The organism is Microbulbifer sp. (genome assembly GCF_051659245.1).
Taxonomy (GTDB): domain Bacteria; phylum Pseudomonadota; class Gammaproteobacteria; order Pseudomonadales; family Cellvibrionaceae; genus Microbulbifer.
Genome location: NZ_JBOFOC010000072.1, coordinates 1 through 57,023, shown reverse-complemented (window position 1 = coordinate 57,023; position 57,023 = coordinate 1). Strand labels below are relative to the sequence as shown.

Here is a 57,023-nt window from a genome sequence, read left to right as displayed (position 1 = left end):
GAATGCTTTACCGAAGGCGCTCTCGTCGCAGTATCCCAGAGCGACTGCGATTTCCGCGTTGTTCCTGTCCCCCCGGCGCAGCCATTGGCGAGCGTAATGGCTGCGTACTTCATCCTGGAGTTTGCGGAAACTGGCCTTCTCTTCCAGCAGCTTGCGCCCCAGATGACGTGGACTGATGCACAGGCGGCTGGCCAACTGCTCGCGTGTGAGTTGGGGTTCCTGCTGCAGCAGGTGGGTCACCTGTAGTTGCAGACTTTTGCGATTGAGGGTGCTGAGCAGCGCGTCCGCCTCCGGCTTGAGGCGCTCCATCACCTGTTGGTCCGCGGCCATCAGGGGAAGCTCCAGGTCCTGCGGGCGCAGGCGGATGGCGGAGACAGGCGCATTGAACTGCACCTGGGCCTGCAACAGCTGGTGGTACTGTTGTTGCAGTGCCAGGGAGGGAGATGGATAGGCCAACTGCAGGCCCTGGGGTCGAAAGGGGCGCCCGGTCATGCTGCGGACCTGGGCCAGGCAGGCGGAGAGTACGGTTTCCACTCGCAGACGTGCGCAGCGCAGGTAGTTGGGCTGATAGCAGAGATCCACGTGATGGCCGCTGCGGCGCAGTTCGAATTGACCGCCTTCCCCCACCAGCGGGTGGTAGGTCAGCAGCTGTTCCACGGCGGCGCCCAGGGTTTTCTGAGTCATCAGCAGGTAGCCCACCAGGCCCATCTGGCTGATTTGCATGGCTCCCCCCAGCTTGATGCCGAGCAGTGGGTCCGGATAGGCCTCAGCCAGGGCTAGCCACAGCTGCTCCTGGACTCCCATGGGCACTCGCTGATGAGCGTCCATCCCGGCCAAAATAGTCTGTGCGGTCGGCGGGATGGACAGTTTAAGGCTGCGCAAAGCCACTGTGATCGCCCGGGTGTAGCTCAGTGTGACGCTTCTGGAATCGGTGGGTTTCACTGCTCCTGTCCGAAATTAACCAATGCCTGCCCCATTGTGACGATCTGCCCGGGGCTTGTCACGGTATCTTTAACCTCAATCGCCAAAGGAAGAATAAAAATGAAGCCCTACGCGGTAATCGGCGCGGGTCCCATGGGTCTTTGCGCGGTACGCAACCTGAAAAAATACGGTATTCCCTGTGTGGGTTTCGAGATCCACCGGGATGTGGGTGGCCTGTGGGATATCGACAGCCCCACCAGCACCCTATACGAATCGGCGCACCTGATTTCCTCCAAGAAGATGACCGAGTTCGCCGAATTCCCCATGGCGGAGTCGGTGGCCCAGTTCCCGCACCACCGCGAGCTGCGCGAGTACTTCCGCGCCTATGCCCGGGAATTCGGGCTCTACGAACACTATGAATTCAATACCGAGGTGGTGCACTGCGAACGGGATGGAAATGACTGGCGGGTGACCACTCGCTGCAACGGTGGCGAGCGGACGCACCTGTTTGGTGGGCTGCTAATTGCCAACGGCACACTGCACCATCCGAATGTACCGGAATTGCCGGGGCAGTTCGGCGGTGAACTGCTGCATTCCAGCGACTACCGCCACTCGCAGATTTTCGACGGCAAACGGGTGCTGCTGGTGGGCTGCGGCAACAGCGGGGCGGATATCGCCGTGGATGCGGTGCACCGGGCCGCGAGCGTGGATATCAGTCTGCGCCGGGGCTACTACTTCCTGCCCAAGTTTGTCGGCGGCAAACCTATCGACGCGCTGGGTGGCAGCATCAGGTTGCCGCGTTTTATCCAGCAGCGCTTGAGCGCCGCCCTCAGCCGCTTTGTCCTGGGCCGGCCCAATCAGTATGGGTTACCGGAGCCGGATTACAGAATGTTCGAGTCCCACCCGGTGATCAACTCCCTGATCCTGCACCATATCGGCCACGGCGATATCCGCCCCCGGGCCGATATCACTGCCATCGCAGGCAACACCGTGACCTTCGAGGACGGCGGCCGCGGCGACTACGACATGATCCTGCTCGCGACCGGCTACAAGCTGCATTATCCGTTTATTGACAGCGAGCACCTGAACAGAAAGGGTTTCGCTCCCCGACTGTATCTCAACGTATTCCACCCACAGTACGACAACCTGTTCCTGATGGGCATGGTGGAAGCGGCGGGCCTGGGCTGGGAGGGGCGCAACCGGCAGGCGGAACTGGTCGCGCTGTATATTCACCAGCTATCGGTGGGTGCGGAATCGGCGAAGCGGCTGCAGGTCGTCAAGCGCGCGCGCGCGGGCGACCGCGCCGACGGTGGCATGAACTACCTGCCGCTGGAGCGTATGGCCTACTACGTGCATAAGGAAACCTACCTCAAGGCACTGCGCGGCCACATCCGGGACTTGCAGCGGGATCTGGCCCCGCGGGATACTGCCCGTTTGCCCGAGAGTAATATGAGGACAACCTAGTGGACCAACTGGTGGCCGCTAATTTTCAGATGTCGCCCGCCACGCTGCTGGCGTTGAACGGGGTGCTGGCATTTATGATGTTCGGCGTCTCCCTGGGCCTGCGCCCGGCGGATTTCGCTGTGGTGCTGCGCCGCCCGCTGGCGCCGGTCACCGGGCTGGTGGCCCAGTTCCTGTTGCTGCCGGCGCTCACCTGCCTGGCCACCTGGCTGCTGCATATCGACTCCCGACTGGCGCTGGGCATGATTCTGGTGTCCTGCTGCCCCGGCGGCACCTTCTCCAATGTCATGACCTGGCTGGGCCGCGCCAATGTGGCTACCTCCGTAAGCATGACGGCGGTCTCCAGCCTGGCCGCGGTGGTCCTGACTCCGCTCAATTTCGCCCTCTATGCCAGTCTCAATCCCTATACCCGGGAAGCCCTGCAGGCAATTGCACTACCGGCGGAGAACGTGGTGCTGCTGGTGGTACTGGTCCTGGCGCTGCCCATGTTCTCGGGCATGGTGATCGGGGCCCGTTTTCCCGCTTTTGCCCGTAACAGCGAGGGCTGGTTTCGCGGTGCTTCGCTGCTGGTATTCTTTCTGTTTGTGGCGATTTCCGTCGCCAAACACTGGCAGACCGCCGTACAGCTGGCCGGTGCGGTGCTGACGCTGGTGATCGCGCACAATGCGCTGGCATTTGCCATCGGACATCTCAGTGGCCGCCTGATGCGCCTGCCGGTTGCCGACCGGCGGGCGGTGACCATGGAAGTGGGTATCCAGAATTCCGGTTTGGCGTTGGCGATTTTGTTCACCTTTTATCCCTCCGCTGGGGAGATGCTGGTGGTGGCCGGTTTCTGGGGCGTGTGGCACCTGGTGGCCGGGCTAAGCCTGGCGGGTTGCTGGAACTTTTACAGTAGGAGCGGCGGCCCCGGGAACACCGGGTTCCAGCTCGGCAAAACGGCCGCAGGCCGGCCGTTATCCAGAGCAGCGGCTCCTGCGCTGGAGGGCAAATCGCAGTGAGTGAAAAACGCGTATTGATCACCGGCGCTTGCGGTTATGTGGGGCATCAGCTGGGGCAGCTGCTGGCAAGGGAAATGCCGGTAGTGGGGGTGGATATCGTCCAGCGCCCCTCGTCCTTTCCGGTTTTCACCCTGGATATTTGCGATCCCGTACTGGTTGAATTGCTGCGCGCGGAGCAGATCACCCATGTAGTGCATCTCGCCTCGGTCACGGCATCGGCCCGCAATCGGGAGCTGGAGTACCGCATCGACGTGCAGGGTACGCGCAACCTGCTCGAGGCCTGTGTTCGCGCCGGGGTGGAACACATCACCGTTACCAGCAGCGGCGCCGCCTACGGCTATCACGCCGACAGCCCCGAGTGGCTGCGGGAGGAGCATCCGCTGCGCGGAAACCCAGAGTTTGCCTATTCCGACCACAAGCGCCGGGTGGAGGAAATACTGGCGGAATATCGCCAGCAATACCCCGGTTTAAAGCAACTGGTTTTTCGCCCCTGTTCCATCGTCGGCGCCGGTACCAATAACAAAATCGGTCAGCTGTTTTCCGGGCGCGCGATCCTCGACCCCGGCGGGCACAACTCGCCGTTCGTATTTATCTGGGACGAGGATGTGGTGCGCGCAATCCGATACGGCGTGCAGCAGGGCGCCCGTGGTATTTATAACCTGGCTGGTGACGGCGCGCTGGCGCCGGAACAGATCGCCGCACTGCTGGGCAAGCCGCTGCGCAGACCGCCGGTATGGCTGGTGAAAATGCTTCTGGGGATCGGCTATTTGCTGCATCTGACCGACAAACACCCCGGACAGGTGATTTTCCTGCAGTACCGGCCGGTGCTCTGCAATCGCCGCCTGAAAGAGGAGTTTGGTTTTGTTCCGAGCAAAACTTCCCAGGAGGCCTTCGAATATTTCGCCCGCGAGGCACTAAAGCTCGAATTGCGGGCACAAGCAGCAGAAGGTGCGGTGTGAGTGAAAAAGTCTTTGTAGTGACCGGCGCCGCCGGCGGTCTGGGCTGGGCCATCGTGGAAGCGCTGGCGGCCCGGCAAAGTGCGCGCTTTGCTCTGGTGGATGTAAACGGCCCGGCGCTGGAAGAGCGCGCAGCGCAGCTGCACGGGCGCGGAATTGCCGTGGACACTTTTACCGCCGATCTCGCCAGCGAGACGGCGGTTGCCGGACTGGTGGCGGAGCTGCTCTCCTGCTACGAGCGTATAGATCTTCTGGTCAACAATGCCGGCATCACCCATCGCAGCCTGTCCACCCAAACCAGCAATGCGGTGATCCGCCGGGTGATGGCGGTGGACTACCACGCGCCAGTGGAACTGGCCCAGGGGCTGCTGCCCCAGCTGCGCGCCGCCGGCGGCTGCGTGGTAAATATCAGTTCCATGGCGGGATGGATGCCGGTTCTCGGCCGCGCCGGGTACTGTGCGGCGAAAAGTGCGCTGCACCAGTATTTCGAAACTTTCCGCGAAGAGGTGCGTGACGAAGGCGTACGGGTGCTGATGGTCTATCCGAGCTTTGTAGCCACCGATATCGAAAGCAATGCCCTGTCCGGCGACGGCGGCCGCGCGCGCCATAAGCGGAGTACCGTCGGGCGGGTGCGCTCCGCCGGGTGGATGGCGGAGAGGATAGTAAGCGCGCTGGAAGCAGGCCGGGAGAGGTTGTTCGCACGGGACAAATCACTGCTCGGCGCCTATCTGTATAAGCTGGCGCCGGGGCTGTTTATGAGACAGATGGTTAAAAAATTCCGCATCGAACTGGAAGTTGGCAAAGCCTGGCACTGAGGAACTAAGTTCCAGTGTTTGCGGGCCTTGTAATAGGCACTGGTATCCCGGAAGCTGAGCAGGTCCCACGTTTGTGCAGCCGGAAGATGCCGGTTGCCGTCAGTAAAGAATTACTTTTTACGGGGGGGGAATGGGAGCATGAGGATAACTGGGAAGATACTCCTGATACTGATTTTTTCGATAAATCTCAGCGCGTGTCTGTCGATGGCGGCGGGTATGAAGGCGGAACCCAGAGTTACCGAAGTACGTCCGGAATTGATTCGCCTGGAGAAGATCCAGCTGGGAGAGCGTTATCTGCTGATTCAGGCGATGGCCACGGCAGAGGAAATGCCCGAGAGGACTTTCCAGTTTACATCCTGCCTGGACAGGCTGAGGTTTTCTCCCGGAGGAGCGTGGGACATTGTCGATATGACCTCGCCCTCGTTCCAGTGTCCGGATGTGCTGGAAGCCGCCTCGCCCCTGCCTGTCGCATCGGGCGTCGATGGCTGTGTCCTGATCCGTGTCGCTGAAACTGAAATCGGCTATTCCTGCCCCGAGCCGATATTTCGCTCCGGTGCCGGCCCCGCGCGCATTGACCTGCGTTCGTCCGGTACTCAGACCGTCACTCGCGAGGGCAACCCGCTGTATTACGGCCTGCTGCCGATCACGGTGCCCGTCGATGTGGTGACTTTTCCCGTGCAATGGGGCCTGTTCGTCTACTACCTGAACAAATCAACGATCAACAAGGAGAAGAATAATGATTAAATTTTTCGGGATATCGATACTGATTGTCCTGCTCACTGCCTGTGGCAGCGCGCAGGTCGAGAGTGGCAAAACCGCCCTTCAATCCACGGCCCCAGCCAAAAACCTGCAATTGTATGAAGGCGAAGCGCGCGCGCCGGAGGAGGTGGCCCGGGTGATCACTGCGCAATCCGCAAAGGATTACCTGTACTTTATCGGCCTCGATGGCCAGCAAATCCCCAACAACAGCCTGATCGACGGCCCTCGGGAGATCGCCGTGCTGCCAGGCAGGCATGTGCTGCGTCTGCGTTTCGTCTCACCGGGCGAGATTGCGATTCCGCTCAAGCCCCTTCCCCCGGTCACGTTGGAGGCGGGCAAGGTGTATATCGTCAAGGCTTCCATGACCCCCGGCCAGGGAGGGTACCCGCAAAGTATCATGACCACTTCGATCGAGGCCTGGTTGCAGGAAGTGGACAGCGACGCGAAGCTGGCGGCGGTTACCACCAACGGCACGGGCAGGTAGGAAGTCGGGCCCCGGTTAAATCCGGGGCTTGCCTAATCCAGCACCATCGGCACTACGCTGGCCGCCAGCAACAGGCCCATGGTCAGATTGAAGCGGCGCAGGTGCCTTGGCTCTGTCAACAGCCGTTTCAGTCCCACACCGAACAGCAGCCACACCACGATACACGGCCCGCCAATGGCGATAAACGCCAGCGCGATACGTGCTATCTCGGCCCACATCTCCCCGTTGGGGCTGGTAAAGGCCGCCAGTGCCCCGACAGCCATAATCCACCCCTTGGGGTTTACCCACTGGAAAGCCGCCGCCTGCAAAAAGGTAAACGGCTTTTGGGTGTCGGCCGATCCCACCTCCCGGGTGTTGGCGATCACCCAGGCCAGGTACAGCAGGTAGGCGATGCCTACCCAGCGAATCACCTCGTGCAACAGTGGGAACTGGCTGAACAGAGTGCCGAGCCCGAGGCCGATGGCCACGATCATCGCCGGAAAGCCCAGGCAGATACCCAGCACGTGGGGCAGGGAGCGGCTGACCCCGTAATTGAGCCCGGAGGACATTATCATCAGGTTATTGGGGCCCGGGGTGATGCTGGTGGAAAAGGTAAACAACACTATCGGGAGCAGGGTTTCTAGCACTGGAGCCTCGGGAGTCGGTGCAATCTGGCCGTGATAAGATGCGGGCAAATCCGGAGAATCACAAGTGCAACTGATCGACAGCCACTGCCATTTCGACTTCGACGTCTTTGACCCGGACCGCGCCCAGGTGTGGCAACAGTGCCGCGAGGCCGGTGTGGAGCGGTTGATCATTCCCGGTGTCAGTAAACCCCGCTGGCCCGGCCTGTTTGATCTGGTCAATAGAGAGCCCGCCTGGTATGCGGCGGTGGGGCTGCACCCCTGGTGGGTGGCGGAATCGGAAACCGAGCCGGCGGAATTGCAGCGGGATATCGCCGAGCAGCTACAGGCCAACCCCTGCGTGGCGATTGGCGAGTGCGGCCTGGACGGGGCCATAGCGATTCCATTGGAAGAACAGGAATCGCATTTTCGCGTCCAGCTGGCACTGGCCGAAGAGCTGGAATTGCCACTGATAGTGCATGCCTGCCGGTGTCACGGCGAGATGCTGCGCCTGCTGAAAGAATACCGCCCCGGACGCGGCGGGGTGATTCACGCCTTCAGCGGCAGCGAGGAGATAGCGAGGGAATACTGGAAGCTGGGGTTTTACCTGGGCGCGGGCGGCACCATCACCTACGGGCGCGCCGCCAAGACCCGCCGCGCCTTCGCCGCCATGCCACTCGAATCGCTGCTGTTGGAGAGTGATGCACCGGATATGCCTGTACAGGGCCGCCAAGGGCAGCGCAACAGCCCGGAATACCTGCCGCTGATTGCCGAGGAACTGGCGGAGCTGCGCGGTATATCCGTCGAGGAAATCGCCGCGCAGACCCGCCGCAACACCGAGCATTTGTTCTCTCTATGAGTTTTTCCGCAGAAGAGTTCAAACAGCAGTTTCCGCTTTTTGCCCAGGCGGAAAACAGAGGGCTTGTCTACCTGGACAACGCCGCCACCACGCAGAAGCCGCAGGCGGTGATCGACGCGGTGCGGGACTTTTACCTGCACAGCAACGCCAACACCCACAGGTCCAGCCACCGCCTCGCGCGCCGCGCCACGGAAATGGTGGAGGAAACGCGCCGCAGGGCGGCGCGTTTCCTGAATGCCGCCAACGAGCGGGAAGTCATCTTTGCCCGCGGTGCCACCGAGGCGCTGAACCTGCTGGCGTACAGCCTGTGCAGTGAACTGCAGCGGGGAGATGAGATTGTCCTGTCCACCGCCGAGCACCACGCCAATATCGTGCCCTGGCAAATGGCGGCGCAGCACCGGGGGTTGACTCTGCGCTACGTGCCGCACACTGCCGGTGTTCCCCAGTTCGACCGCCTGGAAGAAGTGCTGGGCGGGCGCACAAAAATCGTCTCCCTGACCGGCGGTTCCAACGCCCTGGGCCTGCGCCCGGACCTCGCGGATATCGCCCGACAATTGCGCGGGCGGGATCTCTTCTGGATCGTGGATGCCGCGCAACTGGCGGCGCACGAAACGGTGGATGTACAGCGGATCGGCTGCGACTTCCTGGTGTGTTCCGCGCACAAGTTCTACGGTCCCTCGGGCATCGGCCTGCTATGGGGCCGCGAGGCGCTGCTGAAAGCCATGCCGCCCTGGCAGGGCGGTGGCGAGATGATCGCGGAGGTGGATCTCTACTCGAGTACCTATGCGGAATTGCCGCACAAATTCGAAGCGGGCACCTCGCCGCTGGCGGCGATTGCCGGTCTCGGTGCCGCGCTGGATTTTCTCGCCGATTGGGATCGGGCTGCCATGGCGAAACATGAACAGCAACTATTACACCAACTGCACGGGGAAATTGCCTCGCTGCCGGGCCTGCGCCTATACAGCCAGCCGCAGCACAACCTGGGAATACTCGCCTTCGCGCCGGTAAGCGGCACCGCCGCCGATCTGATGCACTGGCTGGACGAAAAGGATATTGCCGTGCGTGTAGGGCACCACTGTGCCCAGCCGCTGCTGCGTGCCGCCGGTGAAACCGCAACGGTGCGGGCCTCCCTGGCCGCATACAATACCGAGGCGGATGTGGTGGCCTTTGTGGATGCGCTGCGGGAATACTTGGCGCTGGAGAATTCGACCGACGCATTTCCCGAGGCGCCGGCGTGGCAGGTGGATGATCTCTCGGCGCTGCAGATCGAACTGCTGGCGTCCCAGCGCAACTGGCAGGATCGCTACCGCGAGCTGATGCGCTGGGGAAAGGCCATCGGCAGCAAGCCGGAGATCCGTCGGTCGCAGAACCTGGTGCGCGGCTGCGAGTCCGATGCCTGGCTGGTGCACCGGGTGGAGGAGGGACGACACTATTTCGCCCTGGACAGCGACAGTCGTGTGGTGAAGGGCCTGGGGGCGTTGCTGCTGTCTCAGGTAGACGGCGCAACCGCGGAGGAGATCCGCGCACTGGACCTGAAAAAGCTGTTTGCCGAACTGGGCCTGGCCAGGCACCTCAGCCAGTCGCGCAGCAACGGTTTCTACGCACTGTTGCGTCAGGTGACGGCGCAGGTTGAGGGCGCCGGCTGATCCGGAAATCGGCCGGTGCTTCCCGCCCTGCTTCTACAGCTGTTCCTGTATCAATCCCACCACAGCCCCAGGGACTGGTGCTGCTTAAGCCAGCGGGCGAGGAGCTTGCGGCCGAAGTCGTCGGTCATTCCTTTTTCTCCCCGCATTGTTGTTTTCGGGGATTTTGGCATGACGCGGCGCGGGTGTCGAAAGTCCGGAGTTACCGCCAGCTGCATCCGGAGTCGGGTGTCCCGGTGACAACGGTTGCATAGTGGTAGGCGTAGTCGCCGTCGATCGGCTGGGTGTCTTCGCGGCCCGCTTCCGGGCCGATAATATAGGTCTCGGCTCTGGGCAGGCCGGCGTCGGCATAGGCGGCGATATCGGTATCCGCATTGCCGTAGGCGCGGACAATATCCAGTTCCACATCCTCCAGCAGATAGCGGATGTAGGCCGTCTTGTATTCCTGGGTTTGCGGGGCTGCGGGGTTTTCCGCGTTGCTGTCAGTGCGCAGATGCCAGTCGAACAAGCCTTTGCTGTTGAACCAGTTGCGGGTGGTGCTGGCCATCCAGTACTGGCGGCCGGTGAGGTAGATGATCTGGTAACCCTTTTCGATATAGTCCCACACCACCTCGGCGGCGTAGCCGTGCATCTCTGCGGTGTCGGTGCCCAGGTAATCGCCGATGGCTTCGAAGTCGTTCAGGGTGAGGGTGCCGTCGATGTCGAATAGCACGGCCTTGCGGTTGGGTTGGACAACGGTGAGGTAGCCAGAAGCTGTCGAATGATCCCCTTCCACAACCATTCGCACCTCATAGTCGCCTTCCGGTTTGGCGATCTCCAGATGAATTTTTCCATCGCTGTCGGTGCGATACTCGCCGAGATATTCCCAGTCTTCCATACCGGTGCCGTAGAGGTAGACGTGAACATCTTCAAACTCAAGGTCTTTATGGAAGATACTGGAGTAGTCAAACTTGCCGGTGAATGTTGCAGGTGTGCCGGCTTTGACAATCTGGTCGTGCACCATATGAAAGGGGCGATGCAGGGAGGAGAGCAGCTGGTTCGACCAGTTGTGAAAAGATTGCTGTTCGGGTTTCTGCAGCAGTGGAGGATTGAGAACCCGGTCATAGTCCGGGCAGTAGTCGGCGGAGGTGTGAAAACTGAAAGTTGCCGCGAGTATACCGCCGGCGGATACAAGCCATTTGTCCATTGTCATTTTCCTTGTCGTGTCCATTTTGAATGTTGTTGAAACTGCATTTCACCACGCCGGCTACACCAATGGCGTGATATCGAGCAATTTTTCACATAAAAACATTAAATTTTTATTAATTGACAGTTTGCTATTCCCTAGTTCAAGACAATTCTTTTGCGACCAGAAACGGCCGCGCCTGCCGGTAAGGGTTTCAACCCGAACAGTGGACGCAGAATCGCGAACCTGCGAATTAAAAATTCGTGCAGCAACAGGCACCCAGCTATGGTCGCTATTAATACGAGGATTGGCTCCAGCACCGGGCCCAGCGACCATCGCGCCAGCTGGTATCCGGCGATTACGGTGATCGTCTGGTGCAGTATGTACCAGGGGTACACCGCCTCGTTGGCGTAGGGCAGCCAGCGGAATGGCCGATTCAGGCAGTGGTGCGCCCAGGCGAGTACCGCCAGTATCCAGCACCAGCGGTTCAGGTAGACCGCGGTCCCATACCCCAGTTGTTGCACCGGCGACAGGTCCTCCGGCGACAATCTCTCCAAGGCGAGAAACACCGCGAAACAGGCCGGGGCGAGCCACAGCAGCGGGCCGCGCAATTTCCCCAGGGTCCGCCAGAGCGCGGTGTTGCCGGCCAGCAGGTAGCCGTAGACAAAAAAAGTGAAGAATTGCGCGTGGCCGTACCAGTCGTCCAGCAGTGCGTGGTTGGAGCCGCCGAAGCGTGGGAACAGGGTGAAGCCGTACACCAGCATCGGCAGTACAGGCAGGGCGATCAGGCCGTAGCCGTTGACGCTGGACAGCAGCCGCTGCAATGTCGCTTCGCGCTGGCGCAGCCAAATTGCGGCCGGGATCAGGGCCAGGGTGTAGCACAGGAGGTAGGGCAGGTACCACAAATGGTTCCAGGTGATGCCGGCGAAGTCGCTGCCGGGAAAGGCGCCATCCGGCCACGGCTGGAAAGTGAAATACTGTTTCAGGAAGGCCGGATAGCCCAGCTGAGTCGCGCCGTTGGTCAGGGCCTCCAGGTAGGCCTGGGGTGGAACCACCACCAGCATGCCGAAGGCCAGTGGCAGCAGCAGTCGCACCAGTCTGCTGCGGGCAAACTCCGCGGCTCCCGATTTTCGGAACATGAACCAGGTGGCTGTGCCGGAAATCAGGAAGAGCAGAGGCATGCGCCACTGGTTGACCAGCAGCATCAGCAGTTGCAGCGTGTCGCTTTGATATCGGCTCTTGATATGCCAGCCCCAGTCCGCCACATAGAACATTCCGACGTGGTAGAGAATCAGCAGGGCGAAGGCCAGCACCCGGATGGCGTCGATGTCGTAGCGGCGGGTACTGGTTTCCAGAGTAGGTTGCATGTGATGGCTCCGGTTGGATTTATCGTCATGCTGCCGCCGGAGCGGGCCCTTCGCCAGCGCCCGGGGGCGAATTGCGGGGCATTGGGGGCGAACGGCAGAATAGAGGGGCGGACGGCGGCATTCTCGCCGCGCGTTTTGGGTAGAATACGGGGAAGAGGAGTTTGAAATGACGTTGCAGAGCTATCTTTCCCGGCGCAGGGTGTTCGAGGTCGGATTCTGGGGGCTGTTTTTCCTGGTGCAGTGGATGGCGCAGAGCGCCGTGGTGCTGATGGAGAACGCCCGCCTGAATCTCGGGTTCGCGCCCTGGATGCCGTTGCTGTGGGAGGGCAGCAGCCTGGCCGTGCAGGCGGCGCTACTCCCCGTGGTGTTGCACTGGGACAGCCGCTTTCCGATTCGCACCGGCGGTCTGAAACGCGGCCTCGCCATCCATGCACTGCTGACTGTTCCCTGGTCGCTGATCCACGTGCTGGGGATGGTGGCGATTCGCGAGTTGGCCTACGGCCTGCAGGACAGTAGCTACGACTTCGGCCACTGGCCCAGTGAATTGTTTTACGAATACCTGAAAGACTTCCGCGCTTACGCCGGCTATCTATCGTTGATTTACCTGTACCGTTTTATCCTGCTGCGCCTGCAGGGCGAGGCCAGCCTGCTGGGCCGGCCGGACGAGGGCGAACCGGTGGAGTCGGTGGAGAGGCCAGAGCGGCTGCTGGTGAAAAAGTTCGGCAAGGAGTTTCTGGTCAATGTGAAGGACATTGAGTGGGCGGAGGTGGCGGGCAATTATGTCAACCTGCATGTGGGCAACCGCATCTACCCGCTGCGGGATACGCTGAGCAATCTCTACCGGCGCCTCGACCCGGACAAGTTTGTGCGAGTGCACCGTTCCTACCTGGTCAACCTGGACTCGGTGGCCGAAATCGAACCGCTGGAGACCGGTGATGCGCGAATCCATTTGACCAGCCGCATTCAGGTGCCGGTCAGCCGGCGCTACCGGGAGTCGCTGAGAAATTGCCTGGCCTGAGCCGGATATTGCAGAGCGCCGCTCAAATCAATCCCGGTTTTGGGCTTGAAGCAATCGTTCGATACCTCGCGCCGCGGCCACAAAACCGAAGGTCCCCGTGACCATGGTGGCGGCGCCGAAGCCGCCGCTGCAATCCAGTTTGACTCCGTCCTGCATGGCGCTCTTCTGTCGGCACACTTCGCCTCCAGGCTGTGGATACACCATGGATTCATCGGAGTAGATGGCGTCCACGCCGAACTGGCGTTTGCGGGATTTCTGGAAATTGTGGAAGCGGTACAGGTGCTGGCGCACCTTGGCCAGCATGGGGTCGCTGACTGTGCGGCCCAGGTCGGCGCAGGTCACCCGGCCGGGGTCCCGTTTGCCGCCGGCGGAGCCCACGGTGACCAGGCGCAGCTTGCGGGCCTTGCAGTAGGCGATCAGGGCGGCTTTTACCCGCGCCGAGTCGATAGCGTCGATTGCGATATCGATGGGGCGCTGGTCGGGGTCGAGCAGTTGGGCCAGGTTGTCCGCGGCGATAAAGTCTTCCTCCGTGTGCACGGCGATCTCCGGGTTGATCTGCCGCAACCGCTCGGCCATTACGTCGATCTTGATTTTGCCGATGGTGTCGGCCAGCGCGTGGCTCTGGCGATTGCTGTTGGTGATGCACACGTCGTCGAGGTCGATCAGGGTGATCCGCCCTACGCCGGAGCGGGCCAGGGCCTCGGCGGTCCAGCTGCCCACTCCGCCGATACCGATTACCGCGAAGTGGGCCCGCTGTAGTTTGTTCAGGGCGCTCTCGCCGTAGAGGCGGGCGATGCCGCCGAAACGCTGCAGGTACTGATCAGTCAACATCAATCTCTTCCAAAAACCTCTGCCGCTCTTCCGGGCCCGGCAATTTGCACTCCTGCCGTTTGCCGAAGAGCCGGTAGCGGTTGCGGGCTATGCCGTCGTATACAAGATCCCGGATCGCCCGCGGTACGAAGCGCAGCCACGCCAGGTAGCACCAGGGAGCGGGCAGTTGTGCCAGTATCCGCTGGGCGGCCTCGCTTTTGTGGTAGTCCACAAGGGTGTCCCCGCGGCGCTCCAGGTAGATTATGGTTTCATAGGTGTCCAGCGGCAGGCCCAGGCGGGCCAGCAGTTGCTGCCCGGCGGGGGATTGTACCCGGCACAGGGTAAAAATGGCGTTTTTGTCCCGGTGAAGAACGAAACGGCTCCAGCCGTTGCAGAGGTTGCACTGGCTGTCGAAGAGGATGATGTTGTCCGGGAGGGCCTCTGGCATTTTCCGTCGGTTGTGTCCGGTGCAGGAGCGGCCGTCGGCCGCGATCGAATCGGGATCAAGCCGTCAACGATCGCGGCCGGCGGCCGCTCCTGCTTTTCCCGATCCCGGAGGGAAGAAAATCAGTGCACGTGGCCGTGGTCGATCTCTTCCGGGGTGGCCTCGCGCACGGAAACCACCTCGATATCGAAATGCAGCTCCACGCCGGCGAGGGGGTGATTGCCGTTGATGGTCACCTGGTCACCGTCGATATCGATGATCTCCACTTCGATGGGCTGGCCCTCGGTGCTCTGGGCGCGAAACGCCATGCCCACTTCCAGCTTGTCAACGCCACCGAAGGCGCTGCGCGGCAGGGTCTGGATCAGCTCGGGGTTTTGCGGGCCGTAGGCCTCTTCGGGGGGGACCACCGCGGTGAACTTGTCCCCGATGCTCTTGTCCAGCATCTCCTGCTCCAGACCGGGGATGATGTTACCCACGCCCTGCAGGTATTTCAGCGGTTCGCCATCGGCGGAGGAGTCGATGACGGTGCCGTCGGCATCTTTCAGGGTGTAGTGCATCTCCACTACGGAATGGTTGGCAATCTTCATGGGTAATCCTAAGAAAAGGTAGGTGGATTGAGTAGCGCTTACCGTACGCCACGGAGGATATAGGCTGTGAGTGGTCATTGTATTGAGCGACCCGCCCGGTCGCAACTAGTGTCCTGTCCCGCCTCTAATGGCGCATTCAGAGCCCCGCCCAGGTTGCCAGGGCAAGGCGCAGTCCGCCGGGAATGGGTGCCTCAAGGGCTGCAAGGTAGTATTGGCGCCTGGGCGGGACTAGCTTCGGGCAAGTCGATAAGCGGCCATATGATAGTCCTGCGCTCACGTGCCTAGCATATGGCCGCTTCTCGGCTTGCGGAATGCGCCATTAGAGGCGGGGCAGGCGAGGTCGGGAGGCCTCAGCAGGCGATGGAGAGATCCTGCTCGCAACTGAGGTACAGGTCGCCGGCGGTTTCCACCAGGTGTCTGCTCAGCTGGCAGGTGAATCCGAGTTCGATGAGCCGGGCCTCGATGAACTCCAGCAATGCCCCAAACAGGGGGGCGTCGAGTCCCTGGGCGAGGAAGCTGGCGCGGGCTGAATGTATCGGTTCCGGCTGGGCGGACAGCGCGTGGTTGAGAAACCGGGCTTGTCGGCTTTGTTGTTTCTTGTGGTCGCAGGATTCGAATCCGGAGAGGTGTCGGCCGATAGCCTGGTAAAACTCGCTGACGGTACGGTTGACAATTCGAGAGCCGCCGACCTGATCTAACAGGCTTTGCATATCGCTTCCCCCCGAGAGAAGTTAAAACTGAAAATAACTGGGACAGGTTTTTCCGCGGAGCCTGGAAAAGGCGGTAAGGGCAAGCTGGCGAATGCCGGGCTCCATGCGTTACAACGTTATGGGGGGAGCCTAAGGCATAACACCAATACTGCCAACGGCACTCCAGAAAATTGTCATCTTGTTCGTCAGGTTGTTTTATCGCAGTAAAATAAGGGTTTTAGGGAATAGGTGTGCACTGTTTTTACGCCGCTTCTTTTTGGCTTTGCCATCAATCGGTTAGCGGACAAAGGACAAGTGGTTTGCGAGTGTCCGCCAATAGGTTTGGAAAGACGACGGGCGCGCCGGCCTCTGCTGCCGGAGTGGAAAGGGACGACTCCGGGGCAGTGAAACGGGCAGCTGCACTTTTTCTCCAGGCTGATAGACTTGCGCAGACTGGCGGGTCCGCCCTGCGGAACTGGCCTGTCTGGAAGGGAGGGATGTCCCTCCTCACAACTCGTGAATCAAGGGGCTGACATGGCGAGCATCTTTACTCAGATTATCAACGGCGAGTTGCCCGGGCACTTTATCTGGCGCGACGAGTACGCGGTGGCGATTATGACCATCGCGCCCATCAGGTCGGGTCACTGCCTGGTGATTCCGGTGGAGGAGGTGAATCACTGGGACGATGTGCCGGAGGAGACCGCCGCCCACCTGATGCGGGTGTCGCAGAAGGTCGCCAAGGGGCTCAAGGCGGTCTACCAGCCCAAGCGGGTGGGGGTGATGGTGGCGGGCCTGGAGGTGCCGCACACCCATATCCACCTGATTCCGGTGGAGGCGCTGGGGGATTTCGATTTCTCCAAGCAGAAGCCCGCCGACGCCGAGACGCTCGCAGCGGAGGCGCGCAAGATACGCGAGGCCCTGATGAACATGGGTCACGGCGAAGCGAATTGCGGCTGAATCCGGTAAAGTTGCTCCCGGCCTGCATCCAGGATAGCCCGGCGACCCGTCTATAAGGCAGTGTCGGCAACTTCAGATCGAGAGGAATCCATGATCACAAAACCCTACCTGGCCGCTCCCCTGGCGGTGCTGTTGCTGCTGGCCGGCGGTGTCCGCGCGGACGAGACCACCAGCAGGCAGTTCCCCCTGTCGGGCTTTACCCGTGTCGCCCTCGAGGGGAGCTCCAGTCTGGAACTGGTGCAGGGAGATGGCTTCGAAGTGATAGCCACCGGCTCTGAGGAGGCCATGCCCCACGTGAAGGCCGAATTGCGCGGCGAGTCCCTGGAACTGTCGGTGGAGCCGGAGCGAAAGTTCTTTTTCGGCGTGATCAGCGTCAGCGGTGAATCGTCCGTTCGCTTTCGCGTCACCCTTCCGGTGGTGGATGCGGTCGTGGTCACCGGTTCCGGGGAGGCCCGTGCGGACACCCTGGAGAGTGAAAACCTGGAGCTGCGGGTCACCGGTTCCGGCACGCTGAAAGTGAACAAGGTGGCTGCGGAGTCCCTGTCTGCGTCCCTCACCGGCTCCGGCGACCTGCTGCTGGGAACGGCCCTGGCAGTGCGCGGTGAAGCCTCCATCAGGGGATCCGGTGACATGCGCCTGGACAGCTTTGCCGGCGAGACACTGGTGGCGAAGATTACGGGTTCCGGCGATATGGTGGTGGGCGGCCGCGTGGGAGAGCTGGACATCAGCCTGATGGGCTCCGGCGATTTTATCGGCCGCGGTCTGCAGTCGGCGAGTGCCGGCGGATCGATCATGGGCTCCGGCGACGTGGTGCTGCGCCGTCCCGGCAAGGATTCCTTCTCGGTGATGGGTTCCGGCGACGTAGCCTTGGTGGAGTGATCCCTTCCCTATGAATGACAGCCGCAGGGCCCGCCTGAAAGGCAAAGTGCGCCAATGGCGCCGAGAGGCGCGGGAGAAGTCCCACTGGGCCGCCGAGCGCCTGCTCGATCGGCGCGTCTGTATCGGCATCACCGGCCTCAGTGGCGCCGGTAAATCCACCCTGATTACCAGCCTGATCCATCAGTTGAAGCACCCGCAGAAGTCCCAACTGCCCGGCTTCGCCCCCGCGCTGAACGGTGACTTGTTGGGCGCGGAAATCAAACCGGCTCTGGACAGCGGCCAGCCGCCCTTCGAGTATGAGCAGTGCCTTCAGGCGCTGCTGGCGCAGCCGCCGCGGTGGCCCGAATCCACCCGCGAGCTGTCCGCTCTGGAGCTGCATATCCACTTGCGTCGGCGGCATCGGCTGGGTCGTTCCGGAACCCGCACACTGGTCCTGGAACTACGCGATTACCCGGGCGAATGGCTAATGGACCTGCCGATGCTGCAACTGGACTATGATGACTGGTGCCGCCAGCAGAGTCATATCATCGGCGCCGACTCCCGCGCTGGCTTGGCGCCGCAGTTGGTTTCGCAACTGGCCGGCCTGGAGCCGCAGGCGACCGCAGAGCCGGGCCTGCTCGACGCCCTGTGGAGGGACTACCACCAGTTCCTGCTCGATTGCCGCAGCCAGCGCAAGCTCAGTTATCTGCAGCCGGGACGTGCGCTGCTCGACGGTGAAGATTACGGCGTCCTGCCGCTGCTGGACCTGCGCGGGCACAGCCGAGAGCAACTGGAGGCGCTGCCGCCGGAGAGCAACTACCAATACCTGGCACGGCGTTACCGGGATTATTTGCGGGAGCAGGTGGCCCCCTTTGCGGAGAGCCACTTCCGGCACCTGGACCGGCAACTGGTCCTGGTGGATATGATCGGAACCCTCTATGCCGGGGAGCAGGCACTGGATGATATGCGCCTTGCCTTCGGCCATATCGCCGACACCTTCCGCTATGGCCGCTCCGGCCCGCTGAGCAAACTGTGGCGGCCGCGGGTGGATCGCCTGGTATTCGCCGCCACCAAAGTGGACCAGGTGCTGGCGGCGGACCACGACGCTCTGCGCCAACTGCTGGGGCAGCAGTTGCAGCAGGCGTTCGCCGGCGCCCATCACCGCGGCTTGCCGCTTTTCTGCGAGGCGATCGCCGCGGTGCGCTGTTCCAACGAGAGTCAACGGCAAGGCCGACGCATGCTGGTGGGGCACGATATGGAGGGGCACTACCTGGGGTTCGAAAATGCGGAAATCTTTGCCCATGTGCCCCGCGTCGGGGAGGAGTGGCAACACTACGCCGGTGCCGCTCCACCGCAGTTACGCCCGCCGATGGGGATGGGCGCGGGCCAGGGAGTTCCCCATATTCGCGTCGACGCGTTACTGAATCTGCTGCTGGGGGACAAAGTGTGATGAATGGAGAGTCCGGGCGTCGGCAGACGCGCATCGAATCCTTGGATGAACCGGAATCCGCTTCCCCCCAGCGGGACTCCACCCGGGTGGAGACCCTGGAGGAAGAGACGGAGGAGCTGCCTCGCTCCATTACCACCGGCGAGTCCCTGCCGGACCGCGTGTCCTTTTCCGAACTGCGCCTGCCGGTATTTCGCCTGCGCTTGTGGAAGCCGGCGCTGCTGGCGGCGCTGGGGCTCGCCGGTGGGGCTGTGGCCTGGGAGCTGCGCCAGCTGTTCACCTGGGCGATGGACAGGCATTGGAGTCTGGGGGTGCTGGCGGGCACGATAATTGCGGCTTTTGGCCTCACTATCGCCAGTGCAGTGTGGGAGTATTTTCGCGCCGGCCGGCCGCTGCGCAAACTGGAGAAAATCCAGGGGCGGGCCCGGGAATTGCGCGATTGCCGCAGTGCCGGGGAAGTGCCGCCGTTTCGCCGGGAATTGCAGCAGCACTTCGCCGGTGAGCCGCAGGGTGTGCTGTTGAGCCGGGTACTGGATGAGGCGCCGGACTACTACGACAGCAGCGAGTTGCTGCAGCACCTGGAAGTGACTTTTTTCGAGGCGTTGGACCAGGAGGCCCTGCGGCGCGTCGTGCGCCACGCCACCACCACCGGCGCCCTGGTGGGTTTGAGCCCCTTTGCCACGGTCGACGTACTGGTGGCGTTACGCCAGTCCCTGCGCATGATCGACGACGTGGCGCAGATCTACGGCGTGCGACCGTCGGTGGTGGTCCGCTGGCGGCTGTTCAAGAAAGTTCTGGCACTGGTGGCCTACAGCGGTGCCAGTGAATATGCGGTGAGCGAGTTGTGGCCGGAACTGGTGGGAGACAGTGTTCTGAGCAGTGTTTCCGCGCGGCTGGGGCAGGGAATGGGGGCCAGCCTGTTCATGGCTCGCATTGGCCTGGCGGCGATCCACGGTTGTCGGCCGATTCCGTTTTCGGAAAAACAGCGCCCGCGCCTGGCCGCGCTGACCAAACGCATCGCCAGCAGCTTGAAGGAGCGCTTCGTCGGCAGCGGTGCGGTCCTCCAGCCGGAACAAAACAAGCTTTAGAGGTTCCGGAACTGCTTCTTCATCAGCATGCGCGTATGATGCCGGTCCACCAGTTGTGCCAGCGTTTCATAGCGGCGCTGGATAAAGGGCGCGGGATTGTTGTTGCCTGTGTCATCGGGGTATTCCACACCCTCACGCACATGTTGCAGCTCTTTGGCCAGGGCGTCCATCGCGGTAAATATTTCCCGGCTGATTTTGCCGCTGTAGAAAACACTGCCCTGCGCGGTATCGTTCAGGTAATCGTCGCACTCCTTGAGCCACGCCGAGCGCTGCTCCAGGAATTGAATGGTGTTGCGGATGCCCCCCGGGTACACCGGGTTGAAATGCTCATTGACATACTTGTCCAGGCTTCGCATACCCGAGCCGACAAACTGTTCCACCAGGCTATCGCAGTATTCCGGGGTGAGGTATGAAGGGTGGGTTTTGGCATTGCTGATACCGCTGACCATCAGAAGGCAGAGAAACCAGAAAGCTCGCTGAATAGGGAAAGTGCGGGTGTCCATTTCTGTATCGCCTATAGTTTGTTGTTTTCGCTACCAGGCATCTTTTTGTGACAAGCATCACATGAATAGCGAAAGTGCAAGCTGAAGTCAACGGCTAAAAGGTATAAATAGTCATTATTGTACCAATTGCTTTTTAGGAAATCGGCCATCGCGTTAAATTGGATAAAAGATCGGCAGTTTGCCGTGTTGTTTGGATACACTGCGTGAGTAACGGGAGTTCACCTTGTCGGAATTCGAATTTGATTTGTTTGTGATCGGCGCCGGGTCCGGTGGCGTGCGCGCAGCCCGCATGGCGGCAGCGACGGGCATGCGCGTGGCTGTGGCGGAGGACCGCTACATGGGCGGTACCTGTGTCAATGTGGGCTGCGTGCCGAAGAAACTGTTTGTCTACGCGAGCAGTTACCGCGAGTCCTTCGAGGACTCTGCCGCTTATGGTTGGCGGGGCAGGGACGCGGACTTTGACTGGCCGACCCTTCGCGATAACAACGCAGCGGAAATAACCCGTCTCAACGGCATCTATCGCAACCTGCTGGTCAACACCGGTGTGCAGGTAATCGACGGCCGCGCCCGCGTTGAAGGTCGCCACCAGGTTGCGGTGGGCGACCGGGTGTACAGCACCGAACGCATTCTGGTGGCCACCGGCAGTTGGCCCTATGTGCCGGAGTTCCCCGGTCGCGAATACGCCATTACCTCCAATGAAATTTTTTCCCTGGAGACATTTCCGCGGCGCATTCTGGTGGTCGGTGGCGGTTATATCGCCGTGGAGTTTGCCGGGATCTTCGCCGGGTTGGGAGCCGAGACCCACCTCTCCTACCGGCGCGACCTCTTCCTGCGGGGCTTTGACCGGGATATCCGCGAATTCGTGCGCGACGAGATCGGCAAGAAGGGCGTGCAGCTGCATTTCAACCATCGCATCGAGGCGATTGAAAAACAGGATGACGGCAGTCTGCTGGTGCGCGAGGACGGCGGTGGCGCCCTGGCGGTGGACACGGTGCTCTATGCGACCGGCCGCGTGGCCAACACCGGGGGGCTTGGCCTGGAGGCTCTGGGGGTGGTGCTGCACCGGGATGGCACTATCTCAGTGGACGATAACTTCCGCACCAGTGTGCCGTCGATTTACGCCCTCGGCGACGTCACCGGCGAGCCGCAATTGACACCCGTCGCGCTGGCGGAGGCGATGGCGCTGGTCAAACATTGGCAAACCGGCCAGCCGGCGGAGATCGACTATAACCACATTCCCACTGCGGTATTCTGCCAGCCCAATATCGGCACTGTGGGGCTCACCGAAGAGGAGGCCCGCGATTCCGGTATTTCCGTGGTGATCTACAAGTCCGACTTCAAGCCGATGCGGCATACCGTCAGCGGGCGCGACGAGCGCACCTTGATGAAACTGGTGGTGGATGCCGATACCGACCGGGTGGTGGGCGTGCATATGGTGGGCCCCGACGCCGGCGAGATTATTCAGGGGATGGCAGTGGCACTGAAGGCCGGCGCCACCAAGACGGTCTTCGACCAGACCATCGGCATACACCCAACGGCGGCCGAGGAGTTTGTCACCATGCGCAGTCCGGTTGCTTAGCACCTGTTTGGAGTCTTCAGAAAATCGCCTCCAGAGCCAGGCTTCAATAAAAAAGGCGGTGCAGGGCACCGCCTTTGCTGTCCGGTGTTCCGCCTAGTCGACGGGGTCAAGGGGGGCCAGGCTCTGATGACGTAGCGTTTTACGGCGCTCGCTGCGCTCTTTCAGGCAGCGTTCGGCGGATTCAAAGGCGCCGTTTACCGCGCGGTGAATGGATTCGCTTTCGCTGCTGATGGTGAGGGGGCTACCGCTGAGCGCGAGTTCCACCGAAGCCTTGAACTGCTTGCCTTTGGTCTTGTGTTGGTGGGGGGCTTCGAGAACCACGCGGCTTCGTATGATTTCGCCACAATAACGTTCCAGTTTATGTAACTTCTTCGATACCGTGTTGGCCAGGGTGGGGGACTTGTCGATATCGCGGAACACAATGTTATCGTTGGGCGCAGATTTCATGGGCAATTACCTCCGGTTAAGAGAAACCTTGCAGGCCGCATGTGCGGTTTGCTGAAAAGAAGGTAGGGCGCCCTTGAGGGGGGATGTCCGAGAGTGACAGCAGTTAACCGGATCGCCGGGGTCGCAACTAAAGATTTGCTGATTGAACAGCTGGAGATGTTTTACGCCCGGGCCGGAAACCCACTGGTTCAGGAATCCTCTCCCTGTCACCCATAATGCTTGCATGCACAAAAAAATCAAGCGTTGTGATGGTAAAAATGTAACAAAAAGCTGTTCATGTGCGGCCGCACGCATATGATCTTGCCATTTGTCACGTATTGGAGCCTGTCTGTCGGATGGTCATTGCTCGCGGAGTGCCTGCTGAGTAGAATTATCTCCTCGCGTAGCGGGCTTCTCCGGCGATCTGCGGCCGGTGGTCAAAAAATGACCGTGCGCGCTTTTTGTCTACTGATTCCAAAAACCGAGTAACGGGTTCTTTCTATGGCGGTAATGCGGTACAGCTCGCTGGTACTGGCGGGTCTTGCAATATTTTGGGGGGCGGAAGTCGCGGCGCAGAGCCAGGCATCCCTGTCGGCGGAAAAAAATCGACTGGCCCGTATGGAGCAGTCGATGGAAAACCACATGGTGGAAATAGAGGACATCGAAAACGAACTGGTCTCCTACGAATACAAGCTGAAACGCGCCAAGGAGTCCCTCGCCGATGCCCGCAAGAAACACGAGGAGAGCCGCCGCGAGCTGCAGCAGGCGGAGCGCGACCACCAGCTCAACAAGAGTTCCGACAGCGAGCGCCAGCTGAACAAGGCCCAGCACGGCTTTTCCATGGCGGAGCGCGGAGTGGACAGCCGCAGCCGCCGTGTCGAGTTTATCCAGTCCAACTACGACGATCTGAACGACCAGCTGAAAGTTGCGCGCCAGGCCGTTGCCCGCAGCGAGAGCCGTATCGCCGAGCAGCGGATCAAAGTGGAGCAGGTGCACAATGCCGTGCTGGCCAAGGCGGATGCGGAGAAGCGCGCTGCGGCGATGGCCAGGAAAGCCGCTCCTGTCAAGCCTGAAGTCCCGCCCCCCTCCGTGGCCGAAGTGAAGATGGAGCCCGAGCCGGAACCGGAGGAAGAGATGGCCGAGGAACCGCAACGGGAAGTGGACGCGGAGCTGGTGGAATATGTGCGGCGGGAGATGGGCCGTCTGGACAAGCTGTTGGCGGATAACGACAGGGGCAGGCGCACTTTCCGCGACCTGGAGCTGGACCCCTCTCACGGAGACTCGCTGTCGTTCGAATTCCTCGGCCACAACCAGTACCGCCTGGTGGCGCCGGTGGAGGCGGGGCGCCAGGTGTACAAGATCAAAACCTGGAAGTTCCGCCGCACCATTCCCAGTGACGACGACGGAGAGCGCTATGTGTTTATCTTCGATGGCCGGCGCCTTTCCCGCCCGCGCCTGGTGATGTATCCGGAGTATGTGCTGTCGCACCTGGATTGAGATTCCCCGCAGGGCCCGCATTCGCGGGCCTTCTTTTTTGCTGTCGCGAAAACCTCACCGATCGCCCTTCAATTGCGCCTCGAACAGGGGAACATACTGGCTGCCTCCCGGTGCCGTGTGGCTGCGGTAGAGGGTGATATTGTCCAGGCGCAGGGTGAAGTCCAGCGTCAGTGGGGCCAGGTGAGCGAACCCGCGGCGGCTGCGCGCCAGGGTGAAATGGGGGCGATACACGGCGCCTTCCGGCGCCATGCCCAGGCGTATCATCAGTTGGCGACACTCCTCGTGCATTCTGTCCAGTTCCGGGTTGGTCAGCAGCTCTGCAGCGAGTAGCGGTGAGCGGCCCTTGGGGAAAGGATGCAGTGACACTATCCGGGCCCGGCAGGCGGGCAGCCGATCGGCGATCGCCGCCAGTTCCACTTCGATCCTCGGGATCAACTCGTCCGGGGTTTCCCCAAGGAACGCCAGGGTGAGGTGGCGGTTTGCATGGCCGGTCCAGCGCACCCGGTCGGATCTGCCCAGCTGCCGCCGGCAGCGATCGACCAGGCTGTCCAGGAAACGCTGGGTGGCTGTGTCGGGGCTGATGCCGATAAACAGGCGGGAGGTGGCTGTTTCTTCAGTTTCTTGCCCGAGGCGCATAAATTTTTTCCTCTCCCTTGAAAACGCTTTTGCCAGCCATATTTATTGTTACAGGCGGCGGGCTCCAGTGAGGCGCCGCCCAATCAGCGCCCGGTCTGTCTCGCCCGGTCTGTCTATAGACGGCGAAAGACGGGTGAACTTTAAATATTGCTCTGAATTGAGGATATGACAATGCGTAATTTAGACTTTTCTCCCCTGTACCGCACCGCCATCGGCTTTGATCGCATGGCCAACCTGCTGGACGCGCTCACTACCAGCGAGCAGAACCAGCCCGCCTATCCACCGTACAATATCGAATTGACCGGTGAGGACAGTTACCGGATTACCATGGCGGTAGCCGGCTTTGAGCAGTCCGAGCTGGATATTCAGGTGGAACAGAACCGCCTGGCGGTCAGTGGCAAAAAGCCGGCGGAAAGCGAGCAGCGTAATTTCCTGCATCGCGGCATCGCCGCGCGCAACTTCGAGCGCCGCTTCCAGCTGGCAGACCATGTCAAAGTAACCGATGCCAGCCTGGCCAACGGCCTGCTGCACATCGAGCTGGTGCGGGAAATTCCCGAGGCGATGAAGCCGCGCAAGATCGCCATCAGCGAGAGCAACCTGCTGCAGGCGGACAAGGCACATAAAGCCGATTCGGAAGCCGCCTGAGTTTGTCAGCTCACTGCCCCCTGTGCCGCCAGATGGCGGCACAGCCCTACCATTGCGATCAATTTCGCTGCTATCACCAGTGCGCCAACTGCGCGCTGGTTTTCGTTTGTCCCGAGTACCATCTGAACCCTGCAGAGGAGCGGGCCTACTACGACCTGCACGAAAATTCCCTGGAGGACAGCGGCTATCGCAGCTTCCTCGATCGCTGTGCACAGCCTCTGCTGGCCGAGCTGCCGCCGGCATCCGAAGGGCTGGATTTCGGCTGTGGGCCGGCGCCACTGCTCGCGCAAATGCTGCGTGAGGGCGGACACAGGGTGCACCCCTACGACATCTTCTATGCGCCCGATCCACAGGTATTTGTGCGGGAATACGATTTCATCGCCGCCACTGAAGTGGTGGAGCACCTGGTCGATCCCCGCGGTGAACTGGAACGCTTATGGTCGCGCCTGCGTCCCGGCGGCCTGCTGTCGCTGATGACCAAGCTGGTGATTTCCCGGGAGCGTTTCGCCAACTGGCATTACATACGCGATCCCACGCATATCTGCTTTTTCAGCCGGGAGACTTTTCGCTGGCTGGCGCAATTGTTCGATGCCGGGTTGGAATTTGCGGACCGGGATGTGATTCTTCTGCAGAAAAGGCAAAAAGCAGGGTAGTTCCAGTTCTTGAAGTGTGTTGTGGCGGCCCTGCTACCGGTGGCCTTTTGCGGGACACGCCGTGAATCCATCCCTGGAGGCTTGTCCGCGAGGCCCCTCTCGCAGACAGTCCCGCAAAAGGCCACCGGCATCAGGGCCTTCGCATTGAGTTCCGATATTCTTATCCCGAGTCCCGAGTCCCGAGTCCCGAGTCCCGAGTCCCGAGTCCCGAGTCCCGGGTCCCGATCTCTACGTATTCACCCGAAACAACTTCGCCCGCACCGTGGTGCGATACTCACTCGGCGTGGTGGACAGAAACTTCTTGAACAGCGCGGTAAAGTGTCCCATGTCCTGATAGCCCACCTTCTCGGCAATTTCGTTGACCGACAAGTTGCTGGACTGCAGCAGTTCCCTGGCCATATCCACCCGCACATTCTGCAGGTATTGCAGTGGTGTCTGCCCGGTGGCCAGTTTGAAGCGGCGGTTGAAGGAGCGCACGCTCATATCGAAGTGGCCGGCCACCTCGCTCAGGCGAACTTCCTCGCTGCAGTGTTCCTTGAGCCAGGTTTGCGCCTGCACTATTTCCTCGTCCGGGTGCAGGTGCGCCGCGCCCTCGGAGTAGGCGATTTCCTCAAAGGGGCGGCGGATCTCGTGGGAGAAGTTGCGCTCCACATGGCTGGCCACTGCCGGCCCGTAGAGCTGGCGGATCAGGTGCACGGTGACATCGGCCAGGGCGTTGACGCTGGCGGCGCAGAACAGCTTGTCCGCCTGGGTGATAAAGTATTGGCGCTTCAGCTTTACCTTGGAGTAGTCGGCAGCGAAACGGTCGAAATAGTGCCAGTGGGTTGTGGCTGGCTTGCCGTCCAGCAGTCCCGCAGCGGCCATAAAGCAGACCCCGGTGCCCACGGCGGTGATGGCGGCGCCGCGTTCCGCCTGGCGCCGCAGCCATTCCAGCAGCGGCCCGCTGCGCTTCAGCGCCGGGCGCGGATTGCGCCACAGGGCGGGCAGATAAACGATATCGCTGTCCGGTGCCTCCTCGAGGGCGAGGTCCGGCGTAAGGGTAAAGCCGGAGCGGGTCTTTACCGGGGCGCCGTCCAGGCCGACGGTCACAAGGCGCAGCGGTGTGGTGTCGCCGCTCACCCGGCCGCGGCTCTCGGCCCCGCGCAGCATTTCCAGCGGCAATACGGTACCGGTTGCCAGCATCTGGTCGATCAGCAGAAAGGTGACTGTACGCATTACATCTCGGGCGCTTCAGCGCTTTTGGCCAGATAATCAATTTTGCTGGCCAGTATGCCCATAACCGGGCCGAATCGCCAGCCCCTACACTGCCCTTCACACGCAATTGGTCAATTTTTTCAGCGTTACGCTGGAGGTCAGGATGCAGCGGCTACCCGTAATCACCGCATTTGGCGGCTTCAACCCCGCCGGACGCAGCTCTTTCAACCGCGGCTATCGCCGCCTGGTACTGGACAGCCTGAGCGCCGCCGAGCGTCGGGACACCCTGTCGGACCTGGCCGCGTTGATGGGCCTGCGCAAGGGTGCCGAGGCGGACGGGCCTCTGGATGCGGAGCTGGAGCGACAGGTGTTGGATGGGACTCTGGTGCGCGAACTGGAGCAGCGTTTCTACGATTACCGCCACTGCCACTTTCATCAGGCCGCGGAGCTGAAGAGTACCGAGGGTTTTACCTTTGAAATGGCCGCCCGCCAATTGCCGGAACCCCTGCCGGCGGACTGGCAGGTGGAACCCCTCGGCGACGGCCGGGTGCGCGTGCGAGCCGGTGGGCTGTCGGTGATGCTGGACAGTTACCGGGAGATCTCCGTGGCCTCCGCCGGGCAATTGCCCACCGGCTTCGAGCCGGGAGAGAAGTACAATTCCCGCTTTCATCCCCGGGGATTGCAGTTGGCGATCCTGGGGGCTTCCGATGCGGTTCAGTCGCTGGGTATCGACTGGGACAGGGTGGTTGCGGCGGCGGGCCCGGACAGAATTTCCGTGTACGCCAGTTCCGCAATGAGCCAGTTGGACCCCTACGGTAACGGTGGCCTGCTGCAGTCGCGTCTGCGCGGTGGGCGCGTCAGTTCCAAGCAACTGGCCCTGGGGTTGACCAGTATGCCGGCGGATTTCGTCAACGCCTATGTACTGGGCAGTGTGGGCACCACCGGTGCCGTGGCCGGCGCCTGTGCCACTTACCTCTACAACCTGCGCAGCGCAGTGGAGGATATTCGCTGTGGCCGTTCGCGGGTGGCGGTGGTGGGGGCCGCGGAGGCCCCGTTGGTGCCGGAAGTGGTGGATGGCTATACCACCATGGGCGCGCTGGCCAATACAGATGGCCTGCGCAAGATCTTCGGCGAACAGGTCGACTATCGGCGCGCCAGCCGTCCGTTTGGCGAGAACTGCGGCTTTACCCTGGGTGAAGGCACCCAGTGGGTTGTGCTGATGGACGATGAGCTGGCGTTGGAGCTGGGCGCGACCATTCACGGGGCCGTGGCCAATGTATTCGTCAATGCCGACGGCACGAAGAAATCCATTTCCGCCCCGGGGCCGGGTAACTATCTCACCGTGGCCCGGGCCATGGCCGAAACCCGGGCCATTGTGGGGGACGAGAGCCTGCGCCGGCGCAGCTTCGTGCAGGCCCACGGTTCCAGCACGCCGCAGAACCGGGTCACCGAGTCGGCGATTTTCGACCGCCTGGCCGGCGCCTTCGGCATCGAGAAGTGGCCGGTATGCGCGGTCAAGGCCTATCTGGGGCACACCGTCGCCGCGGCCAGCGGCGACCAGTTGATTGCCAGCCTCGGGGTTTTCGATCGCGGCATCCTGCCGGGCATCACCACTATCGACCGGGTGGCTGACGACGTGCACCACAAGCACCTGGATATTGCCCTGCAGCACACGGAGCGGGACCCGGAATCCCTGGATGTGGCCTTCCTCAACTCCAAGGGTTTCGGCGGCAACAACGCCACCGCCAGCGTGCTGGCGCCGCACCTGGTGCGGCGTATGCTGGCCAAGCGCCACGGCGAACAGACGTTGACCGCCCACCGCAAGCGCAATGAAGCGGTGAGCGAACAGGCCGCCGCCTACGACACGCGCGCCAGCCGCGGCGAACTGAGCGCCATCTATCGTTTCGGCGAGGGGCTGGTGGATGAGAGCGCCATCGAAATGTCCGCCGAGCGGATCACGCTGCCGGGTCTGCCAACCGTGGAACTGCCGGACAGCAACCCTTTCGAGGATATGGTGTAAATAAGTGGGCCACTGAATAGTGGCCATTGGCCGGTGGTTTGCGGCACACTAACCACTCGACACCAACCACTCGCAACCACCGGCCACTAATCAGCATGGCGAACATGGAATCGGTGATCCAGTCACCGGAAGTCAAGGGCAATGACGACGTGGGCGCCCGGCTCAAGGCGGTGCGCAAAATGCACGGCTGGTCCCAGCGGGAGCTGGCCAAGCGCGCCGGGGTCACCAACGCCACCATTTCCCTGATCGAGCAGGGACGGGTCAGCCCTTCAGTGGGTTCCCTGAAAAAAGTGCTCGACGGCATCCCCATGTCCATGGCGGACTTTTTCACCCTGCAGTTCGATGATAACCCCCATGTCTTTTTCCGCGCGGACGAAATGCCCAACGTTGGCACCGGTCCCATCCAGTACCGCCTGCTGGGCGCGAGCAATAGCAAGCGAGCCATGTCCATCCTCTACGAAGTCTATCCACCGGGCCAGGATACCGGGCCGGAGCTGTTGAGCCATGACGGAGAGGAGGGGGGAGTCGTGGTGTCCGGGCGATTGGAAGTAACCGTGGGTGCCGAAGTGGCGGTGCTCGGCTCGGGCGACGGTTACTATTTCAGCAGTCGCCGACCGCACCGCTTTCGCAACCCCGGTGACTGCGACTGCATCCTGGTCAGCGCCAATTCACCGCCCAGCGTGTAACGGCCGGGCCATCCGATTTGTAAGAAATAGTATTCAAACAATCGTTTGAATCTGGCTATACTAGGGCTGGCTGACTGTACGGGGTAATTGCGTCACCGCTTTCACGAGTGGAAACCCGGCAGTCACGAAGGCAATTTTCGACCCCGGGCAGGATTCCGAGCCCCGAAAAAAAGAGGTCAATTCATGTTATTCAATGGCAAGGCACTCTCGGTGCAGATGCTGGACAACGGCATCGCCGAACTCAATTTCGACCTGCAAGGCGAATCCGTCAACAAGTTCAACCGACAGGCGGTTGCGGAGTTCTCCCAGGCGCTGGACGCCATCGAGGCGGCAGGCGACGTCAAGGGTGTGCTGCTCAGCAGTGGCAAGGATGTGTTTATCGTCGGTGCCGATATCACCGAGTTCGGCGGCGCCTTTTCCGCCGGGCCGGAGGGTATCGCCGAGCTGATGAACAAGAACAATGAAAATATCAATCGCCTGGAAGACCTGCCGGTGCCCAGTGTGGTGGCAATCAACGGCTACGCCCTCGGTGGCGGTTTCGAAGTGTGCCTCGGCTGCGACTTCCGCGTGATGAGCGACCAGGCCAAAGTGGGCCTGCCGGAAGTGAAGTTGGGCCTGCTTCCGGGCTGGGGCGGTACCGTGCGCTTGCCGCGCATCGTCGGCGTGGATGTGGCCGCCGAGTGGATCGCCGCCGGCAAGGAGCAGGGTGCGGACGCGGCGCTCACCGCCAACGCGGTGGATGCGGTGGTGCCCGCGGATAAGCTCAAGGACGCGGCGCTGAAACTGCTCCAGCGTGCAATCGACGGCAAACTGGATTACCGCGCCGTACGCGAAATCAAGAAATCCCCCATCCCGCTGAACGATACCGAAGCGCTGATGGCTTTCTTTACCACCAAGGCATTCGTCGGCGCGCAGGCGGGCAGAAACTATCCCTCGCCGGTGGCCGCGGTGACCTCCATCGAGCAGGGTTACAAAGTCGACCGCGACGAGGCGCTGAAGATAGAGCAGCAGCAGTTTATTCAATGCGCGCAGACCGACACCGCCAAGTCCCTGGTGGGCCTGTTCCTCAACGACCAGGCGATCGCTAAGGTAGCCAAGGGTTGGGAAAAGAAAGCCGACAAGAAAATCGAGCGCGCCGCGGTGCTGGGTGCGGGCATTATGGGCGGCGGCATCGCCTACCAGTCCGCCTACAAAGGCGTGCCCATCAAGATGAAGGACATCGCCCAGGACGGGATCGACCTGGGGCTGAAGCACGCGAATCAGCTGCTTTCCAAACTGGTGGAGCGCGGGCGCCTGACCGCGGGAAAAATGGGCGAAGTGCTGAACCGAATCGAGCCCACGCTCAGCTACGACGGCTTCGACGATGTCGATGTGGTGGTGGAAGCCGTGGTGGAAAATCCGAAGGTAAAACACTCTGTGTTGAAGGAAGTGGAAGGGAAGGTCACCGAAGACACGGTGATCGCCACCAACACCTCCACTATCTCCATCGACCACCTCGCAGAGCCGCTGGAGCGCCCGGAAAACTTCCTCGGCATGCACTTCTTCAACCCGGTACACAAAATGCCGCTGGTGGAAGTGATCCGCGGCGAGAAAACTTCCGAGAAGGCCATCGCCCGGGTGGTGGCCTATGCCAACAAAATGGGCAAGAAGGCCATCGTGGTGCGGGACTGCCCCGGATTCCTGGTCAACCGCGTGCTCTTCCCATATTTTGCCGGCTTTTCCATGCTGGTGCGCGACGGCGCCGATTTCCAGGAAATCGACAAAGTAATGGAGCGCTGGGGCTGGCCCATGGGCCCCGCTTACCTGATGGATGTGGTCGGTATCGACACCGGCGTGCACGCAGAGAAGGTAATGGCGGAGGGCTTCCCGGATCGCATGGGCAAGTCTTTCACCGCCGCATCCGACGTGATGTACGAAGCCAAGCGCTACGGCCAGAAAAACGGTAAAGGCTTCTACAACTACGAGGAAGACAAGAAGGGCAAGCAGAAGAAAGTGCCCGCCGAGGAATCCTACGATCTGCTCAAGCCCCACGTGGCCGAGCGCCGTGAGTTCGAAAAGGACGAAATTATCGAGCGCATGATGGTGCCCATGGCCACCGAGTTGGCGCGCTGCCTGGAAGAGGGCATTGTGGAGTCTCCGGCGGAAGCGGACATGGCGCTGATCTACGGTCTGGGCTTCCCGCCCTTCCGCGGCGGCATCTTTGCCTGGCTCGACAATATGGGCCTGAAGACTTTTGTGGAGATCGCCGACAAGTACGCCGACCTGGGAGAGCTGTACAAGCCCACCGAGCACATGCGGGAAATGGCTGCCAAGGGCGAAACCTACTATTCATAGCCGAACAATCTTCTGTAGGAGCGGCGGGGCGGCCATCCGCTCCTACAGCGATACTGGAGAATTGAAATGAGTTTAGATCCCAGAGATGCTGTAATCGTCGACTACGCCCGCACGGCCATGGGCCGCTCCAAGAACGGTATTTACCGCCATGTGCGCGCCGACGACATGTCCGCGGAACTGCTGAAGAAATTCCTGGAGCGCAACGACAAACTGGACCCCGCGGAGATCGATGACCTGATCTGGGGCTGTGTGATGCAGCGGGACGAGCAGGGCTTCAACGTGGCCCGCTTTATCCTGCTGCGCGCCGGCCTGCCGCATACCGTACCCGCGCAGACCGTGAACCGCCTGTGCGGCTCCTCCATGTCCGCGCTGCACACCGCCGCCGCCAGCATCCGCGCCGGCCTGGGTGACGTCTACGTGGTCGGCGGTGTCGAACATATGGGCCACCTGAACATGATGGAGCATGTGAGCCCCAACCCGATGCTGGGCCGCACTATGGCCAAGGCCGCCGGTTCCATGGGTATGACCGCGGAATACCTGGCGATGATGCACGGTATCCAGCGCCAGCAGATGGACGAGTTTGGCGCGCGCTCCCATCAGCGCGCCGCCGCGGCCACCAAAGAGGGCAAGTTCAACAAAGAGATCATTGCCATCGAAGGCCACGACGACGACGGCGTCCCCTACCTGGTGGAGAGCGACCAGACCATCCGCGCGGACACCACCGTGGAAAAACTGGCGGAACTGAAGCCGGCGTTCGATCCCAAGCACGGCCAGGTGACCGCCGGTACCTCCTCACAGATCACCGACGGCGCCTCGGTGATGCTGGTGATGTCCGCCGAGCGCGCCCAGTCCCTGGGCCTGACGCCCATCGCCCGGGTGCGCGAGATGGCCGTGGCCGGTGTGGACCCGTCGATTATGGGTTACGGCCCGGTGCCCTCCACCCGGAAGGCGCTGAAGAGCGCCGGTCTCAGTATCGGGGATATCGACAAGGTGGAGCTGAACGAGGCCTTCGCCGCCCAGGCGCTGCCGGTACTGAAGGACCTGGAGCTGCTCGACAAGATGGACGAGAAGGTGAACCTCTACGGCGGCGCCATCGCCCTGGGCCACCCCTTCGGCTGCTCAGGCGTGCGCATCACTGGTACCCTGCTGTCGGTGATGCAGAACGAGGGCGGGGACCTGGGTGTCTCCACCATGTGCATCGGCCTCGGCCAGGGTATTACCACGATTGTGGAAAGAGTGTAGGCTTTGTCGCGGCCCCCGGGCCGCGCAAATGCTCTTTTTGTAGGAGCGGCCCATGGCCGCGATCGGAGGTGGTTCAATCCACGGACCGCTGATTCGCGCCATCCATGGCGCCCACCCTATGGGCGCCTTCGGCGTCCAAATTTGTTCCCGACAAATTTGTCGCGGCCATGGGACGCTCCTACATATGTGAACACGTTAACGGATACCGGTCGTTTTGTTGCAAGTCGTCGATCACCCGTCCCCCGAAACCTGCCTCGACCAACTGCTGGCCGTGCGGGATCAAACCCCTTTCTCCCTGGCGGTGCGCTTTAGGCATTGCCAGTACTACCTGCCCGGTGAGCCGGAACTGCCGCTGCTGGCGCTCTTCTGGCGTGAGACTGGGGGCGGTCCGGTGTACGCCGCAGTGGGGAAGAAGGCCGAACCGGGCGAGGGGGAGGGTGCGCGGCAACTGGCCGAGCGACTGCAATTCCCGGTTTTCGACCTGGGCGCGCCGCTGCCGCTGCAGCCGGTATCCGTTCCGAAACCCTGGGGGCGGGAGATCTGGTACAGCGGCATCGAGCAGCGGGGTCAGTCGGGGGTGGGTGAGCCGCAGATACCGCTGCCCTGGCTGCTGGCGGCTCTGCCGCGGCGTTTCGCCGCCGGCGACGAGCGGGGCATAAACCTGCTCAAGATTCTCGACCCGCTGCCGGATGAGGTCTACGGTGATCTCTATTTCGAGATGCACGAGGAAAAGCGGGAAATCTATATCGTCACCCGGGTGGACCCGCGGGCCTGGCCCGATGGACAAGGCGCCATTCGCTTTGGTTTCAACCAGCGCAAGCGCCGCGGGATGGGGTCCGACGAGGCGTTTCTCGCCGCCTACCGGGAGGCCGTTGCCGAGTACCGGCGGGTGCGCGAGGAGGTGGACCGCCGTTTCGATGTCCTGCGTGAGAGGGGAGGCTACGGCGCCAGCGAACCAGTGCCGGCAGAGCGGTTGAAGGCGTGGGCGGACCAGCTTCCGCGGGAGCTGCACGAAGAAGAAGAGCGTCTGCGCGCGGCCATGGACAGCTTTACCGCGCTGCGCCCGCTGGAGGTCGGCGATGTAATTTCGGTCCCCACCCATACGCCACACTCGCTGCAGCACGGCGTGCGCACGGTGGAGTTCCAGACCCCGGTGTACGAGCGCAAGATTCTCTCCTTTGCGCAGAAGGTGCTGACCCAGGAGCATTGGGATACGGAAGAGGCGCTCGCCAAAGTGCAACTGGATACGCCGGAACAGGCGCCTTTCCTGGAACTGGAAAGCGGCGACCACTTTGTGCGCGAGCGCATTGTGGACTTTGACGACTTTACCGTCGACCGCATCCGTTTCTCCGCGCCCGGCAGCTATCGCCTGATCTCCGGTGAGAGTTATCGCATCGCCATGGTGGTGGGCGATAAGCTGGCGTTGGATAAGCGCCAGGCGGAGGTGGAGAGCGCTTGGCTGCTGGCCTCAGGGGTGACAATGGACGTAGTTTCGGCTGTAGCGGGAGCGGCTCTGCTGGTCGCTGAACCCAAGCGTTGAGTTCGATGGCGGCCCCGCTGCCGGTGGCCGTTCGCTCAACAGCCTGATCGGCAAATGTTTCGCGAGCGCCCCCGACAGCGGGGCCTTCGCATCAGATGTCGGTATTCTTTCCCGGGTCCCTATATATTGAAGCCCCCAACCGCCTGTGGCACAATCTGCTCCCCTCGTCGCCGGGCCCCGGTGTGTATGCGGTAAATTGCATAGATATCAATGAGTTAGCGTCGGGGAAGTTTTTGGGGACGTGGTGGAATTGGTAGACACGCCAGATTTAGGTTCTGGTGCCGCAAGGTGTGGGAGTTCAAGTCTCCCCGTCCCCACCAAAGCGAATTCCGCAGCCCGTGCCGCCTGAGGGTGTAGGCGCGGGCTGTTTGTATTTGGCGCCCAGGCGCAAAAAGCAGAAAGAGTCTCACGAGGATCAACATGCAGGTTTCCATTGAAACAACGTCCGGCCTGGAGCGTCGCTTAACGGTTAATTTGCCGGCGGAAATCGTCGACAAGGAAGTGGACAAGCGTCTCCAACAGGCGGCCAAAACCGTGCGCATCAACGGCTTTCGCAAGGGCAAAGTGCCGTTGAAAGTGGTGCGCCAGAAGTTTGGCGCCGGTGTGCGTCAGGAAGTGCTTGGCGAAGTCATGAGCCGCTCTTTCTACGAAGCGGTGCAGAAAGAACAGGTGAAGCCCGCCGGCCAGCCGAGCATCGAGGCCAAACAGACCGCTCCGGGCGAAAACCTGGAATACACCGCGACTTTTGAGGTTTACCCGGAGGTCGAGCTGGCCGACCTGGGAACACTGAAGGTGGAGCGTCCCGCGGCGGAGGTCACCGACAAGGACGTGGACAGTATGATCGAAGTGCTGCGCAAGCAGCAGTCCGACTGGAAAGAGACCAAGCGCAAGGCGCAGAAGGGCGATCGCGTCACCATCGATTTCGTCGGCCGCAAGGACGGTGAGGAGTTCGAGGGCGGCAAGGCGGAAGGCCAAAAGCTGGTGCTCGGTTCCGGCCAGATGGTCCCCGGTTTCGAAGACGGCATTCTGGGGATGAAGCCCGGTGAGGAAAAGGATATCGTGGTCACCTTCCCGGAGGATTACCAGGCGGAAAACCTGCGTGGCGCCGAGGTCACCTTCAATATCAAGGTCACTGCGTCCGAAAAGCCCGAGCTGCCCGAGTTGAATGAAGAGTTCTTCAAATCCTACGGTGTGGAAGAGGGTGGTGAAGAGAAGTTCCGCGAAGAAGTGCGCGGCAATATGCAGCGTGAATTGAAAAACGCGGCGTTGAACAAGGTCAAAACCCAGGTGATGGATCAACTGTTCGAGAAGCATCAGGTGGAGCTGCCGGCCGCACTGGTGGCTGGTGAAGTGCGCACCTTGCGCAGCCAGATGGTCCAGCAGTTTGGCGGCCAGATCGCAGCGGAAGACGCGGAAAAAATGCTTCCGGCTACCATGTTTGAAGAGCAGGCCAAGCGTCGCGTGGTGCTCGGCCTGGTGGTCGGCGAGATCGTCAAGCAGAACAAAATTGCGGTGGATGCGGATCGCGTCAAGGCCAAGGTCGAGGAACTGGCCTCCACCTACCAGCAACCGGAAGAGGTGGTGGAATACTATTACAGCAATCGCGAACTGCTGTCCGGTGTGGAGTCCGTCGTGCTGGAAGATCAGGTGGTGGATTTCGTGTTGGAGGCCGCCGAGGTCAGCGACGTTGAAAGCAGCTACGACGATGTGATCAAGCCCCAGCAACAGGGTTGATGCCTGCCGATCGGCGTCCGCAGGGGCGGGCGCCGGTCTTTTCCTTCCCCTTCTCACGGCTGGCTTTCTCGGGCCTGACCGGTTAAGCTCAGAAAGATCGATTTTTTCAGTTTTGCGCCGCCGGGCCGGCGTTCTCGCCTAAAATAGCCAAAAAAGGAAGCAACGGTACCTATGGCACGTTTCGAATATCCCCAGTCCTCTATTGATCCGGCAGCCACCGGCCTGGTGCCCATGGTGGTGGAGCAGACTGCCAGAGGCGAACGCTCCTTCGACATATACTCCCGCCTGCTCAAGGAGCGGGTGGTTTTTCTGGTCGGCCAGGTTGAAGACCACATGGCCAACCTGGTGGTCGCGCAGCTCTTGTTCCTCGAGGCGGAAAACCCCGACAAGGACATCCACCTGTATATCAATTCTCCCGGCGGGTCGGTGACCGCCGGCATGTCGATCTACGACACCATGCAGTTTATCAAGCCGGATGTGAGCACCATGTGCATCGGTCAGGCCTGTAGTATGGGGGCCTTCCTGCTGGCCTCGGGCGCCAACGGCAAGCGTTATGCGACTCCAAACTCCCGGGTGATGATCCACCAGCCCAGCGGCGGCGCCCAGGGCCAGGCCAGCGATATCCATATCCACGCGCAGGAAATCCTCAAGATCCGCCACCGCCTGAATGAACTGTTGGCAAACCACAGTGGTCGCAGTGTGGAGGAAATAGAGCGGGACACTGAACGCGACCACTTCCTGGGTGCAGATGAGGCGAAAGAATACGGCCTGGTGGACGATGTGCTGGCACGCCGCCTGGTTACCGAAAAATAAGACTGACCGGTCATTTTTGTCGGCTGACGCGCCGATTGGCTGAATCTGGCATTCGGAGCCCCGGGAGCCCTCACAAAGGGCTTGAAAATCCCGCCAAAACACAGCATCTTGCTATTGAACAAAGACCGATTGATAGCCGGGCCGCCGGCTGGCTGAGAGACCACGGAGTATTTTGATGACCGACCAGAGCAGCGGAGAAGACAACGGCAAACTGCTGTACTGTTCCTTCTGTGGCAAAAGCCAGCAGGAAGTGCGCAAGCTGATTGCGGGCCCGTCTGTGTTTATTTGCGACGAATGTGTCGAACTCTGCACCGATATCATTCGCGAAGAGGTGCAGGAGAGCGCCGAGGGGCCCGAGGGGCGCCTGCCCACACCGCGGGAGATCACCGATATCCTCGACCAGTACGTGATTGGCCAGGAACGCGCGAAGCGGGTGCTGGCAGTGGCGGTGTACAACCACTACAAGCGCCTGCGCAGCAAGAGTGGCGTCAAGGGCAAGGAAGACGTCGAGCTGAGCAAGTCGAACATTCTGCTGGTGGGCCCCACCGGCAGCGGCAAGACTCTGCTGGCGGAAACCCTGGCACGGCTGCTCAACGTACCCTTTACCATCGCCGATGCGACCACCCTCACCGAGGCGGGCTACGTTGGCGAGGACGTGGAAAACATTATCCAGAAGTTGTTGCAGAAGTGCGATTACGATGTGGAAAAAGCCCAGCAGGGCATCGTCTACATTGATGAGATCGACAAAGTCTCGCGCAAGTCCGACAACCCCTCCATCACCCGGGATGTCTCCGGCGAGGGCGTACAGCAGGCGCTGCTCAAGCTGATCGAGGGCACGGTGGCCTCAGTGCCGCCCCAGGGCGGTCGCAAGCACCCGCAGCAGGAGTTTCTGCAGGTGGATACATCTAACATCCTGTTCATCTGCGGTGGCGCTTTCGCGGGGCTGGACAAGGTGATTCGCGACCGTTCGGAGAAAGGTGGTATCGGCTTCAGCGCTGAGGTGAAATCCAAGGACAGCAACAGCAATTTCGGCGAGGTACTACGCGACCTGGAGCCGGAAGACCTGGTACGCTACGGCCTGATTCCGGAATTTGTGGGCCGCCTGCCGGTCACCGCCACCCTGGAGGAGCTGGATTGCGCCGCGCTGGTGAAGATCCTCACTGAACCTCGCAATGCGCTGACCAAGCAGTATGCCAAGCTGTTCGAGATGGAGAGCGTGGAGCTGGACTTCCGCCCCGACGCCCTGGACGCGGTGGCGAGCAAGGCCATGGAGCGCAAGACCGGTGCCCGAGGACTGCGCTCCATCATGGAGTCCGTGCTGCTGGAGACCATGTACGACATTCCCTCCACGGACAACGTGGCCAAAGTGGTAATCGACGAGGCGGTCATCAAAGGGGAATCGGCCCCCCTGCTGGTGTACGAGAACAGTGAGTCACAGAAAGTCGCTCCGGAGGAGTAAACCGACAGGCTGTGAAGAAAAGCCCCGATATGGGGCTTTTTTGTCACGCTGCCCTCATCTCCGGGCGGCCTCCCGATCGTATCGGCCGGCTGGTCGCCCACGCCTTTGAGGCACCTTTGGCCCTACCGTTTTTTATGTCGGCGCAAATTCCGGTTTAGATTAGACTTGTATTCCAGTTGCCGGCCCCCCATCTTTAGCAACTAGCTGGCGGTGACCACTTGAGACTGACGGTTCTTTAACCTGCAGTCATTGAAATGCCGCGCCAACCCCCAGTGTTCGGGCCGAGAGGAGTTCCATGGATCAGCCATCCAATACCACACTTGAATACCCGCTGTTGCCGCTGCGTGACGTCGTCGTCTACCCGCACATGGTGATTCCGCTGTTTGTCGGCCGGGAGAAATCCATCGACGCATTGGAAGCGGCGATGCGCAACGACAAACAGGTGCTGCTGGTCGCACAGCGGCAGGCGTCCGAGGACGATCCCGGTGCGGAAGATATCTACCGGGTGGGCACCGTCGCCAGTGTCCTGCAGCTGCTCAAGCTCCCCGATGGTACCGTCAAGGTTCTGGTGGAGGGCAGCCGCCGGGTCAATATCCTGGAGGTCAGCGACAGTGACTCCCACTACCGGGCCACAGTCGAACCCCTGGAGACCGAAGAGCTGCCGGAGGCCGAAGCTGAGGCTCTGGTGCGCTCGGCGATGACCCAGTTTGAACAGTATGTATCGGTCAGCAAGAAGGTCCCCAACGAGGTGATCACCTCCCTGTCCGGCATCGACGAGCCGGGCCGCCTGGCGGACACCATCGCCGCGCATATGTCCCTGGAGCTGCCGCAGAAACAGGAGCTGCTGGAGACCGCCAGTGTCAAGCAGCGCCTGGAACACCTGCTTGGCCTGATGGACTCGGAAATCGACCTGATTCAGGTGGAAAAACGCATCCGCGGCCGGGTCAAGAAGCAAATGGAGAAGAGCCAGCGCGAGTACTACCTGAATGAGCAGATGAAGGCCATTCAGAAAGAGCTGGGCGAAATTACCGAGGAGCCCAGCGAAGTCGAAGAGCTGGAGAAAAAGATCGCCGAGTCGGGTATGCCCGCAGATGCGGAGAAGAAAACCCGCGCGGAACTGGGCAAACTGAAAATGATGTCGCCCATGTCCGCGGAGGCGTCGGTGTTGCGCAGCTATATCGACTGGATGCTCAGTGTGCCCTGGAAAAAAGCCAGCCGTGTGCGTCACGACCTGAAAAAGGCGGAAGAAATCCTGGAGAAGGACCACTACGGTCTGGAGGAAGTCAAGGAGCGCATCCTCGAATACCTGGCAGTGCAAAAGCGGGTAAAGAAGGTCAAGGGTCCTATTCTCTGCCTGGTGGGGCCGCCCGGGGTGGGTAAAACCTCGCTGGGTGAATCCGTCGCCCGTGCCACCAACCGCAAGTATGTGCGCATGGCGCTGGGCGGTGTGCGCGACGAAGCGGAAATCCGCGGTCACCGGCGCACCTATATCGGCTCACTGCCCGGCAAGCTGGTCCAGAAGATTTCCAAAGTGGGGGTCAAGAATCCGCTGTTCCTGCTCGACGAAGTGGACAAGATGGGTATGGATCACCGTGGCGACCCTGCCTCGGCGCTGCTGGAAGTCCTCGATCCGGAGCAGAACAAATCGTTCAACGATCACTACCTGGAAGTGGATTACGATCTCTCCGATGTAATGTTCGTATGCACCTCCAACTCCATGAACATTCCCGGGCCACTGCTGGACCGCATGGAAGTGATTCGCCTGCCCGGTTACACCGAGGAGGAGAAACTCAACATTGCGCAGCGTTACTTGGTGCCCAAGCAGCGCAAGGCCGCCGGTTTGAAGGACGACGAACTGTCGTTGGGCAATGATACCGTGCGCGATATCGTGCGCTATTACACCCGTGAGGCCGGCGTGCGAAACCTGGATCGCGAGATTGCGAAGATCTGCCGCAAAGTGGTGACCAAGCACGTGCGCGAAGAGACCAGTGAAAAAATGCTCGTGAAACCGGAGCAACTGGAAGACCTGCTGGGTGTGCCCAGGTATGATTTCGGCCGCGCGGAAAAAGAAAATAAAATCGGCCAGGTAATCGGCCTGGCCTGGACCGAGGTGGGCGGTGACCTGCTCACCATCGAGGCCTCTGCGGTTCCCGGTAAAGGCCGGGTGGTGAAGACCGGTTCCCTCGGCGACGTGATGCAGGAGTCGATCCAGGCTGCGCTCACCGTGGTACGCGCGCGGGCCCAGGCCCTGGGCGTTGCCCCGGACTTTCACGAGACCCGCGATATCCATATCCATGTGCCGGAGGGAGCCACGCCCAAGGACGGTCCCTCGGCGGGTATCGGCATGTGCACTGCCCTGGCTTCGGTGCTTACCGGAATCCCGGTGCGCTCGGAAGTGGCCATGACCGGTGAAATCACCCTGCGGGGAGAAGTTCTGCGAATTGGTGGTCTCAAGGAGAAGCTGCTCGCGGCACACCGGGGCGGAATCAAGACGGTGTTGATCCCCGCAGACAATGAGCGCGACTTGAAGGATATTCCGGACAATATTCTGCAGGACCTGGTAATCAAACCGGTCAAATGGATCGATCAGGTGTTGGAACTGGCGCTGGAACACAAGCCGGAGTCCCTGTCCGACGAGGAGTATTCGGCGCTGCAAAAACAGGCAGAGGAGCGCTCGCAACGCTCGATGCGCACCCACTAGGCTAAAAAATAATCTGCCGATGACAGAAACCTGTTGGAGTTTTGTCCAACTGCCCGGAAAGCCCCGTGGTTCCTTGACCAGCTACCGGGCAGTTGGTATAAATCGTGACTTATTGACCGGCGCACAAGTGGCCGGCATCGAAGACTCGAACGCAAAGGCGTTCCGGAAGGAGGTGTTCCTGAAGGGGCGCCTGAAACATACTTAAGAAAAGAACAGAGGGATTAAGCGTGAACAAGTCCGAACTGATTGAAGCAATTGCCGCATCTGCAGATATTCCGAAAGCAGCTGCCGGCCGTGCTCTGGACGCAATGGTAGACAGCATTACCGGTGCCCTGAAAAAAGGCGATCAGGTGGCTCTGGTAGGTTTCGGTACTTTCGCCGTTAAAGAGCGCGCTGCCCGTACCGGCCGCAACCCGCGTACCGGCGATGAAATCCAGATTCCCGCGGCCAAGGTACCGGGCTTCAAAGCCGGCAAGGCTCTGAAGGATGCGGTGAATTGAAGGAGGCGGTAAATTAAGAAGCCTCACACCAAACCGAAGCTTCAGAGAGGCGTATCACTCGGATGCGCCTTTTTTGTATCTGATACGGGAGCCCGATGCTTTGGGCTTCAAGAATAATTTTTAGAGTCAACAGTCGGAGCTGAGCATGCTTCAGTCCATGCGAGACAACCTGAAGGGCACCGCGGCAGTTATTGTGGCGGGCTTTTTTGGTTTTATTATGGTCATTGGGGGAATTGATTTTTTCACCGGTGCAAGTGGAGGGTCCGCCGACGAGGTGGCGGAAGTCAACGGCGAAAAGATCACCAACCTGGATCTGCAGCGCGCGATCCAGAACCGCCGGAATATGATCATGAGCCAGTATGGCGACGACGTCCCGGCGGACCTCTTGAGCGACGAACAGTTGCGCGAGCCGGTTTTGCAGCAGCTGGTTAACAGTGCGGTTATACGCCAGGCGGCACAGGACAGCGGCATGGTGATGAGCCCGGTGGGAGTGGACAAGGAAATCACGCAGATTCCGGGTTTTCAGGTAAACGGCAAGTTCGACCTGCAGACCTATCGCGATGCCCTGCGTCGTATGGGCTACAGCCCGGCCGGTTTCCGCCAGATCATGGAGCGGGACATCGTCCTGCAGCAGTACACAGACAGCGTGTCGGAAAGCGCCTTCGCCACCCGAGAGGATGCCGAGCAGGTGGTGGCCATTTCCATGGAGGAGCGCGATTTCGACTATGTGGTGCTCCCGGTACAGGATCTGCTCGCGGAAACCATGGTTCCCGACAGCGAGATCGAAGCCTACTATCAAAACCACCAGGACGAATTCCGGCGCCCCGAGCAGGTGGCCATTGAATATGTTGAGCTGAAGCCGGCGCTGTTTGCCGACAATATCGATGTGTCGGAAGAGGATGTGCGGGCCCAGTACGAGCAGGAGGTGGCCAACTTCCAGGAGCAGACCCGACGCCGCGCGGCGCATATCCTGGTGGAAGAGGGTAATGAGGAGAAAATTGCCGAAATCCAGGCCAAGCTGGATGCCGGTGAAGATTTTGCCGAGTTGGCGAAAACTTACTCTGACGACATCGTTTCCCGCGAGGAGGGAGGCGATCTGGGCTTTACCACTGGCGACGTCTTTCCGGAACCCTTCGAGGACGCCCTGGCGGGCCTGGATGAAGGGGAGGTCTCCGCACCGGTAACCACTGACAGCGGTACCCACTTTATCAAGCTGCTGGAAGTGGCCGGCGCCGAGCCCCCCAGCTTCGAGGAGCGCAAGGCGGCCATTGCCGCGCAGCTGCGCAACGCGGAAGCCGAGCGTGAATTTGTCGACGCCCTCGGGCGCCTGGCGGATCTCGCCTACAACGCCGAAACCCTGGCCGGACCGGCGGAGGACCTGGGTGTCCCGCTGCAGACTACCGGGCTGTTCAGCCGTGAAGGCGGCAGTGGTGTCTCAGCCAACGACAAGGTGGCGGCGGCTGCTTTTTCTCCTGAGGTCATGGTTGATCGCAATACTTCCGACGTGCTCAATCTCAGCGAGGACCACGCCCTGGTGCTGCGGGTTACCGAGCACCAGCCGGCGGGGACCTATCCGCTGGCGGATGTTCGCGAACAGATCGTCGACCGCCTCAAGCGCGACAAGGCCAGTGCCCAGTTGGCCAGCCGCGCGAAGGAACTCGAGCAACAGTTGGAGCAGGGGAGCGAATTTGCCGAGTTGGCGGAGGCACAGGAGTTGACCCTGGAGACCAGCGACAAGACCCGCCGCGGCGGTTTCGGCCAGCGCGGTGAGATTATCGAGCGCGCTTTCTCCCTTCCCGCCCCGGATTCCCGCGACAGTGCGGTCAGCCGTTTCGCCACCAGCGCCGGAGACCAGGTAGTGCTGCAACTGCGCGAGGTGCGCCCCGGAGACCTGGCCCGCCAGAGCAGTGAGCAGCGCCGTGCACTGATGCAGCAGTTGGCGTCGGTAAACGGAAGGGCGGAGCTGGCCGCGGTGCAGAAGTTCCTGGCCGACAAGGCGGATATCGAGATTCAATAGTGCGAGTGTCAGCGTGCGCTGTGCGCCGCTGACAACTCCGGAAAGCAAAAAGCCCGCTCGCGCGGGCTTTTTGCTTTCTTGCTTCCACTCACCTTAACCGCTGATTACCCGCTCGAGGCGCTGTCCACAAACAGGGTCAGACGCTGGCCCGGCTGCAGGTAGCTTTTCTCGGTGATCTTGTTCCAGCGCAGGATATCCTTGATTTCGAGACTGAATTTCCTGGCGATGCGGTGCAGTGAGTCTCCGCTGCGTACACGGTAGGAGAGCTTGCGGGTGGTGGGGCTGTCGCCGCCGGCGTTGTAGGCGACCAGTTTTTGTCCGGGGCGCAGGGTGTCCGCGGGGGCCATATTGTTCCAGCTGGCCAGTTGGCGGACCTCCACGCCGAGGGAGCGGGAGATTTCCCACAGGGTGTCGCCCGGGCGCACGGTGTAGCTGGTCTTGCGACCGCTTCCGGAGGACTGATGGCCAACCCGTTGGTCCAGGGTGTAGGCGTACTGTGCGCCAGGGCCGGAAGCGCTGGGAATCAATAGCGTGTGCCCGGCGCGGATGGTGTTGCCGCGCAGTTTGTTGGTCTGACGGATCGCCGCCACGCTGGTCTTGTAGCGCTGCGCGATGGTGGACAGGGTGTCGCCGCGGGCGATCTTGTAGCGCTGCCAGCTTACCCGTTGGTCCTCGGGCAGTCGGCTGAGAGCACTGAGGAAAGTGTCCCGTTTTTCTATCGGCAGCAGCAACTGGTGCTTGCCGTTGGGATCGGTGGCCCAGCGGTTGTAGCCGGGGTTGAGCAGTTGGAGCTCCTCAATCTCGATTCCCGCTATGTCCGCCGCCTGGGCCAGTTCGATCTGGCTGCCCACGTCCACGGCTGTGTAGTAGGGCCGGTTGTCGATATCGTGCAAGGGGACGCGGTAGTAGTCGGGGCGCGAAACCACCTCTGCCAGGGCCAGTAGCTGGGGCACGTAGCGCTGGGTTTCCCGCGGTAGCTTCAGGTCCCAGAAACTGGTGCCCAGGCCGCGGCGGCGGTTGCGCTCCATGGCGCGTCTTACGGTACCTTCGCCGGCATTGTAGGCGGCCAGTGCCAGCTCCCAGTCGCCGTTGAAGCGCTCGGTGAGATAGCTGAAGTACTTGATCGCGGCGCGGGTGGACTCGTGGACGTCCCGGCGGCCGTCGTACCACCAGTTCTGCCGCAGGCCGAAGGAGCGACCGGTGGCGGGGATGAACTGCCACATGCCGGAGGCGCGGGCGTGGGAATAGGCGAAGGGGTCGTAGGCGCTCTCAACGATGGGTAGCAGCGCCAGCTCCAAGGGGTGTCCCGCCGCTTCCAGTTGTTCCGTCACATGGAAGATGTAGCGGCGGGAGCGCTCGGTGACCCGCGCCATATAGCCTTCATTGCGGGAAAAATAGGTGATGTAATCCTTCACCTTGGGATGGTCGGTATGCCGCTGCAAGCGAAAACCGCGCCGCAGCCGGTCCCAGATGTCCACCGGAGGCAGGGCTCTCTCCCGCGGGGCCTGGGTGTAGCTTTTCGCGGTATTGGCAGCTACATCGACCCCTTTGCCTGTGTGTTCTTGCGCAATATCGGGTTTTGGCGTCTGCGCGCAGCCCCCCACCGCCGCGGCAAGCAGCGCGACGGCAAACTTTCTGTGAACCATGTGATGTCCAGGTGTCTATTATGATCTGTGGCTCCAGGCCCTTATTCGAGATATGCCTGAGCTTTTCGTTGTAATTATCTGATTCTAAAGACGGGAAGAAGTTTCGGTCAACGAAAATTGACTAAAAATTGTCCTTCCAGCGGCGCAGATAGGCGAAGACCTCCACTTCATCGGAGTTTTCTGTGGCCCCGTGGTTGGCCGCCTGGCGGGCCAGGGCGGGGATATGGCAGCGGAGGAAGGGGTTGGTAGCCAGTTCTTCACCGATGGTAGAGGGGAGGGTGGTCTTGCCGCTCGCGCGCAGTGCCTCTACCTGCGCCAGGCGGTTGCGCACCGCCTGGTTGCCGGGTTCCGCCGCCGCGGCGAAACGCAGGTTGGCGAGGGTATATTCGTGGGCGCAGTAGACGCGGGTTTCCGGCGGCAGGGCGCTGAGCTTGGCCAGGGAGCTGTACATCTGCGCCGGTGTGCCCTCGAACAGCCGGCCGCAGCCCGCCGCGAACAGGGTGTCGCCACAGAAAAGGTGGTTCTGCTCGACCCGCCCATCATTTTCGCGCAGCAGCAGCGCCAGGTGGTCCAGGGTGTGGCCGGGCACGTCCATCACCGAAACCGGGAATCCGAGCACCTCGCAGCGGTCGCCGGCGGCCAGGGGGTGGGTGACTCCCTCTACGGAGCCGGGGCCGTATACCGGGCAGTGATACTTTGCCGCCAGTTCGGCGATGCCTCCGGTATGATCCCAGTGGTGATGGGTGATCAGGATGCCGTCGAGTTTGCGCTCCTCCAGGGCAGTCGAAACCGGGCCCGCATCGCCGGGATCTACCACCCAGTCCTGCTCGTCTCGCTGCAGGTGCCAGATATAGTTGTCACTGAAAGCTGCGATTGGTGAGATTGTGAGCATTTCCGCGGCCCGTTACTTTTGGAGGAATAACAGTATCATAGGGTGAAGGGCATTTGCCGGGAGGGGCTGTGGAAACCGGTCGAATATTGCGGCTTTTTCCGGGAAAGTAAGAAATTCATACTGTCTCAGCAGGTTAGGCAAAACCAGGTTTCAGAGATAGGGACAAGTGAGGGAATCTATGGAGAAAAAATCCATTCCGGGCCGGCGGCGGGGGGAACAGCCCTCCCTCGCACAGTCCTGCCCGGCTCTCGCCAACTGGTTTGCCAGCCCGCTGGGGAAGGAGATACTGTCACAGCAGCTGGCCCTGGCCCAGCCGCTGGTGGAGGGCCTGTTCGGCTACCACTTGATGCAGGCGGGGGTGACCAGTGCGGTGGACTTTGCCGCGTGCAGTCGCATCAACCACCGCTTCCGGTTCAATGCCTGCCGCGGGCAGAAGGGCGCAGCCCAGGTGGAGTTCGAGCAGCTGCCGCTCCCCTCGGAATCGATCGATGTGGCCCTGTTGCATCACCTGCTGGATTTTTCCCCCCAGCCCCACCAGGTACTGCGGGAGGCGGCGCGGGTGCTGATTCCCGGTGGCCATATGGTATTGATCGGCTTCAACCCCTTTTCCCTGTTGGGGCTGTCGCGGCTGCTGTTCTCCGGCAGTGCACATCAGCGGGGTAACCAGTTGCGCGCGGCGCGGGTGGCGGACTGGATGAACCTGCTCGACCTGCAAGCGGACAAGGTGGAGCGGGGATTTTTCCGGCTGCCGTTGCAGCAGCGCGAACTGCTGGCCAAGACCGCCTGGATGGAGCGCTTGGGGGCCCGTTGGCACTTGCCTTGGGGAGGCTTTTACATCATAGTCGCGCGCAAAGAAGTCGCGCGTATGCGCACGATCAAAATCGACTGGCGCGGGGAGCGCAAACCCGCGATCAGTGTGGTCCCTTCGAGTTCGCAGATTGCGGCGCGGCGGCGCCATCAGAAACACTAGTGGGCCATGTGGTAAATTCTGTAACCGATCTCTTCGCCACAGCCCCCAGTGCTGCGTTGAAAAAGCTTGAATTAGCGCTGCTAGTCCTGCGCTTTTTCGCCTTGCCCTGGAGCCTGTGGCTGTGAGCTTTAGTTACCGAATTTACCGCATGGCCCACTAGCCGGCATCGCCGGCTTTTTATTGCAATACAAAAAGCACTCATCTTGAAACAAGTCACTATTTACACAGATGGCGCCTGCCGCGGCAATCCCGGGCCGGGTGGCTGGGGAGCTCTGCTGGTTCACGGCGATGCGGAGCGCGAACTGTTCGGCGGTGAGAAACACACCACCAATAATCGAATGGAGCTGATGGCGGCGATCAAGGCTCTGAATGCGCTCAAGCAGCAGTGTCGCGTGGATTTGCACACCGACTCCCAGTACCTGCGCCAGGGGATTACCAGCTGGATACACAACTGGAAACGCAATGGCTGGAAGACCGCGAATAAAAAACCGGTAAAAAATGCTGACCTCTGGCGCCAACTCGAAGAGGGCATAGCCCACCACGAGGTGCACTGGCATTGGGTCAAGGGTCACTCCGGGCACCCCGGTAATGAGCGCGCGGACCAGCTCGCCAATCGCGGCATCGATGAATTGGGAGGATAGCAATGCGTCAGGTTGTTCTGGATACCGAAACCACGGGTCTGGACCCGAAGAGCGGTCATCGCATTATCGAGATCGGCTGCGTGGAAGTGGTGAATCGGAAGCTCACCGGGCGCCACTACCACCAGTACATCAATCCCGAGCGGCAGGTGGACGACGGCGCCATCGAGGTGCACGGCATCACCAATGAGTTTCTCGAGGACAAGCCGGTCTTCGCGCAGATCGCCGATGAGTTTATGACCTTCTGCGAAGGCGCTGAGCTGGTGATTCACAATGCGCCTTTCGACGTGGGCTTTATCGATTGGGAGCTGAAACGGCTGGGCAGCCCGCGCTGGAACAGTGTCGCCGCCCACTGCGGGGTGTTGGATACCCTGGCGCTGGCCAGGGAGAAGCACCCGGGCCAGAAGAACAGCCTGGATGCCCTGTGCAAGCGCTATTTTGTCGACAATTCACAACGGGATCTGCACGGCGCCCTGCTGGATGCCGAGATTCTCGCCGATGTCTACCTGACCATGACCGGCGGCCAGACGGATCTTATGCTGGCTCAGAGCGGCGAGCGCGAGACCGACGGTGGGGAAAACCAAAGCGAACAACGGGATCTCACTCCCGGCGCCATCCGGCGGGTGGCAGCGGACAGGCCGCAGCTGGCGGTGCTTCGGGCCAGTGCCGAGGAGGAAAAAGCGCACCGGGAGATGCTGGCGCTGCTGGAAAAATCGGCCGGCAAGCATTTTTGGTAGGGTCAAGCCTGCCGGGTGCCCCTGAAATTGGTTCGTGGCGGCCCTCCTGTTGCCGGTAGCCGTTCGTTCAACAGCCTCATCGGTCTGTTTAAGCCGCAGGCGCTTTTCTCGAACGGCTCCGGCTATCAGGGCCTTCGCATCACTAAGTCGAGGCCTGGGCGGCCCCGATGCCGGTGGCCGTTCACTCAACAGCCTCATCGGCAAACGTCTCGCGAACGGCCCCCGGCATCGTGGCCTTAGCATCAAGTCCGGTATTCTTTCCCGAGTCCCGAGTCCCGAGTCCCGAGTCCCGAGTCCCGAGTCCCGAGTCCCGAGTCCCGAGTCCCGAGTCCCGGGGGCGAGTAGCTACACCATATAAATTACACAAACCAGCGCCACTAGACTGAGCACCACCGTATAGGGCAGGGCCATAATCACCATGCGCCCATAGGACAGGCGGATCAGCGGCGCCAGTGCGGAGGTCAGCAGGAACAGGAAAGCTGCCTGGCCGTTGGGTGTCGCCACGCTGGGCAGGTTGGTGCCGGTATTGATGGCGATGGCCAGCTTGTCGAAATGCTCGCGGGTGATCTCCCCCGCAGTCAGGGCCGCTTTCACTTCGTTGATATACACCGTGGCCACAAACACATTGTCGCTGATCATCGACAATATGCCGTTGGCCAGGAAGAGCATGCCCGGTTGCTGCGCCGGCTCCAGCCCGAGCACGAAGTGGGTCACCGGTTCGAACAGGTGCTGTTCGTGAATCACCGCAACGATGGCGAAAAACACCACCAGCAGGGCGGTAAAGGGCAGGGCCTCTTCGAACGCGTGGCCGATGCGGGCTTCCTGTACCACGCCGTTGAAGGCGGTCAGCAGTACGATGATCATCAGGCCGATAATGCCCACTTCCGCCACGTGAAAGGCCAGCGACAGCACCAGGATGACCGCGACTATGCCCTGTATCCAGAGTTCGGCCACGTCTGTGGAGCTGCGCTTTTTCTCCTCTTCCTGGGAAAAATTCACCAGCACGTCGCGCACGGCGCCGGGCAGTTTGGCGCCGTAGCCGCAGATGCCGGTCTTTTCCAGCAGTGCGCAGGTCAGCAGGCCGGCGAAGAACGAGGGGATGGTGACCGGGGCCATATTCAGGAAGAACTGCAGGAACTCCCAGCCCGCCTTTTCCGCGATCAGCAGGTTCTGCGGCTCGCCCACCAGGGTGGTCACACCGCCCAGGGCGGTGCCTACGGCGCCGTGCATAATCAGGCTGCGCAGGTAGGCGCGGAACTGGTCCAGGTCTTCTCGGTGGTATTCCACCACGTGATCATCATTGGAATGGTCGTGGTCGTGATGGTGGTGGGGCTGGTTGGAGGCCACCCGGTGGTATACCGAGTAGAACCCCACCGCGACGGCGATCAGTACGGCGGTGACGGTGAGCGCGTCCAGGAAGGCGGAGAGCACTGCGGCCACAGCGCAGAACAGCACCGAGAGCAGTGTCTTGGACTTCACATTGATCAGTATTTTGGTGAATACGAACAGCAGCAGGCTCTTCATGAAGTAGATTCCGGCCACCATAAACATCAGCAGCAGGATTACTTCGAAATTTTCCGTCACCTCGTGGTACACGGCGTCGGTGCTGGTCATTCCCAGCAGCACCGCCTCCATCGCCAGCAGGCCGCCGGGTTGCAGCGGGTAGCATTTCAGGGCCATGGCGAGGGTGAAGATGAACTCGCCGATCAGCACCCACCCGGTGATAAAAGGGCTGGTGGCGTAGAGCAGGACCGGATTGGCGATCAGGAATAGGGCAATGGTCAGCTTGTACCAGTCGGGCGCTTCGCCCAGGAAGTTCTCAGTGAAAGCCCGGCCGAAGCCGTTGCCGGAAGCTGTGAGGGCGTTATTGTATGTGTTCATTTTTACTTTCTTGGTTAACTGCTAGCCTGGATAGCGCCCTGTGGGCCGGGAGACCCACGGGTACGGAGGGGAACGCTACCCAGTTTGGGGGAAAATTCAAGTAGTTTCGCCATTCCCCGTCCCTGCGTCCTCGAATTGTCGATTATTCGATGGAATTTGTCCGCTCAGAGGTGGACTCTTGGTGGGTTTGGTATAAATTGCGTTGTAGTTGACCGAACCCCTCTGTTCTGGTCGAATTTTGTGCAAAACAATAATGCAGCGGTGTGAGCAGTGACTGAAGTGCGCGATATCAATATAACTTCCGTGAATGTGGTAAAGGAAGAACTGGTGGCGACTATAGATGGCGCTGCCAGTCAGCTGGACCAGTTTGCGGTGGATCACGGCAACAAGCAGTCCCTGGCACAGTGCCTGTCGTCATTGCGCCAAGTGAATGGTGTTTTGCAGATGGTACAGCTGCACGCGGCGGAGCTGTTGGCCCAGGAGATGCTCAGCGCAATGACGGATCTGCAGGAGGGCCGCCAGGAGGTTACCGACGACTTGATGGAGGGCCTGGGTACGGGATTTTACGTGATCACCCGCTATCTCGATTTCGTGCAGAACCGCAGCAGCGCCCGGCCGGAACTGCTGATTCCCTACATCAACAACCTGCGGGGGGCGCGCTCGCAGTCTCCGGTACCGGAGAGCCATTTCTTTCGCTGCCGCCTGGATGCCGATGTGCCCGGCGCCGTCTCCTCGGCGGTGATGTCTGAAGACCTGAACAACTTCGTGCGCCGTTTCCGCCACATGTACCAGGTGGGGCTGCTGGCGCTGTTGCAGGGCAAACCCTGCAAGCCCGCCTACACCATGATGGCGCGCGCGTTGCAGCGTGTCGCCAGCGTTTCCGCCGGGCGCCCCAACGGCCGGTTGTGGGCGGTGGCGGGAGCGGCCCTGGGGGGAATGGCCTCGCGGGAGATGCACATCAATCGCGCCCGGGTGATGGTGTTCAGCATGTTCGACCGCCGCCTGCGCGCCCTGCAGAAACAGGGGGATTCCGCCCTGGACGAGCCGGCGCCCCCGGTACTGTTGAAGGAGTGTCTCTACTGGCTGGCGCTGTCCACGCCCGGCGGCCAGGGCGCCCGGGTGCTGGAGGCCTTCTCGGTTGCTCCCCTCGGCTACAGCGAGGCGGAGCTGGAGCGGGAACGGGCCAGCCTGGGTGGGCCGGGGGCCACGGCGATCACCGCGGTGGCCGGCGCCCTGGACGAGGAGCTCACCGGCGTGCGCCGCATGCTGGACGATATCGAGATGATCGGGCTCACCGGCCTGGATGACGAGGGCGGACTGGCGGGCACCCTGCAGCGCATTGCCAGTACTCTGAAACTGCTCAATTTCAGGCGGATCGGTGACGGCCTGAGTGAGGCGGTGGAAGAGTACCGCAGCGCCGCGCCGGCCGGCGGCGCCGCGGCGGAGTCGGCGCTGCAGAAACTCACCGGCCAGGTGCTGATGGTGGACAGTACCATCCGCGCCCTGCGCCAAAGTTCCAGTATCGACGTGGATGAATACGGCCAGGCGGACATCGCCCTGGAGCACAGCCAACTGGCCGAGGCGGAAGTGGCGGTGCTCAAGGAGGCGGAGGCGGGGCTGTCGCTGATCAAGCGCGCGCTGGGAGCCTACGCGGAGTCCGGGTTTGATCACGGCCATATTCGCAATGTATCCACCACCCTCAACAGCGTGCGCGGCGGCCTGGTGGTGCTCAGCCTGCGCCGCGCCGCGGCGGTGGTGGAGCGCCTTGTGGACTTCGTCGAGGCGGTGATGGACCAGCGGGAGGCGGCCCCCGGCTTGGAACAGTCCCTGGATATTTTCGCCGACGCCATCATCAGCCTGGAGTACTACCTGGGCGAGGTGAAACTGCACCGCGACGCGGACATGCAGTCCCTCAACCTGGCGGTGGAAAGCCTGGAGGCCCTCGGGTATCCCGTTGAGGTAGCCTGAGCCGGTGGCCGGATTGGATTTCACTCCCGCCGCCAGCGCCCGCCCACAGCCGCAGTTTTCCCTGCATATCGCCGTGGTGGAGGGGCAGTTGCTGTGCCGTGGGGCACGGTTCCTGCACAGCGATTTCCCTTTTCCCGCCAGAGCTGTTGTTTCCAGCCATTACCTGGGAGAACTGGGCGGAAGAGCATGCGGTGTGCACTTGCTGTCTGAGCGCCTGCCGGCGGAGGGGTGCAACTGGCGGGGTCTGCGCAGTTTGCTGGGGGAGGTGGACGAACTGCATTTTGCCCTCGCCGGACGGGCGCTGCAGGTGGCCAACTGGGACATCGACCACCGTTTTTGCGGCCGTTGTGGCGACGTTACCGAATACCACCCCTGCGACCGGGCGCGGGTCTGCCCCCGTTGCCAATTGGCGGTGTACCCCCGAATCTCCCCCTGTGTCATTATGCTGGTTTCCCGCGGAGGGGAGTGCCTGCTCGCCCGCCACCGGGAGCACCGCCACGGCCTGCTGACCGCACTGGCGGGTTTTATCGAGCCGGGGGAGAATGCGGAGCAGGCCCTGGCGAGGGAGGTGCGCGAGGAGGTGGGTCTGGAAGTGGGTGCCCGCCACTACATCGGCAGCCAGTCGTGGCCCTTCCCCGGCCAGTTGATGCTGGGGTATATCGCCGAGTGGGCCGGTGGTGAACTGAAACCGGACGGACTGGAAATTGCCGAGGCGGCGTGGTTTCACTACAGCGAACTGCCCGCGGCCATCCCGCCGCCGCAGACCCTGTCCGGGCAGTTGATTCGACGGTTCGCGGAAGAAGCGGCACGACAAAAGCTTTGAGTTAACAAGAGTATAACAAGAGTCCGATAACGATATGTATATCGCGATAACTTTCCTGTTCGCGCTGCTGGCGCTACTGTTGGTTTTCTGGGGTGGCAAGATACTGGTGGGCGGCAATTGGCTACTCGGCTTTATCCGCGGCAGTATCGGCATCCTGCTGCTCGGCGGTGCCCTGTTGATCGTTCTGGTGGCGGCGGATATCTACAGTTACAGAAACCTGGCGAAGGAGCACAACGTGGGCACTGTGTCCTTCGAGAAACTCGGCGACCAGCATTTCCGGGCCAAGTTTGCCGACCAGGACGGAATGGCTCAGCACTTCGAGCTGCGTGGCGACCAGTGGCAGCTGGATGCGCGAATGCTAAAGTGGAAAGGCCCGCTGGCGCGCTGGGGCATCCAGCCGGCCTACCGCCTGGACCGTCTCAGTGGCCGCTATCTCACCCTGCGGGACGAGCGCGACAAGGAGCGCTCTGTATACCAGCTGCGGGAGAGCGATTATGGTGTCGATATCTGGCGCACACTGCGGGACGTCGATAACCAATTGCCATTTGTGGATGCGGTCTACGGCAGCGCGACTTTCCTGCCCATGGGAGACGGCGCTGTCTACGAGGTGCGGATCAGCCACACCGGCCTGCTGGCGCGACCGCTGAACCAGCAGGCCACTTCGGCACTTGACGAGTGGCAGTGAGTTGGATTTGAACTCGAAACCAAAGTAATAAATACAGATATGGAGGTTTAGTGGAATTTCTCAGTGAGTATGGCCTGTTCCTGGCCAAGGTGGTGACCATTGTCGCTGCACTGTTGTTGATTATCGGTTTTGCGGTAGCCAATCGGGAACACCTGAAAGAGCGTATGCAGGGGCATATCAGTGTCACTCACCTCAATGACCGCTACGAAGAGATGAAAGAGACACTGCTGGAAGCAGTGTTGGACAAAGGCGAATTCAGCCACCGTAAGAAAGAACTGGCGAAGGAGAAGAAAGCGCGGGAAAAGGCGCTGGCCAAGGCGAGAAAAGAACGGCAAAAGGCAGAAAAGTCGGCAAAGAAAACCGATAGTTCCGTGCTGGAAAGCACCGATACCCCGGTGCCGGAGCAGGCGGAAGCGGACGCTGAAGCCGGGGAGCAGCATCCCGCTGCAATATCCGCGGCGCCGGAGAAAAAAAGCCGCCGGCGTATTTTCGTAATGCATTTCGACGGCGACATCAAGGCCAGTGCGCTGTCCCAGTTGCGCGAGGAAATTACCGCAATCCTGCAGGTGGCCGAGCGCGGCGACGAAGTGGTGCTGTGCCTGGAGAGCCCCGGCGGTATGGTCGCCAACTACGGGCTCGCCGCCAGCCAGCTCGCGCGGGTGCGCGGCGCCGGTGTGCAGCTCACGATTGCCGTGGACAAGGTGGCGGCCAGCGGCGGCTACATGATGGCCTGCGTGGCGGATCGCATACTGGCCGCGCCCTTTGCCATGCTGGGGTCCATCGGTGTGCTGGCGCAACTGCCCAACTTCAACCGTCTGCTCAAGCGCCACGATGTGGACTTCGAACTGTTCACCGCCGGGGAGTACAAGCGCACCGTGACCATGTTCGGGGAGAACACCCGGGAGGGGCGCGAGAAATTCCAAAGCGACCTCGAGGATATCCACCAGTTGTTCCAGCACTTTATCACCGAGTACCGGCCGAAACTGGATATCGCCAAGGTAGCCACCGGCGAGGTCTGGTTCGGCCAGCGCGCGCTGGACCTGGGTCTGGTGGACGAACTGAAAACCTCGGATGAATATCTCACCCGCTGCGCGCAGGATTCGGAACTCTACCAGGTGGAGTACAAGGAAAAGCGCAATATCGCTCGCAAGATGGGCCTGGCGGCGCAGGCGGGCGTGGAGTCAGCACTGATGCGGCTGTTTTCCCGCCTGGCGGCCTGGCGTCACCAGGCTCAATGATCAATTACCATTGATCATCGATCGTCGGAAATTGAAGAGGGGTTGCTATGGACAAAACCTTTCGCGCAATCCAAGTAGAGGAGGTGGCGCCCGGCAAGTACGACCAGCGGGTGGTACGGCGCCGGCTGGAGGACCTGCCGGACAATCCGCTGCTGCTGGCGGTCTCCCACTCTTCGCTCAACTACAAGGATGCGCTGTCCGCCTTCGGCAACCGCGCCGTCACCCGGGAGTATCCGCACACGCCGGGTATCGACGCGGTGGGAGAGGTGCTGGAGGACAAAAGCGGCACCTTTACCCCCGGTGAGCAACTGCTGGTCACCGGCTACGACCTGGGGATGAACACCCCCGGCGGCCTCGCCGAACGCATCGCCATCCCCCCGGACTGGGCCCTGCCGCTGCCCGAGGGCCTGACGGCGCGGGAATCGATGATCCTGGGCACCGCCGGCCTCACCGCCGCCCTGTGTGTGGAGAAGCTGCTGGAGGCCGGAGCCCGGCCGGCGGATGGCGAGGTGCTGGTGACCGGCGCTACCGGCGGCGTGGGCTCTATCGCTGTGGCGTTGCTGGCCAAGCTGGGCTTTCGCGTCGCCGCGGTGACCGGCAAGCTGGAATCCTCGGGATTCCTCACCGGTCTGGGGGCCTGGAAGGTGCTCGATCGCGAGTCCCTGGCGCCCTTCGCCAGCAAGGCCATGGCCAAGCCGCTGTGGGCCTGGGCGGTGGATACCGTGGGGGGGGAGACCCTGTTCAACGTCATCAAATCCCTCGCCTACGGCGGCGGTGTGGCCGCCTGCGGCATGGCCTCCGGCGCCCAGTTCCAGGCCAATGTATTCCCGTTTATCCTGCGCGGTATCAGCCTGCTGGGGGTGGACAGCGTGGAACTGCCGCTGGAGAAGAAGGCCGCCACCTGGGAAAAGCTGGCGGGCGACTGGAATATCGGCGAGAAGCTGCAGAGCATCGCCGAAGACATCTCCCTTGAGCAGGCGCCGGAGTTTCTCGCGCGGCTGCACCGCGGGCACGGTATCGGGCGCTATGTGGTGGATTTGGCCCTATGATGGGATTATATCGGGACCCGGGACCCGGGACCCGGGAGCGTCGGGAGGCCCGTTTTACGGCAAGCCGGGAACTCTGTTGTCCGCAAAGGTCTTACTTTGGCTGAAGGTTATCTTCGCTAGTGTGGTGTTTCATACTAAATGGTCCTATCAGAGCCCCCCAAAAAGCTCACAGTTAGGCGCAGCTCGCAGGGAATGGTCATTCCATTTTCAAGAGCTGCAACGCAGCTGTGGGCATTTTGGGGGGCTCCCTCCGGGCGGGCCGCTAAGCAGCCATCTGCGGCGTTGCATTTGCTTGACGTAGCCGGCTACGCCTGCGCAAATGCGCCTTGCATCTGGCCGCTTAGCGGCCCGCTGATATGACCATTTAGTATGAAACACCACACTAGGT

The 57,023-nt window shown here is 61.3% G+C and carries 51 protein-coding genes and 1 tRNA gene (1 of these 52 running past the window's edge); 37 read left to right on the top strand and 15 right to left on the bottom strand.

What is annotated here, in order from left to right; translation table 11 throughout:
* Positions 1-942, bottom strand: the 5' portion of a protein-coding gene (locus ACRC0P_RS07260) for an AraC family transcriptional regulator ligand-binding domain-containing protein (RefSeq protein WP_438629379.1). 51 nt of this gene lie to the left of the window's left edge; 942 of the gene's 993 nt are visible here — the first part of the coding sequence; it begins with the start codon at positions 940-942; its stop codon lies off the left edge, out of view.
* Between the two features lie 99 nt (positions 943-1,041).
* Between ACRC0P_RS07260 and ACRC0P_RS07255 the strand changes: the two genes are divergently transcribed.
* The 6 genes from ACRC0P_RS07255 (at position 1,042) to ACRC0P_RS07230 (ending at position 6,394) form a co-directional block, all read left to right on the top strand.
* Positions 1,042-2,385, top strand: a complete 1,344-nt coding sequence (locus ACRC0P_RS07255; protein ID WP_438629377.1) for a flavin-containing monooxygenase — start codon at positions 1,042-1,044, stop codon at positions 2,383-2,385.
* Complete coding sequence (locus tag ACRC0P_RS07250) at positions 2,385-3,380, top strand: bile acid:sodium symporter family protein (protein WP_438629375.1); 996 nt, start codon at positions 2,385-2,387, stop codon at positions 3,378-3,380. The genes ACRC0P_RS07255 and ACRC0P_RS07250 overlap by 1 nt, the downstream gene beginning before the upstream one ends.
* Positions 3,377-4,339, top strand: coding sequence for an SDR family oxidoreductase (locus tag ACRC0P_RS07245; RefSeq protein ID WP_438629373.1), 963 nt, complete (start codon positions 3,377-3,379; stop codon positions 4,337-4,339). The genes ACRC0P_RS07250 and ACRC0P_RS07245 overlap by 4 nt, the downstream gene beginning before the upstream one ends.
* The gene (locus ACRC0P_RS07240; protein WP_438629371.1) at positions 4,336-5,151 is read left to right on the top strand and encodes an SDR family NAD(P)-dependent oxidoreductase; all 816 of its coding nucleotides are present in this window, start codon (positions 4,336-4,338) and stop codon (positions 5,149-5,151) included. The genes ACRC0P_RS07245 and ACRC0P_RS07240 overlap by 4 nt, the downstream gene beginning before the upstream one ends.
* Before the next feature lie 216 nt (positions 5,152-5,367).
* Positions 5,368-5,895, top strand: coding sequence for a hypothetical protein (locus ACRC0P_RS07235; protein ID WP_438629369.1), 528 nt, complete (start codon positions 5,368-5,370; stop codon positions 5,893-5,895).
* Positions 5,888-6,394 (top strand): hypothetical protein, encoded by a 507-nt coding sequence (locus ACRC0P_RS07230; RefSeq protein WP_438629367.1) that lies wholly within the window; start codon positions 5,888-5,890, stop codon positions 6,392-6,394. Before ACRC0P_RS07235 ends, ACRC0P_RS07230 begins: the two co-directional genes overlap by 8 nt.
* A 32-nt stretch (positions 6,395-6,426) precedes the next feature.
* Here ACRC0P_RS07230 and ACRC0P_RS07225 read toward each other — a convergent pair whose 3' ends face one another.
* A complete protein-coding gene (locus tag ACRC0P_RS07225; RefSeq protein ID WP_438629365.1) occupies positions 6,427-7,020 on the bottom strand; it encodes a LysE family translocator in 594 nt (197 codons plus the stop codon).
* 64 nt (positions 7,021-7,084) lie between these two features.
* Between ACRC0P_RS07225 and ACRC0P_RS07220 the strand changes: the two genes are divergently transcribed.
* Positions 7,085-7,855: a TatD family hydrolase gene (locus ACRC0P_RS07220; RefSeq protein WP_438629363.1), complete on the top strand. Its 771-nt coding sequence runs from the start codon at positions 7,085-7,087 to the stop codon at positions 7,853-7,855.
* On the top strand, positions 7,852-9,501 hold the full coding sequence (locus tag ACRC0P_RS07215) for an aminotransferase class V-fold PLP-dependent enzyme (protein WP_438629361.1): 1,650 nt from the start codon (positions 7,852-7,854) through the stop codon (positions 9,499-9,501). The genes ACRC0P_RS07220 and ACRC0P_RS07215 overlap by 4 nt, the downstream gene beginning before the upstream one ends.
* 199 nt (positions 9,502-9,700) lie before the next feature.
* On the opposite strand, the gene ACRC0P_RS07210 is transcribed toward ACRC0P_RS07215, so the two are convergent.
* Both ACRC0P_RS07210 and ACRC0P_RS07205 read right to left on the bottom strand, forming a co-directional pair.
* Positions 9,701-10,684: a lipin/Ned1/Smp2 family protein gene (locus ACRC0P_RS07210; RefSeq protein WP_438629359.1), complete on the bottom strand. Its 984-nt coding sequence runs from the start codon at positions 10,682-10,684 to the stop codon at positions 9,701-9,703.
* 137 nt (positions 10,685-10,821) lie between these two features.
* A complete protein-coding gene (locus ACRC0P_RS07205; protein WP_438629357.1) occupies positions 10,822-12,030 on the bottom strand; it encodes an acyltransferase family protein in 1,209 nt (402 codons plus the stop codon).
* 166 nt (positions 12,031-12,196) lie between these two features.
* Between ACRC0P_RS07205 and ACRC0P_RS07200 the strand changes: the two genes are divergently transcribed.
* Positions 12,197-13,048, top strand: coding sequence for a LytR/AlgR family response regulator transcription factor (locus tag ACRC0P_RS07200; protein WP_438629355.1), 852 nt, complete (start codon positions 12,197-12,199; stop codon positions 13,046-13,048).
* A gap of 27 nt (positions 13,049-13,075) precedes the next feature.
* On the opposite strand, the gene tcdA is transcribed toward ACRC0P_RS07200, so the two are convergent.
* The 4 genes from tcdA to ACRC0P_RS07180 form a co-directional block, all read right to left on the bottom strand.
* Positions 13,076-13,882 (bottom strand): tRNA cyclic N6-threonylcarbamoyladenosine(37) synthase TcdA, encoded by an 807-nt coding sequence (gene tcdA, locus ACRC0P_RS07195; protein ID WP_438629353.1) that lies wholly within the window; start codon positions 13,880-13,882, stop codon positions 13,076-13,078.
* The gene (locus tag ACRC0P_RS07190) at positions 13,869-14,306 is read right to left on the bottom strand and encodes a thiol-disulfide oxidoreductase DCC family protein (protein WP_438629351.1); all 438 of its coding nucleotides are present in this window, start codon (positions 14,304-14,306) and stop codon (positions 13,869-13,871) included. The genes tcdA and ACRC0P_RS07190 overlap by 14 nt, the downstream gene beginning before the upstream one ends.
* 119 nt (positions 14,307-14,425) lie before the next feature.
* A complete protein-coding gene (locus ACRC0P_RS07185; RefSeq protein ID WP_438629349.1) occupies positions 14,426-14,890 on the bottom strand; it encodes an FKBP-type peptidyl-prolyl cis-trans isomerase in 465 nt (154 codons plus the stop codon).
* A 350-nt stretch (positions 14,891-15,240) separates the two neighbouring features.
* Positions 15,241-15,600, bottom strand: a complete 360-nt coding sequence (locus ACRC0P_RS07180; RefSeq protein ID WP_438629347.1) for a hypothetical protein — start codon at positions 15,598-15,600, stop codon at positions 15,241-15,243.
* Between the two features lie 513 nt (positions 15,601-16,113).
* Here ACRC0P_RS07180 and ACRC0P_RS07175 point away from each other — a divergent pair.
* The 4 genes from ACRC0P_RS07175 to ACRC0P_RS07160 all read left to right on the top strand — a co-directional run bounded on the left by ACRC0P_RS07175 (position 16,114) and on the right by ACRC0P_RS07160 (position 19,929).
* Positions 16,114-16,536: an HIT family protein gene (locus ACRC0P_RS07175; RefSeq protein WP_438629345.1), complete on the top strand. Its 423-nt coding sequence runs from the start codon at positions 16,114-16,116 to the stop codon at positions 16,534-16,536.
* Positions 16,537-16,626: 90 nt separating this feature from the next.
* Entirely contained in the window at positions 16,627-17,415 is a 789-nt protein-coding gene (locus tag ACRC0P_RS07170) for a GIN domain-containing protein (RefSeq protein WP_438629343.1), read from the top strand.
* A 10-nt stretch (positions 17,416-17,425) separates the two neighbouring features.
* Entirely contained in the window at positions 17,426-18,844 is a 1,419-nt protein-coding gene (locus ACRC0P_RS07165; RefSeq protein ID WP_438629341.1) for a YcjX family protein, read from the top strand.
* Positions 18,844-19,929, top strand: a complete 1,086-nt coding sequence (locus ACRC0P_RS07160) for a TIGR01620 family protein (RefSeq protein WP_438629405.1) — start codon at positions 18,844-18,846, stop codon at positions 19,927-19,929. Before ACRC0P_RS07165 ends, ACRC0P_RS07160 begins: the two co-directional genes overlap by 1 nt.
* Here the strand turns inward: ACRC0P_RS07160 and ACRC0P_RS07155 are convergent.
* Complete coding sequence (locus ACRC0P_RS07155; RefSeq protein ID WP_438629339.1) at positions 19,926-20,432, bottom strand: hypothetical protein; 507 nt, start codon at positions 20,430-20,432, stop codon at positions 19,926-19,928. The two genes, ACRC0P_RS07160 and ACRC0P_RS07155, sit on opposite strands and share 4 nt — an antisense overlap.
* 223 nt (positions 20,433-20,655) lie before the next feature.
* Between ACRC0P_RS07155 and gorA the strand changes: the two genes are divergently transcribed.
* Positions 20,656-22,011 carry a glutathione-disulfide reductase gene (gene gorA, locus ACRC0P_RS07150; protein ID WP_438629337.1) on the top strand — a complete coding sequence of 452 codons (1,356 nt, stop codon included), beginning with the start codon at positions 20,656-20,658 and terminating at the stop codon, positions 22,009-22,011.
* A gap of 93 nt (positions 22,012-22,104) precedes the next feature.
* Here the strand turns inward: gorA and ACRC0P_RS07145 are convergent, their stop codons facing one another.
* Positions 22,105-22,458 carry an HPF/RaiA family ribosome-associated protein gene (locus ACRC0P_RS07145; protein WP_438629335.1) on the bottom strand — a complete coding sequence of 118 codons (354 nt, stop codon included), beginning with the start codon at positions 22,456-22,458 and terminating at the stop codon, positions 22,105-22,107.
* A 480-nt stretch (positions 22,459-22,938) separates the two neighbouring features.
* Between ACRC0P_RS07145 and ACRC0P_RS07140 the strand changes: the two genes are divergently transcribed.
* Positions 22,939-23,934, top strand: a complete 996-nt coding sequence (locus ACRC0P_RS07140) for a hypothetical protein (RefSeq protein ID WP_438629333.1) — start codon at positions 22,939-22,941, stop codon at positions 23,932-23,934.
* 54 nt (positions 23,935-23,988) lie between these two features.
* On the opposite strand, the gene thpR is transcribed toward ACRC0P_RS07140, so the two are convergent.
* Positions 23,989-24,570: an RNA 2',3'-cyclic phosphodiesterase gene (thpR, locus tag ACRC0P_RS07135; protein ID WP_438629331.1), complete on the bottom strand. Its 582-nt coding sequence runs from the start codon at positions 24,568-24,570 to the stop codon at positions 23,989-23,991.
* 171 nt (positions 24,571-24,741) lie between these two features.
* Between thpR and ACRC0P_RS07130 the strand changes: the two genes are divergently transcribed.
* Entirely contained in the window at positions 24,742-25,215 is a 474-nt protein-coding gene (locus tag ACRC0P_RS07130; protein ID WP_438629329.1) for an Hsp20 family protein, read from the top strand.
* 2 nt (positions 25,216-25,217) lie between these two features.
* Entirely contained in the window at positions 25,218-25,868 is a 651-nt protein-coding gene (locus ACRC0P_RS07125; RefSeq protein WP_438629327.1) for a class I SAM-dependent methyltransferase, read from the top strand.
* Positions 25,869-26,096: 228 nt separating this feature from the next.
* Here the strand turns inward: ACRC0P_RS07125 and ACRC0P_RS07120 are convergent, their stop codons facing one another.
* Entirely contained in the window at positions 26,097-27,083 is a 987-nt protein-coding gene (locus ACRC0P_RS07120; RefSeq protein WP_438629325.1) for a GlxA family transcriptional regulator, read from the bottom strand.
* A 142-nt stretch (positions 27,084-27,225) separates the two neighbouring features.
* On the opposite strand from ACRC0P_RS07120, the gene ACRC0P_RS07115 reads away from it, so the two are divergent.
* From ACRC0P_RS07115 to ACRC0P_RS07060, 12 genes are all read left to right on the top strand, one after another.
* Entirely contained in the window at positions 27,226-29,082 is a 1,857-nt protein-coding gene (locus ACRC0P_RS07115; RefSeq protein WP_438629323.1) for a beta-ketoacyl synthase, read from the top strand.
* Positions 29,083-29,177: 95 nt separating this feature from the next.
* A complete protein-coding gene (locus tag ACRC0P_RS07110) occupies positions 29,178-29,768 on the top strand; it encodes a cupin domain-containing protein (RefSeq protein ID WP_438629321.1) in 591 nt (196 codons plus the stop codon).
* Positions 29,769-29,951: 183 nt separating this feature from the next.
* A complete protein-coding gene (fadB, locus tag ACRC0P_RS07105; RefSeq protein ID WP_438629319.1) occupies positions 29,952-32,102 on the top strand; it encodes a fatty acid oxidation complex subunit alpha FadB in 2,151 nt (716 codons plus the stop codon).
* 66 nt (positions 32,103-32,168) lie between these two features.
* Positions 32,169-33,344: an acetyl-CoA C-acyltransferase FadA gene (gene fadA, locus ACRC0P_RS07100; protein WP_438629317.1), complete on the top strand. Its 1,176-nt coding sequence runs from the start codon at positions 32,169-32,171 to the stop codon at positions 33,342-33,344.
* Between the two features lie 214 nt (positions 33,345-33,558).
* Positions 33,559-34,884 carry a hypothetical protein gene (locus ACRC0P_RS07095; RefSeq protein WP_438629315.1) on the top strand — a complete coding sequence of 442 codons (1,326 nt, stop codon included), beginning with the start codon at positions 33,559-33,561 and terminating at the stop codon, positions 34,882-34,884.
* Between the two features lie 235 nt (positions 34,885-35,119).
* Positions 35,120-35,204 (top strand) — tRNA-Leu (locus tag ACRC0P_RS07090).
* A 100-nt stretch (positions 35,205-35,304) separates the two neighbouring features.
* A complete protein-coding gene (tig, locus tag ACRC0P_RS07085) occupies positions 35,305-36,618 on the top strand; it encodes a trigger factor (protein ID WP_438629313.1) in 1,314 nt (437 codons plus the stop codon).
* A gap of 171 nt (positions 36,619-36,789) precedes the next feature.
* Positions 36,790-37,431, top strand: a complete 642-nt coding sequence (clpP, locus tag ACRC0P_RS07080) for an ATP-dependent Clp endopeptidase proteolytic subunit ClpP (protein WP_438629311.1) — start codon at positions 36,790-36,792, stop codon at positions 37,429-37,431.
* Positions 37,432-37,606: 175 nt separating this feature from the next.
* On the top strand, positions 37,607-38,890 hold the full coding sequence (clpX, locus tag ACRC0P_RS07075) for an ATP-dependent Clp protease ATP-binding subunit ClpX (RefSeq protein WP_438629309.1): 1,284 nt from the start codon (positions 37,607-37,609) through the stop codon (positions 38,888-38,890).
* Positions 38,891-39,185: 295 nt separating this feature from the next.
* Positions 39,186-41,591 carry an endopeptidase La gene (gene lon, locus ACRC0P_RS07070; protein WP_438629307.1) on the top strand — a complete coding sequence of 802 codons (2,406 nt, stop codon included), beginning with the start codon at positions 39,186-39,188 and terminating at the stop codon, positions 41,589-41,591.
* A gap of 227 nt (positions 41,592-41,818) precedes the next feature.
* On the top strand, positions 41,819-42,091 hold the full coding sequence (hupB, locus tag ACRC0P_RS07065; protein WP_183458451.1) for a nucleoid-associated protein HU-beta: 273 nt from the start codon (positions 41,819-41,821) through the stop codon (positions 42,089-42,091).
* A gap of 145 nt (positions 42,092-42,236) precedes the next feature.
* A complete protein-coding gene (locus tag ACRC0P_RS07060) occupies positions 42,237-44,108 on the top strand; it encodes a SurA N-terminal domain-containing protein (RefSeq protein ID WP_438629304.1) in 1,872 nt (623 codons plus the stop codon).
* 104 nt (positions 44,109-44,212) lie between these two features.
* On the opposite strand, the gene ACRC0P_RS07055 is transcribed toward ACRC0P_RS07060, so the two are convergent.
* Together ACRC0P_RS07055 and gloB are read right to left on the bottom strand one after the other, a co-directional pair.
* A complete protein-coding gene (locus ACRC0P_RS07055) occupies positions 44,213-45,754 on the bottom strand; it encodes a LysM peptidoglycan-binding domain-containing protein (protein ID WP_438629302.1) in 1,542 nt (513 codons plus the stop codon).
* Between the two features lie 121 nt (positions 45,755-45,875).
* The gene (gene gloB / locus ACRC0P_RS07050; protein WP_438629300.1) at positions 45,876-46,646 is read right to left on the bottom strand and encodes a hydroxyacylglutathione hydrolase; all 771 of its coding nucleotides are present in this window, start codon (positions 46,644-46,646) and stop codon (positions 45,876-45,878) included.
* Between the two features lie 178 nt (positions 46,647-46,824).
* Between gloB and ACRC0P_RS07045 the strand changes: the two genes are divergently transcribed.
* From ACRC0P_RS07045 to dnaQ, 3 genes are all read left to right on the top strand, one after another.
* Entirely contained in the window at positions 46,825-47,616 is a 792-nt protein-coding gene (locus tag ACRC0P_RS07045; RefSeq protein ID WP_438629298.1) for a class I SAM-dependent methyltransferase, read from the top strand.
* Positions 47,617-47,819: 203 nt separating this feature from the next.
* On the top strand, positions 47,820-48,257 hold the full coding sequence (rnhA, locus tag ACRC0P_RS07040) for a ribonuclease HI (protein WP_438629296.1): 438 nt from the start codon (positions 47,820-47,822) through the stop codon (positions 48,255-48,257).
* Positions 48,258-48,259: 2 nt separating this feature from the next.
* Entirely contained in the window at positions 48,260-48,991 is a 732-nt protein-coding gene (gene dnaQ / locus ACRC0P_RS07035) for a DNA polymerase III subunit epsilon (protein ID WP_438629294.1), read from the top strand.
* Between the two features lie 345 nt (positions 48,992-49,336).
* On the opposite strand, the gene nhaB is transcribed toward dnaQ, so the two are convergent.
* A complete protein-coding gene (nhaB, locus tag ACRC0P_RS07030; RefSeq protein ID WP_438629292.1) occupies positions 49,337-50,872 on the bottom strand; it encodes a sodium/proton antiporter NhaB in 1,536 nt (511 codons plus the stop codon).
* 270 nt (positions 50,873-51,142) lie between these two features.
* On the opposite strand from nhaB, the gene ACRC0P_RS07025 reads away from it, so the two are divergent.
* From ACRC0P_RS07025 to ACRC0P_RS07005, 5 genes are read left to right on the top strand one after another with little or no spacing between them, the layout of a single operon-like run.
* A complete protein-coding gene (locus ACRC0P_RS07025; RefSeq protein ID WP_438629290.1) occupies positions 51,143-52,840 on the top strand; it encodes a hypothetical protein in 1,698 nt (565 codons plus the stop codon).
* Between the two features lie 13 nt (positions 52,841-52,853).
* Positions 52,854-53,663, top strand: coding sequence for an NAD(+) diphosphatase (gene nudC / locus ACRC0P_RS07020; protein WP_438629288.1), 810 nt, complete (start codon positions 52,854-52,856; stop codon positions 53,661-53,663).
* 34 nt (positions 53,664-53,697) lie between these two features.
* Complete coding sequence (locus ACRC0P_RS07015) at positions 53,698-54,348, top strand: cation/multidrug efflux pump (protein ID WP_438629286.1); 651 nt, start codon at positions 53,698-53,700, stop codon at positions 54,346-54,348.
* 50 nt (positions 54,349-54,398) lie between these two features.
* Positions 54,399-55,586, top strand: coding sequence for a protease SohB (sohB, locus tag ACRC0P_RS07010; RefSeq protein WP_438629284.1), 1,188 nt, complete (start codon positions 54,399-54,401; stop codon positions 55,584-55,586).
* A 47-nt stretch (positions 55,587-55,633) separates the two neighbouring features.
* Positions 55,634-56,635 (top strand): YhdH/YhfP family quinone oxidoreductase, encoded by a 1,002-nt coding sequence (locus tag ACRC0P_RS07005; protein WP_438629282.1) that lies wholly within the window; start codon positions 55,634-55,636, stop codon positions 56,633-56,635.
* Positions 56,636-57,023: the final 388 nt, after the last annotated feature.

What these genes read in the sequence shown, in the direction of transcription:
- tig (WP_438629313.1), top strand. Translation starts at nt 35,305, where the DNA reads ATGCAGGTTTCCATTGAAACAACGTCCGGCCTGGAGCGTCGCTTAACG.
- ACRC0P_RS07205 (WP_438629357.1), bottom strand. Translation starts at nt 12,030, where the DNA reads ATGCAACCTACTCTGGAAACCAGTACCCGCCGCTACGACATCGACGCC.
- ACRC0P_RS07115 (WP_438629323.1), top strand. Translation starts at nt 27,226, where the DNA reads ATGCAGCGGCTACCCGTAATCACCGCATTTGGCGGCTTCAACCCCGCC.
- ACRC0P_RS07200 (WP_438629355.1), top strand. Translation starts at nt 12,197, where the DNA reads ATGACGTTGCAGAGCTATCTTTCCCGGCGCAGGGTGTTCGAGGTCGGA.
- clpP (WP_438629311.1), top strand. Translation starts at nt 36,790, where the DNA reads ATGGCACGTTTCGAATATCCCCAGTCCTCTATTGATCCGGCAGCCACC.
- ACRC0P_RS07005 (WP_438629282.1), top strand. Translation starts at nt 55,634, where the DNA reads ATGGACAAAACCTTTCGCGCAATCCAAGTAGAGGAGGTGGCGCCCGGC.
- ACRC0P_RS07015 (WP_438629286.1), top strand. Translation starts at nt 53,698, where the DNA reads ATGTATATCGCGATAACTTTCCTGTTCGCGCTGCTGGCGCTACTGTTG.
- ACRC0P_RS07055 (WP_438629302.1), bottom strand. Translation starts at nt 45,754, where the DNA reads ATGGTTCACAGAAAGTTTGCCGTCGCGCTGCTTGCCGCGGCGGTGGGG.
- ACRC0P_RS07175 (WP_438629345.1), top strand. Translation starts at nt 16,114, where the DNA reads ATGGCGAGCATCTTTACTCAGATTATCAACGGCGAGTTGCCCGGGCAC.
- thpR (WP_438629331.1), bottom strand. Translation starts at nt 24,570, where the DNA reads ATGCGCCTCGGGCAAGAAACTGAAGAAACAGCCACCTCCCGCCTGTTT.
- ACRC0P_RS07155 (WP_438629339.1), bottom strand. Translation starts at nt 20,432, where the DNA reads ATGGACACCCGCACTTTCCCTATTCAGCGAGCTTTCTGGTTTCTCTGC.
- ACRC0P_RS07165 (WP_438629341.1), top strand. Translation starts at nt 17,426, where the DNA reads ATGAATGACAGCCGCAGGGCCCGCCTGAAAGGCAAAGTGCGCCAATGG.
- lon (WP_438629307.1), top strand. Translation starts at nt 39,186, where the DNA reads ATGGATCAGCCATCCAATACCACACTTGAATACCCGCTGTTGCCGCTG.
- ACRC0P_RS07235 (WP_438629369.1), top strand. Translation starts at nt 5,368, where the DNA reads ATGAAGGCGGAACCCAGAGTTACCGAAGTACGTCCGGAATTGATTCGC.
- ACRC0P_RS07120 (WP_438629325.1), bottom strand. Translation starts at nt 27,083, where the DNA reads ATGCGTACAGTCACCTTTCTGCTGATCGACCAGATGCTGGCAACCGGT.
- gloB (WP_438629300.1), bottom strand. Translation starts at nt 46,646, where the DNA reads ATGCTCACAATCTCACCAATCGCAGCTTTCAGTGACAACTATATCTGG.
- ACRC0P_RS07060 (WP_438629304.1), top strand. Translation starts at nt 42,237, where the DNA reads ATGCTTCAGTCCATGCGAGACAACCTGAAGGGCACCGCGGCAGTTATT.
- nhaB (WP_438629292.1), bottom strand. Translation starts at nt 50,872, where the DNA reads ATGAACACATACAATAACGCCCTCACAGCTTCCGGCAACGGCTTCGGC.
- ACRC0P_RS07180 (WP_438629347.1), bottom strand. Translation starts at nt 15,600, where the DNA reads ATGCAAAGCCTGTTAGATCAGGTCGGCGGCTCTCGAATTGTCAACCGT.
- fadA (WP_438629317.1), top strand. Translation starts at nt 32,169, where the DNA reads ATGAGTTTAGATCCCAGAGATGCTGTAATCGTCGACTACGCCCGCACG.
- ACRC0P_RS07140 (WP_438629333.1), top strand. Translation starts at nt 22,939, where the DNA reads ATGGCGGTAATGCGGTACAGCTCGCTGGTACTGGCGGGTCTTGCAATA.
- ACRC0P_RS07255 (WP_438629377.1), top strand. Translation starts at nt 1,042, where the DNA reads ATGAAGCCCTACGCGGTAATCGGCGCGGGTCCCATGGGTCTTTGCGCG.
- fadB (WP_438629319.1), top strand. Translation starts at nt 29,952, where the DNA reads ATGTTATTCAATGGCAAGGCACTCTCGGTGCAGATGCTGGACAACGGC.
- ACRC0P_RS07160 (WP_438629405.1), top strand. Translation starts at nt 18,844, where the DNA reads ATGAATGGAGAGTCCGGGCGTCGGCAGACGCGCATCGAATCCTTGGAT.
- ACRC0P_RS07170 (WP_438629343.1), top strand. Translation starts at nt 16,627, where the DNA reads ATGATCACAAAACCCTACCTGGCCGCTCCCCTGGCGGTGCTGTTGCTG.
- ACRC0P_RS07130 (WP_438629329.1), top strand. Translation starts at nt 24,742, where the DNA reads ATGCGTAATTTAGACTTTTCTCCCCTGTACCGCACCGCCATCGGCTTT.
- ACRC0P_RS07190 (WP_438629351.1), bottom strand. Translation starts at nt 14,306, where the DNA reads ATGCCAGAGGCCCTCCCGGACAACATCATCCTCTTCGACAGCCAGTGC.
- dnaQ (WP_438629294.1), top strand. Translation starts at nt 48,260, where the DNA reads ATGCGTCAGGTTGTTCTGGATACCGAAACCACGGGTCTGGACCCGAAG.
- ACRC0P_RS07145 (WP_438629335.1), bottom strand. Translation starts at nt 22,458, where the DNA reads ATGAAATCTGCGCCCAACGATAACATTGTGTTCCGCGATATCGACAAG.
- ACRC0P_RS07230 (WP_438629367.1), top strand. Translation starts at nt 5,888, where the DNA reads ATGATTAAATTTTTCGGGATATCGATACTGATTGTCCTGCTCACTGCC.
- ACRC0P_RS07185 (WP_438629349.1), bottom strand. Translation starts at nt 14,890, where the DNA reads ATGAAGATTGCCAACCATTCCGTAGTGGAGATGCACTACACCCTGAAA.
- ACRC0P_RS07110 (WP_438629321.1), top strand. Translation starts at nt 29,178, where the DNA reads ATGGCGAACATGGAATCGGTGATCCAGTCACCGGAAGTCAAGGGCAAT.
- clpX (WP_438629309.1), top strand. Translation starts at nt 37,607, where the DNA reads ATGACCGACCAGAGCAGCGGAGAAGACAACGGCAAACTGCTGTACTGT.
- ACRC0P_RS07215 (WP_438629361.1), top strand. Translation starts at nt 7,852, where the DNA reads ATGAGTTTTTCCGCAGAAGAGTTCAAACAGCAGTTTCCGCTTTTTGCC.
- ACRC0P_RS07045 (WP_438629298.1), top strand. Translation starts at nt 46,825, where the DNA reads ATGGAGAAAAAATCCATTCCGGGCCGGCGGCGGGGGGAACAGCCCTCC.
- ACRC0P_RS07210 (WP_438629359.1), bottom strand. Translation starts at nt 10,684, where the DNA reads ATGGACAAATGGCTTGTATCCGCCGGCGGTATACTCGCGGCAACTTTC.